Annotated in this window: 48 protein-coding genes and 1 riboswitch (1 of these 49 running past the window's edge); of the genes, 20 read left to right on the top strand and 28 right to left on the bottom strand. The window is 74.5% G+C overall.

Annotation, left to right across the window (positions count from 1 at the left end):
• The first annotated feature begins 172 nt into the window (after positions 1–172).
• Entirely contained in the window at positions 173–934 is a 762-nt protein-coding gene (locus tag ACIRD3_RS21410; RefSeq protein ID WP_402218833.1) for an SDR family oxidoreductase, read from the top strand.
• Between the two features lie 61 nt (positions 935–995).
• Here ACIRD3_RS21410 and ACIRD3_RS21405 read toward each other — a convergent pair whose 3' ends face one another.
• From ACIRD3_RS21405 to ACIRD3_RS21365, 9 genes are all read right to left on the bottom strand, one after another.
• Positions 996–1,634, bottom strand: coding sequence for an alkaline shock response membrane anchor protein AmaP (locus tag ACIRD3_RS21405; protein ID WP_402218830.1), 639 nt, complete (start codon positions 1,632–1,634; stop codon positions 996–998).
• An 11-nt stretch (positions 1,635–1,645) separates the two neighbouring features.
• Positions 1,646–2,335, bottom strand: coding sequence for a DUF6286 domain-containing protein (locus ACIRD3_RS21400; protein ID WP_402218828.1), 690 nt, complete (start codon positions 2,333–2,335; stop codon positions 1,646–1,648).
• A 143-nt stretch (positions 2,336–2,478) separates the two neighbouring features.
• Complete coding sequence (locus ACIRD3_RS21395) at positions 2,479–2,775, bottom strand: hypothetical protein (RefSeq protein ID WP_402218825.1); 297 nt, start codon at positions 2,773–2,775, stop codon at positions 2,479–2,481.
• Positions 2,776–2,867: 92 nt separating this feature from the next.
• Positions 2,868–3,059, bottom strand: a complete 192-nt coding sequence (locus ACIRD3_RS21390) for a hypothetical protein (RefSeq protein ID WP_030242122.1) — start codon at positions 3,057–3,059, stop codon at positions 2,868–2,870.
• 108 nt (positions 3,060–3,167) lie between these two features.
• Positions 3,168–3,680: an Asp23/Gls24 family envelope stress response protein gene (locus ACIRD3_RS21385; RefSeq protein ID WP_402218822.1), complete on the bottom strand. Its 513-nt coding sequence runs from the start codon at positions 3,678–3,680 to the stop codon at positions 3,168–3,170.
• Positions 3,681–3,926: 246 nt separating this feature from the next.
• Positions 3,927–4,733, bottom strand: a complete 807-nt coding sequence (locus tag ACIRD3_RS21380) for an enoyl-CoA hydratase/isomerase family protein (protein WP_402218819.1) — start codon at positions 4,731–4,733, stop codon at positions 3,927–3,929.
• 251 nt (positions 4,734–4,984) lie between these two features.
• A complete protein-coding gene (locus ACIRD3_RS21375) occupies positions 4,985–5,218 on the bottom strand; it encodes a helix-turn-helix domain-containing protein (RefSeq protein ID WP_030059940.1) in 234 nt (77 codons plus the stop codon).
• A 327-nt stretch (positions 5,219–5,545) separates the two neighbouring features.
• Complete coding sequence (locus ACIRD3_RS21370) at positions 5,546–7,144, bottom strand: ABC-F family ATP-binding cassette domain-containing protein (protein WP_402218816.1); 1,599 nt, start codon at positions 7,142–7,144, stop codon at positions 5,546–5,548.
• 216 nt (positions 7,145–7,360) lie between these two features.
• Positions 7,361–8,458, bottom strand: a complete 1,098-nt coding sequence (locus ACIRD3_RS21365) for a hypothetical protein (protein ID WP_402218814.1) — start codon at positions 8,456–8,458, stop codon at positions 7,361–7,363.
• 368 nt (positions 8,459–8,826) lie between these two features.
• Here ACIRD3_RS21365 and ACIRD3_RS21360 point away from each other — a divergent pair, with 368 nt between their 5' ends.
• Positions 8,827–10,059, top strand: coding sequence for a glycoside hydrolase family 26 protein (locus ACIRD3_RS21360; protein WP_402218811.1), 1,233 nt, complete (start codon positions 8,827–8,829; stop codon positions 10,057–10,059).
• Positions 10,060–10,063: 4 nt separating this feature from the next.
• On the opposite strand, the gene ACIRD3_RS21355 is transcribed toward ACIRD3_RS21360, so the two are convergent.
• The 9 genes from ACIRD3_RS21355 to ACIRD3_RS21315 all read right to left on the bottom strand — a co-directional run bounded on the left by ACIRD3_RS21355 (position 10,064) and on the right by ACIRD3_RS21315 (position 20,962).
• Positions 10,064–11,224: a GNAT family N-acetyltransferase gene (locus ACIRD3_RS21355; protein ID WP_402218808.1), complete on the bottom strand. Its 1,161-nt coding sequence runs from the start codon at positions 11,222–11,224 to the stop codon at positions 10,064–10,066.
• On the bottom strand, positions 11,221–12,120 hold the full coding sequence (locus tag ACIRD3_RS21350) for a Wzz/FepE/Etk N-terminal domain-containing protein (protein ID WP_402218805.1): 900 nt from the start codon (positions 12,118–12,120) through the stop codon (positions 11,221–11,223). Before ACIRD3_RS21350 ends, ACIRD3_RS21355 begins: the two co-directional genes overlap by 4 nt.
• 49 nt (positions 12,121–12,169) lie before the next feature.
• Positions 12,170–13,285, bottom strand: coding sequence for a glycosyltransferase (locus tag ACIRD3_RS21345; RefSeq protein ID WP_402218803.1), 1,116 nt, complete (start codon positions 13,283–13,285; stop codon positions 12,170–12,172).
• Positions 13,282–14,160, bottom strand: coding sequence for a polysaccharide deacetylase family protein (locus ACIRD3_RS21340; protein ID WP_402218800.1), 879 nt, complete (start codon positions 14,158–14,160; stop codon positions 13,282–13,284). Before ACIRD3_RS21340 ends, ACIRD3_RS21345 begins: the two co-directional genes overlap by 4 nt.
• On the bottom strand, positions 14,150–15,889 hold the full coding sequence (locus tag ACIRD3_RS21335) for a lipid II flippase MurJ (RefSeq protein WP_402218797.1): 1,740 nt from the start codon (positions 15,887–15,889) through the stop codon (positions 14,150–14,152). Before ACIRD3_RS21335 ends, ACIRD3_RS21340 begins: the two co-directional genes overlap by 11 nt.
• Entirely contained in the window at positions 15,886–17,196 is a 1,311-nt protein-coding gene (locus ACIRD3_RS21330) for an O-antigen ligase family protein (protein WP_402218794.1), read from the bottom strand. The genes ACIRD3_RS21335 and ACIRD3_RS21330 overlap by 4 nt, the downstream gene beginning before the upstream one ends.
• Before the next feature lie 5 nt (positions 17,197–17,201).
• Positions 17,202–18,725, bottom strand: a complete 1,524-nt coding sequence (locus ACIRD3_RS21325) for an exopolysaccharide biosynthesis polyprenyl glycosylphosphotransferase (protein WP_402218792.1) — start codon at positions 18,723–18,725, stop codon at positions 17,202–17,204.
• 392 nt (positions 18,726–19,117) lie between these two features.
• Positions 19,118–20,272, bottom strand: coding sequence for a glycosyltransferase (locus ACIRD3_RS21320; RefSeq protein WP_402218789.1), 1,155 nt, complete (start codon positions 20,270–20,272; stop codon positions 19,118–19,120).
• Positions 20,273–20,521: 249 nt separating this feature from the next.
• Positions 20,522–20,962: an SRPBCC family protein gene (locus ACIRD3_RS21315; protein WP_030285618.1), complete on the bottom strand. Its 441-nt coding sequence runs from the start codon at positions 20,960–20,962 to the stop codon at positions 20,522–20,524.
• Between the two features lie 91 nt (positions 20,963–21,053).
• On the opposite strand from ACIRD3_RS21315, the gene ACIRD3_RS21310 reads away from it, so the two are divergent.
• Positions 21,054–21,953, top strand: a complete 900-nt coding sequence (locus ACIRD3_RS21310) for a HipA family kinase (protein WP_402218786.1) — start codon at positions 21,054–21,056, stop codon at positions 21,951–21,953.
• On the opposite strand, the gene ACIRD3_RS21305 is transcribed toward ACIRD3_RS21310, so the two are convergent.
• The 4 genes from ACIRD3_RS21305 to ACIRD3_RS21290 form a co-directional block, all read right to left on the bottom strand.
• Entirely contained in the window at positions 21,950–22,327 is a 378-nt protein-coding gene (locus ACIRD3_RS21305) for a hypothetical protein (protein ID WP_402218783.1), read from the bottom strand. The genes ACIRD3_RS21310 and ACIRD3_RS21305 overlap by 4 nt on opposite strands.
• 159 nt (positions 22,328–22,486) lie before the next feature.
• The gene (locus ACIRD3_RS21300; protein WP_402218781.1) at positions 22,487–23,977 is read right to left on the bottom strand and encodes a S8 family peptidase; all 1,491 of its coding nucleotides are present in this window, start codon (positions 23,975–23,977) and stop codon (positions 22,487–22,489) included.
• 220 nt (positions 23,978–24,197) lie between these two features.
• A complete protein-coding gene (locus ACIRD3_RS21295; RefSeq protein WP_402218778.1) occupies positions 24,198–25,331 on the bottom strand; it encodes an amidohydrolase family protein in 1,134 nt (377 codons plus the stop codon).
• 24 nt (positions 25,332–25,355) lie between these two features.
• Positions 25,356–26,822 (bottom strand): glutamine synthetase, encoded by a 1,467-nt coding sequence (locus ACIRD3_RS21290; RefSeq protein ID WP_402218775.1) that lies wholly within the window; start codon positions 26,820–26,822, stop codon positions 25,356–25,358.
• A gap of 774 nt (positions 26,823–27,596) precedes the next feature.
• Between ACIRD3_RS21290 and ACIRD3_RS21285 the strand changes: the two genes are divergently transcribed.
• From ACIRD3_RS21285 to ACIRD3_RS21245, 9 genes are all read left to right on the top strand, one after another.
• Positions 27,597–29,372 carry a 3-hydroxyacyl-CoA dehydrogenase family protein gene (locus ACIRD3_RS21285; protein WP_402218774.1) on the top strand — a complete coding sequence of 592 codons (1,776 nt, stop codon included), beginning with the start codon at positions 27,597–27,599 and terminating at the stop codon, positions 29,370–29,372.
• 242 nt (positions 29,373–29,614) lie between these two features.
• Positions 29,615–30,535, top strand: coding sequence for a TetR family transcriptional regulator (locus ACIRD3_RS21280; RefSeq protein ID WP_402218772.1), 921 nt, complete (start codon positions 29,615–29,617; stop codon positions 30,533–30,535).
• A 378-nt stretch (positions 30,536–30,913) separates the two neighbouring features.
• On the top strand, positions 30,914–32,251 hold the full coding sequence (ccrA, locus tag ACIRD3_RS21275) for a crotonyl-CoA carboxylase/reductase (protein ID WP_402218770.1): 1,338 nt from the start codon (positions 30,914–30,916) through the stop codon (positions 32,249–32,251).
• A gap of 10 nt (positions 32,252–32,261) precedes the next feature.
• A complete protein-coding gene (locus ACIRD3_RS21270; protein ID WP_402218768.1) occupies positions 32,262–34,289 on the top strand; it encodes a protein meaA in 2,028 nt (675 codons plus the stop codon).
• A 26-nt stretch (positions 34,290–34,315) separates the two neighbouring features.
• Positions 34,316–35,278, top strand: coding sequence for an HpcH/HpaI aldolase/citrate lyase family protein (locus tag ACIRD3_RS21265; protein WP_402218766.1), 963 nt, complete (start codon positions 34,316–34,318; stop codon positions 35,276–35,278).
• A gap of 11 nt (positions 35,279–35,289) precedes the next feature.
• Positions 35,290–35,793 carry a MaoC family dehydratase gene (locus ACIRD3_RS21260; protein ID WP_402218763.1) on the top strand — a complete coding sequence of 168 codons (504 nt, stop codon included), beginning with the start codon at positions 35,290–35,292 and terminating at the stop codon, positions 35,791–35,793.
• Positions 35,794–35,946: 153 nt separating this feature from the next.
• Positions 35,947–37,149 (top strand): acyl-CoA dehydrogenase family protein, encoded by a 1,203-nt coding sequence (locus ACIRD3_RS21255; RefSeq protein WP_402218761.1) that lies wholly within the window; start codon positions 35,947–35,949, stop codon positions 37,147–37,149.
• 490 nt (positions 37,150–37,639) lie between these two features.
• Positions 37,640–38,332, top strand: a complete 693-nt coding sequence (locus ACIRD3_RS21250; RefSeq protein WP_030242068.1) for a phosphatidylserine decarboxylase — start codon at positions 37,640–37,642, stop codon at positions 38,330–38,332.
• Positions 38,319–39,197 carry a CDP-alcohol phosphatidyltransferase family protein gene (locus ACIRD3_RS21245; protein WP_402218759.1) on the top strand — a complete coding sequence of 293 codons (879 nt, stop codon included), beginning with the start codon at positions 38,319–38,321 and terminating at the stop codon, positions 39,195–39,197. Before ACIRD3_RS21250 ends, ACIRD3_RS21245 begins: the two co-directional genes overlap by 14 nt.
• A 119-nt stretch (positions 39,198–39,316) precedes the next feature.
• On the opposite strand, the gene ACIRD3_RS21240 is transcribed toward ACIRD3_RS21245, so the two are convergent.
• The 3 genes from ACIRD3_RS21240 to ACIRD3_RS21230 form a co-directional block, all read right to left on the bottom strand.
• Positions 39,317–40,642, bottom strand: a complete 1,326-nt coding sequence (locus ACIRD3_RS21240) for a hypothetical protein (RefSeq protein WP_402218756.1) — start codon at positions 40,640–40,642, stop codon at positions 39,317–39,319.
• 620 nt (positions 40,643–41,262) lie between these two features.
• Complete coding sequence (locus ACIRD3_RS21235; protein ID WP_402218754.1) at positions 41,263–42,399, bottom strand: alpha/beta hydrolase family protein; 1,137 nt, start codon at positions 42,397–42,399, stop codon at positions 41,263–41,265.
• Positions 42,400–42,633: 234 nt separating this feature from the next.
• On the bottom strand, positions 42,634–43,329 hold the full coding sequence (locus ACIRD3_RS21230) for a helix-turn-helix domain-containing protein (RefSeq protein WP_402218752.1): 696 nt from the start codon (positions 43,327–43,329) through the stop codon (positions 42,634–42,636).
• Between the two features lie 206 nt (positions 43,330–43,535).
• A riboswitch (cobalamin riboswitch) is annotated at positions 43,536–43,670 on the top strand.
• Between the two features lie 107 nt (positions 43,671–43,777).
• On the opposite strand from ACIRD3_RS21230, the gene ACIRD3_RS21225 reads away from it, so the two are divergent.
• The 7 genes from ACIRD3_RS21225 to ACIRD3_RS21195 all read left to right on the top strand — a co-directional run bounded on the left by ACIRD3_RS21225 (position 43,778) and on the right by ACIRD3_RS21195 (position 51,971).
• On the top strand, positions 43,778–44,800 hold the full coding sequence (locus tag ACIRD3_RS21225) for a cobalamin biosynthesis protein (RefSeq protein ID WP_402218750.1): 1,023 nt from the start codon (positions 43,778–43,780) through the stop codon (positions 44,798–44,800).
• On the top strand, positions 44,797–46,335 hold the full coding sequence (locus ACIRD3_RS21220; RefSeq protein WP_402218747.1) for a cobyric acid synthase: 1,539 nt from the start codon (positions 44,797–44,799) through the stop codon (positions 46,333–46,335). The genes ACIRD3_RS21225 and ACIRD3_RS21220 overlap by 4 nt, the downstream gene beginning before the upstream one ends.
• Positions 46,332–48,467, top strand: coding sequence for a putative cobaltochelatase (locus ACIRD3_RS21215; protein ID WP_402218745.1), 2,136 nt, complete (start codon positions 46,332–46,334; stop codon positions 48,465–48,467). The genes ACIRD3_RS21220 and ACIRD3_RS21215 overlap by 4 nt, the downstream gene beginning before the upstream one ends.
• Positions 48,468–48,470: 3 nt before the next feature.
• On the top strand, positions 48,471–49,076 hold the full coding sequence (gene cobO / locus ACIRD3_RS21210) for a cob(I)yrinic acid a,c-diamide adenosyltransferase (RefSeq protein WP_402218743.1): 606 nt from the start codon (positions 48,471–48,473) through the stop codon (positions 49,074–49,076).
• Between the two features lie 4 nt (positions 49,077–49,080).
• Positions 49,081–50,493: a cobyrinate a,c-diamide synthase gene (locus tag ACIRD3_RS21205; protein ID WP_402218741.1), complete on the top strand. Its 1,413-nt coding sequence runs from the start codon at positions 49,081–49,083 to the stop codon at positions 50,491–50,493.
• Between the two features lie 69 nt (positions 50,494–50,562).
• A complete protein-coding gene (gene cpt, locus ACIRD3_RS21200) occupies positions 50,563–51,129 on the top strand; it encodes a chloramphenicol phosphotransferase CPT (protein WP_402218870.1) in 567 nt (188 codons plus the stop codon).
• Positions 51,130–51,314: 185 nt separating this feature from the next.
• On the top strand, positions 51,315–51,971 hold the full coding sequence (locus ACIRD3_RS21195; protein ID WP_402218738.1) for a class I SAM-dependent methyltransferase: 657 nt from the start codon (positions 51,315–51,317) through the stop codon (positions 51,969–51,971).
• Between the two features lie 34 nt (positions 51,972–52,005).
• Here ACIRD3_RS21195 and ACIRD3_RS21190 read toward each other — a convergent pair whose 3' ends face one another.
• Positions 52,006–52,503 (bottom strand): hypothetical protein, encoded by a 498-nt coding sequence (locus ACIRD3_RS21190; protein ID WP_402218737.1) that lies wholly within the window; start codon positions 52,501–52,503, stop codon positions 52,006–52,008.
• 106 nt (positions 52,504–52,609) lie between these two features.
• Positions 52,610–53,122: a MarR family winged helix-turn-helix transcriptional regulator gene (locus ACIRD3_RS21185; protein ID WP_402218734.1), complete on the bottom strand. Its 513-nt coding sequence runs from the start codon at positions 53,120–53,122 to the stop codon at positions 52,610–52,612.
• 156 nt (positions 53,123–53,278) lie between these two features.
• On the opposite strand from ACIRD3_RS21185, the gene ACIRD3_RS21180 reads away from it, so the two are divergent.
• On the top strand, positions 53,279–54,247 hold the full coding sequence (locus ACIRD3_RS21180) for an EamA family transporter (protein ID WP_402218732.1): 969 nt from the start codon (positions 53,279–53,281) through the stop codon (positions 54,245–54,247).
• A 100-nt stretch (positions 54,248–54,347) separates the two neighbouring features.
• Here the strand turns inward: ACIRD3_RS21180 and ACIRD3_RS21175 are convergent, their stop codons facing one another.
• Positions 54,348–54,443: the end of a hypothetical protein gene (locus ACIRD3_RS21175; RefSeq protein WP_402218730.1), read on the bottom strand. Its footprint extends 855 nt past the window's final position; 96 of the gene's 951 nt are visible here — the last part of the coding sequence; its start codon lies beyond the right edge, outside the window — the gene reads right to left on this strand; the stop codon is at positions 54,348–54,350.

Genomic DNA, 54,443 nt, shown 5'->3' with positions numbered 1-54,443 from the left:
CCCCCCCCCCCCCCCCCCCCCCCCCCCCCCCCCCCCCCCCCCCCCACCCCCCCCCCCCCCCCCCCCCCCCCCCCCCCCCCCCCCCCCCCCCCCCCCCGCCCCCCACCCTCCCGAAAGCAAACCCCCACACCCCAGCCCCGCGCAGCGGCCCCCACCCGGCAAAATGACCCCCATGGACCTAGGACTCAAAGACAAGGCCTACATCGTCACCGGCGCCACCCGAGGCCTCGGCCTCGCCGCCGCCCGCGAACTCGCCGCCGACGGCGCCCGCGTCCTCGTCAGCGGCCGCACCCAGCAGGCCGTCGACAAGGCCGTCGCCGAACTCACCCCTCTCGGCACCGCCCAGGGCCTGGTCGCCGACAACGCCTCCCCCGACACCCCCGAACGACTGATCGCGGCCGCGACCGAGCACTTCGGCCGTCTCGACGGCATCCTGATCAGCGTCGGCGGCCCCCAGGCCGGCCCGGTCGAGACCACCCCCGAGGAGGCCTGGCGCGATGCCTTCGAGTCCGTCTTCCTCGGTGCTCTCCGCCTCGCCCGCGCTGCTGCCGCCGCACTCCCCGAGGGCGGTGTGATCGGCTTCGTGCTCTCCAGCTCGGTCCGCCAGCCGATCCCGGGCCTGGGCATCTCCAACGGCCTGCGCCCCGGTCTCGCCATGGCCGCCAAGGCCCTCGCCGACGAACTCGGCCCCCGTGGCATCCGCGTGGTCGGCCTGCTCCCGTCCCGGATCGACACCGACCGGGTCCGTGAACTCGATTCCCTCGCCGCCGATCCGGAGGCCGCCCGGGCCGCCGCCAACGCCGCCATCCCGCTGGGCCGTTACGGCACCCCCGAGGAGTTCGGCAAGGTCGCCGCCTTCCTGCTCTCCCCCGCCGCCTCCTACCTGACCGGCCTGATGGTCCCGGTCGACGGCGGCGCCCTCCGCACCCTCTGACCCTCAACCGCCCTCAACCACCGCCGCCCCCCATCCGGGCCCTGTTCCCACCCCTCTCCTCCTAAACCACCCTCGGATGCCTCCGCCTCCCCCGCCGCCGAGGCCACCGGCGCCGCGGCTCGGCGGGGGCAGCCTGCAACACCCGGATCCGCAGGTCGGCGGGCAACTCCGGCAACCCCAGGCTGCCGCACGCATCGGCCCGCGGCCCGTCCTCGAAGTGCTCAACCAGCCCGGCCGGATCCCCACCCGGCGTCAACCGCACCGCGCCGCGCAACCGCGGATGGCCCGGGGCCCGCACCAGCCGGACCCCTACCCGCTCGACCTCGGGCAGCACCACCGTCCCGGTCTCCAGCGCCTCCTCCAACGCGCGTGCGCTGACCCGCAGTCGAAGCCCGCTCACCCCCGGCATCGGCACCGCGATGCTCGACAGCCCGGTCCGCCGCAGCTGCGCCACCAGCCACCACACCATCCCCGCCATCAGTACGGCCAAGCCGCCGATCACCGTCGGCCACCACCAGGTCGACGACACCCACCGCCCCCGCGTCCGCGCACTCACCACCGGCTGGTCCGGCGACGTCAGCGGCCACCACCCCGGCGGATCCACACCCAACCGCCGGTACAGGTCGAGCCCACCCGCCAGCACCAACACCCCCGCACCCAGCAGCACCACCCCCACCACCCCCAGCAGCACCCGGTTCACGACCACCCGCCTCACCCGGCCACCTCCGTCCCCGCGCGCTCCTCCGCACCCCCACCAGCCCCACTAGCACCACCTGAACCATCCACCCCACCAGAGCCACCACCCCTGCCATCCCCGCCATCCCTACTGGCCCCGCCATCCCCACCACCCCTGCCATCCCCACCACCCACGCCATCCCCACCGGCCCCGCCATCCCCACGGGACCCGTCAACCCCGTCACCCCGTTCCACCCGCCGCCGCCCCGCCGTCCGCACGTCCAACCGCAACGGCCGCGCCAACCCCACCCGCTCCAACTCCTCCCGCAACTGCCGCTGCACCGACACCGGGTCCGCCGGCCCGACCAGCGAAACCCGGACCCTCCGCCGCCCGACCCGGATCCGCAGGTGGTCGATCCCGGCCAGCCCCGCCGCCCGGTCCACCAGCAGGTGCCCGATGCCACCCCGGTCGATGGCCGCAGCCGTCCCCCCGTACGACCGCAGCACCAGCCACCTCCGCAAGCCGGGCGCGATCGCCAGCCACAGCAGCCATCCGCCCAGCAGCGTCGCCACCCCGGCGCCCACCAGCACCCATGGGTCGTCGAGGTGCCGCGTCGCCAGCTCGTCGGCGATCTGCGCCCGCCACCTCCGCGCGGGCCGCCCGGCCCGTACCGCGACCACGTCGTACAGCAGCGCCCCCGCGACGACCAGCACCACCGTCGCCACCGACGCCGCAGCCACCGTCCGCGGCGCCCGCAACCGCCGCACCTCCCCCTTCCGCTCCCCACCACCGGCCCCCTCCCCACCACCGACCGCCACCCCACCACCGACCGACTCCCCGGACGCCGAGCCCAGGCCACCCACGTCACTCACGAGGAACCCCCGGCCACCAACTTCTCGACCACGACCACCACGTCCGACACCCTGGTCCCGGTCAGCCCGACCACCCGCGCGGCGATGGAGTCCCGCACCGCCCGCGCCAACGCACCGACATCCGCCGGAAAGGGCAGATCCAGCTCGACCCGCACCCTCACCGTGCTGCCCGGCACCGTCACCGAGACCCGTGGCGGCGCCCCCTTCACCCGCCCGGCGGGCCAGGCACCGGCCAACGCCTCCCGCGCAGCCCGGGCGGCGATCCGCGCGTACACCCGGTCCGCGACCCGCAACCGCCCCCGCCGCCCCGAACCGGACACCCCACCAGACCCGGCCCCTGACCCGGACACCGGCCCGGACACCGGGCCCGAGGCAGCGGTCCCCATCAACGACGCCGGTCGCGGCCGCGGAGCAGGTCCCCGAGTTCGCCCAATTCGATGTCGCCCTCCAGCAAGCGCCCGGCCACGAATCCGACCAACCCGAGCGCGGCCACCAGCAGGAACGCCGCGAACCCCCCGAAGTACCCGGCGAAGCCGAGGGCCATGCCCACCACCAGGCCGACGATGGCCAGGTTCATCCGCTACTCCCTCGTTCCACGCCGCTTCGTCCCGCCGCTTCGTCCCGCCGCTTCGTCCCGCCGCTTCGTCCCGCCGCCTCCCGGCACGGGCGCCGCCCGCACCACCCGCTACTTGAGCTTGGTCCGCTGCCCGGGCGCCGACACCGGCTCCTCTTCCTCCTCGAACTCCGGTTCGTCCGGGAGGTGGACGTCATTGACGGCGATGTTGACCTCGACGACCTCCAGGCCGGTCATCCGCTCGACCGCCGTGATGATGTTGTCCCGCACCTGGCGGGCGAGCTCGGGAATGACCACGCCGTACTCGACCACCAGGGCGATGTCGATGGCGGTCTGCTTCTCGCCGACTTCGGCCTTGATCCCCCGTCCGATGCTGGACTTGCCACCGGGCACCCGGTCCCGCATCGCACCGAAGGTACGGGCGAGCCCGGACCCCAGCGCGTGGATCCCGGGGACCTCCCGGGCGGCCATCCCGGCGATCTTCTCGACCACGCCGACGGCCAGCGCCGTGCGGCCGCGCTCCCCGACCGGCTTGGCGCCGACGGAGGCGCCCGGCGGCGGGCCGGGGGTGGGTGTTCCGCCGGCGTTCTTGTGCAGGGTCGCGGGCGTCGGAGTGTCAGGCATGGACGATTCTCCCGTCGTACGGCTCCAGCTATATCGCAAACCTCCCCAACTCTGGCATTTCGCCACGTACCGCGCCCGCCGAGCGACACCCACGCGACACCCACCCGGCACCCACCCGCGCACCTCCCACACACGCGCAGCCCCACAGACCCCCAGAACCCCGGGCAGCCCAGCCCGGCCCCGGGAACGCCGAAGGCCCGGCCCGGGGCATCTCCCCGGTCCGGGCCTTCGGCGAAAGCCGAGCCGTCAGTCGCCGATCCCGGCGAGCTCCCGCAGTCGTCGCGCCTGCGCCACCCGTTCGGCGGAGCGCTGCTCCTCGAACGAGCGCCCCCCGGCCCCCTGCAGCAGGGCCTTGGTCTCGATCACCGCTCCGCGCGGAGCGGCCAGCAGGGCCGCCGCGAGGTCGCGCGCGGCCGCGTCCAGCTCCGCGAGCGGCACGGCCAGGTTGGCCAGCCCGATCGCCGCGGACTCCTCGGCGCCGACCCAGCGACCGGTCGCGCAGATCTCCAGCGCCCGGGCGTAGCCGACGAGTTCGGTGAGCGGCTTGGTGCCGGCCAGGTCGGGGACGAGGCCGAGCGAGGTCTCCTTCATCGCGAACTGGACGTCCTCCGCGACCACCCGCAGGTCACAGCCGAGGGCCAGCTGGAAGCCGGCGCCGACGGCGTGGCCCTGGACGACGGCGATGGAGATCAGGTCCGGGCGGCGCCACCAGGTGAAGGCCTCCTGGTACGTGGCGATGGTGTCGTCCAGCTCCTTGTCGCTCGCGCCGGCGAGCTGCAGGAAGGTGGGCTCGCCGGGGATGCCCTCGGCGGTGAACATGGCCCGGTCCAGCCCGGCCGAGAAGGAGACGCCCTCCGCGCGCAGCAGGACCACCCGGACGCTGCCGGGCAGGTCGCGGCCGGCGTCGGTGAGGGCGCGCCAGAGCGCGGGCGACTGGGCGTTGCGCCGCTTGGGCTGACAGAGGGTGACGACGGCGAGTTCGCCGTCGATCTCCAGGCGGACGCCGTCCCGCTCCCAGCTCGGGGCCTGCGGGTCGGTGGCGGGAGCGGTCATGCGGGGACCTCCGGTGGCGGGGGATGTGGCTACCGGAGAGTAACAAACCTGGACGCGCGTGGGCAGGGGCCCGGCCCGGAAAGATCGACGGAGCCCGCGAGGGAGGGAATCGGGGGATGGGCGACACCCCGGACATGACGATCGGCGGCCGGTCCACACGACCCGAGGGCGGGCGTCCAGCTGACGGTCAGCTGTCGTCTCCTCGGTCGGCGCCCTGCCGCCGCGTCATCCAGCCAATGGCTGACGAACCGTCAGGAACCGGCCCCGGCAGTCGCCTTGTTCTTGCCCCGCGTGGCACCGCCGCGGCCCCGGAGGATCACTCCGGACTCGCTCAGCATCCGGTGCACGAAGCCGTACGAACGACCGGTCTCCTCCGCGAGAGCGCGAATGCTCGCCCCGGAGTCGTACTTCTTCTTGAGATCGGCCGCGAGCTTCTCACGCGCGGCACCGGTCACCCGGCTGCCCTTTTTCAGAGTCTCGGCCACCCGTGCCTCCTCGTAGCGTTGCTCGGTCAGATTCCCATGATCACCCATCCACCGCGTCCTGGCCACCCATTCGACAAGGTCGATGTCGGAAATGCGTGGTCCTCCGGTGGTGATCCGAGCGCACCAGGGCGCTCACGCAGAGTGCACGCCCCCGGGCGGGTGCCGCCGTTCGCCGAGAAAGAGCTGATCAGCAGCGTCGGCCCGACCACGATCGAGTGGCGGGCCGACGGGAAGTCCTTAAACGGAATCCGGGTCTACTTCATTCCCGGACACGCCGTAAGGACTAGTTTTTCTGGTCCGAAAAGCGGATGCCGCGTCTACTGCCGGTCAGGTCAGCGAGACCAGATCGGCGTACGACGGGTTCCACAGGTCCTCCACGCCGTCCGGCAGCAGGATGATCCGCTCCGGGTCGAGCGCCTCGACCGCGCCCTCGTCGTGGGTGACCAGCACGACCGCGCCGGAGAACTCGCGCAGCGCGCCCAGGATCTCCTCGCGGCTGGCCGGGTCGAGGTTGTTGGTGGGCTCGTCGAGCAGCAGCACGTTGGCGGAGGAGACCACCAGGGTGGCCAGCGCCAGACGGGTCTTCTCACCACCGGAGAGCACCCCGGCGGGCTTGTCCACGTCGTCGCCGGAGAACAGGAAGGAGCCGAGGATCTTGCGGATCTGCACCAGGTCCGTGTCCGGCGCGGCCGAGCGCATGTTCTCCAGGACGGTGCGCTCCGGGTCGAGCGTCTCGTGCTCCTGGGCGTAGTAGCCGATCTTGAGGCCGTGGCCCGGGATGACCTCGCCGGTGTCCGGCGCCTCGACCCCGGCCAGCATCCGCAGCAGGGTGGTCTTGCCGGCGCCGTTGAAGCCCAGCACGACGACCCGCGAGCCGCGGTCGATCGCCAGGTCGACGTCGGTGAAGATCTCCAGCGAGCCGTAGGACTTGGACAGGCCGCTGGCGGTCAGCGGGGTCTTGCCGCAGGGGGCCGGCTCCGGGAAGCGCAGCTTGGCGACCTTGTCGTTCACCCGGACCTGCTCCAGGCCGGCGAGCAGCTTGTCGGCGCGGCGGGCCATGTTCTGCGCGGCCACCGTCTTGGTGGCCTTGGCGCGCATCTTGTCGGCCTGCGCGTTCAGGGTCGCGGCCTTCTTCTCGGCGTTGGCCCGCTCGCGCTTGCGGCGCTTCTCGTCGTCCTCGCGCTGCTGCTGGTACTGCTTCCAGCCCATGTTGTAGACGTCGATGCAGGAGCGGTTGGCGTCCAGGTAGAAGACCTTGTTGACGACCGTCTCGACCAGGTCGACGTCGTGCGAGATGACGATGAAGCCGCCCTTGTACGTCTTCAGGAAGTCCCGCAGCCAGACGATCGAGTCCGCGTCCAGGTGGTTGGTGGGCTCGTCGAGGAGCAGCACGTCGGAGTCCGAGAAGAGGATCCGGGCCAGCTCGACGCGACGGCGCTGACCACCGGAGAGGGTGTGCAGCGGCTGGCCGAGGATGCGGTCCGGCAGGCCCAGCGCGGCGGCGATGGTGGCGGCCTCGGCCTCGGCGGCGTACCCGCCCTTGGTGAGGAACTCGGTCTCCAGCCGGGCGTACTTCTTCATCGCGTTGTCGCGGGTGGCGCCCTTGCCGTTCGCCATCCGGTCCTCGTTCTCGCGCATCTTCCTCAGCACGGTGTCGAGGCCGCGGGCGGAGAGGATGCGGTCCTTGGCGAGGACGTCCAGGTCACCGGTGCGCGGGTCCTGCGGGAGGTAGCCGACCTCGCCGGAACGGGTGACGGTCCCGGCGGCGGGCAGGCCCTCGCCGGCCAGCACCTTGGTGAGCGTGGTCTTGCCGGCGCCGTTGCGCCCGACCAGACCGATCCGGTCGCCGGCGGCGACCTTGAAGTTCGCGGACTCGATCAGGATCCGGGCACCGGCGCGCAGCTCTAGGGCGTTCGCGGAAATCATGGCTGGGAACTACTCCTGGGACGTGGGCGGGCGGCCGGGCGGGGCCCGGGGCCGGGCGAGCGGAAAGGGGCTTCGTCGGCGGTCGGCGCGCTGAGGGGGCGCCGCGGCCCGCTAGTGCCCGGAGAAGATAGCCATGGCGGCAAGTCTACCGGGCCGCGCGAATCGCCCCGGGGGCCGACCGCCCCCACGGTGCCCGCCGCCCCGACGGCCCGTCGGTTACGGCTGCTGCGCGCCCGTCCGGTCGTCCGCGGGCACCGTGGCGGCGGTGGTGTCCGGCGCCGCCGGGGCGTCCGTCGCGGCCGGGATCGGCGGAGCGTCGGTCGCCGCGGGGCTCGCCGGTGCCGCGGGCGCGGCGCCGTCGGGCGCCGCAGGCGCGGCCGGCGCGCCCGCGGTCGGGGCACCGGACGGGTCGGCGCAGCCGCCCTGCGGACGGACGGCGGCGAAGGGCGCGTCGAGGGCGCCGCAGGCCGTCTCGGGCGCCGCCGCCTTGGTGTCGAAGACCTTGGGCGGGACGATCGGCCCGTCGGTGATCTCCACCCGGCTGCGGTCCAGCACCTTGACGGTCGCGGCCGGGCCGGCGCTCATCGCCCAGCCGTTGCTGTCCAGCCGGTAGCCGGTGATGCCGCCGGAGACGGCCTGCCCGCTGCCGTTGGTGCAGGTGCGCGGGATGAGTACGGCGTAGTCGGTGTGCACGGCGCGCAGCGGGTCGTAGACGCAGCCGTTGGCCGGCTTGTCGTTGTAGCGCAGGTCGCCGTCGGCGTCGCGCAGGCCCATGGTCAGGTTCGGCGTCACCAGGGCCAGCCAGGGCGAGCCGTCCCGCTGGACGGTGTGCAGGGCGCCGGCGGCCCGCTGCTCGGCGAGCTGCTTGCGCTGGGCGTCGGTCCGCTTGTCGGCGCCGGGCTCGCCGTCGCCGCGCAGCCAGTCCGCCAGGCCCGGCACCGCGCGGTGCCAGCGCACCGAGTGGTCGCCGGGGCGCACCGAGGTGACCATGCCGTCGTCCCAGACCACGATCGCGTTGTCCCCGGCCATCGCCAGGTAGAGCGCCTCGGCGCCCTCGCGGCGGTAGGACCAGGCCTGCTCGCCGGTCTGCTTGTGGAAGGCCTCCAGGCCAGGGCCGACCCGCAGGTCCAGGTCGGCCGCGCTGAGCGACTCCGAGTTCACCGGGGTCGCCTCCGCGCCCGGCCCGGCCACCCGGTCGCCGAAGGGCACCGGCTTGTTCGCGTGGGCCGCCGCTCCGGCCGCAAGGACCAGCATCACCGCCAGGGCAGGCAGGATCGAGCGGGGGGTCAGTACACGCAGCGGCTTCCGGGACACGGCCGGAGCGTACCTTTCGCCGGGCGGGCGAGTCAGCCCGGTTCCGGGCGCCGCCCGCGCCGCGAACCGCGTGCCCGGTCGCGCGCGCCCCGCCCGCGCGCCCGCCCGCCCACCTGCGCCGTCGGCGCGCCGACCGCTCGGCGGGGCCCGCCGGAGCGGACCGTACGGGCCCGGGCGGACCGTTACAGATCTGATACACGGCGGCCGTCCGGGGGTGGTTGCGGCAGACGGCGTTCGAATATCGCCCACTTTAGGGTGACATTCAGCCTTTTCCGTCCTCCGGCGGGCCTACTGTCGGCAACCGGGGCGCCACGGTCCGTCCACGCCGGAGCGGGCGCCCCGACCCCGCGACGTCCGGAGGAGAGACCATGCGAATCGGCCGCCTGGCGCTGGCCGCCGCCGCCCTGCTGCTGATGGCCACGGCCAGCGTCCCGGCCGGGACGCCGCTCAGCCAGACCGAGCGGCACTCCCTCTCCTCGGACGCCTTCGAGCCGCGCGGCGCCGCCCCCCGCCCGCCGGTCCAGCGCCCCAGGCACGAGCCGCCGTTCGGCGCCTTCGTCGGTTCCTGGGACACGTACATCCCGCAGATCGGCCGGTACGCCCAGTGGTTGGGCGGCGCGAACATGCAGGTCGGCCACACGTACCTGGCCGGCAACGGCTGGGCCGACATCGAGGGCGAGCCGGTGGTGCTCGGCATGTGGTCGCAGTGGCGGCTGGCCGACCCGTCCCGGCTGCTGGTGCTCGGCGTGCCGATGCTGGTGCCCAACGAGGCGAACGTGTCGGACGGCGAGGTCGTCAAGCTGCTCGGCCGGGGCGTCCGCGGCGACTTCGACGCCCACTTCCTCAAGCTCGCCCGGCGGCTGGTCGCGGTGGGCGGCGCGGACACCGTGCTCACCCTCGGCTGGGAGATGAACGGCACCACCTACACCCACCGCTGCAAGCCCGACCCCTCCGCGTGGAAGGCGTACTGGCGGCGGATCGTCGGGGTGATGCGCTCGGTGCCCGGGCAGCGGTTCCGCTTCGACTTCGCCCCCAACCGGGGCTTGGACGCGATCCCGTGGACCAAGTGCTACCCCGGCGACGACGTGGTCGACATCATCGGCATGGACAGCTACGACCAGCCCGCCGGCGGCACCTTCGACGACCACGTGCGCGAGCCGTACGGCCTGCAGGACCAGGTGGAGTTCGCCGCCAAGCGCGGCAAGCCGGTCTCGTACCCGGAGTGGGGGCTGTTCCGCAACGGCGACAACCCCGAGTACGTCCAGCGGATGGTCGACTGGATGCGCACCCACGACACCGCCTACCAGACGGTCACCGACTACTGCCCGCACGGCTTCTTCGGGTGCGGCAGCAATCCGCGCTCGGCGGCGCGGTTCAAGCAGCTGATGTCCGGGTCGAAGGGGGCGCCGGCGACGGTCCCGACCGCGCCCCCGACTCCGACCGTTCCCCCGCTCCCCTCCTTGCCGGCGGTGCCGGGCGTGCCCGCCCCGCCGAGCGCGAGCGCCGTCGCGACCGCGGCCGCGACGCCGAGGCCGACACCGGGGCCGTCCGCGAGCCCGGCCGCGAGCCCGTCGGCGGCTTCGACGCCCGCCCGGCGCTGACCGGTCAGGCGCGGCGGCGGGCCAGCAGCGCTTCCTTGAGCCCGGGGAAACGGGTGCCCAGCTGGTGCGCCGCCGCCTGCCGGGCGCGCACCGCCCCGGCCCGGACGGCCGCGGCTGGCGCGGCGCCCGCGGGGCCCAGCAGCAGCCGCTGGTTGGGCAGCCGGTCCGGGCGCCAGCGCTGCTTGTACGGCTCCTGGCCGCGCAGCAGGCCGAGCACCGGGATGCCCGCGCCGACCGTTTCCTCCAGCGCCGCGCCGAACAGCAGTCCGGCGATGTCCAGCCGCTCGCGCAGCACCGGGTGCGCCCCGTACAGGTACAGCCCGCCGAAGGAGGGGCAGAGCAGCAGCAGGTTCACCGCGACCAGCTGGCCGTCCAGGTGGAACTGGTGGACGGCGGCCCTGCCGGTGGCGACCAGGCCGGTGGTGGACTCGGTGAGGTGCCGGGCGAACCGCTCGCTGCGGTGCTCCGGCGTGACACCGCGGTCCTGCCACTGCAGGAAGTGCAGCCGCAGCAGCCCCGCCAGCGCATCCGGCACGTCTTCCGGCGGGGTCGAGCGGACCTGCACCCCGGCCTCGGCGATCTTGCGCAGCTTCACCCTGCTGCGCTGGGCGGTCTTGCCGGGCACCCGCTTGAGCAGCCGCTCCATCGGGACGGCCGGCAGGTACTGGCAGAGCGAGTCCTCGAAGCGGCGGCGGCTGCCGCGCCACTGCGCGTACACCCGCTGCACCGCCGCCTCGGGGTGCACCTCGCGCAGCTCCAGCCAGTGCCAGGGGCGGGTGAGCGGGAGGGCGGCGGCGAACTCGGTGGCGGCCCGGTCGGCGCACTCGTCGTCGAGCAGGACGTCGGTGTAGTCGGCCAGCCCGTCGCCGAGGCCGGTCAGGCCGCCGAGCGGGCCGCCGCGGCGGCGGAAGGCGCCCGCGCCGACCAGCCGCCCGTCCCGGCGGACCAGCACCACGACCAGGCCACCCGGGCGGCCGTAGTGGCGCCACCAGGAGCGCTGCCAGGCGGCGGCCTGGAAGAAGGTGGCGGTCCGGCAGCGGGCGGCCAGGTCGTCCCACTCCTCGGCGACGGCGTCCAGGGCGTCGTCCTCGCAGCGCAGCTCGGTGGTCCAGGACGGCGCCGCCGACTGGGCCGGCAGGCCTGCGCCGCGGGTCTCGGTGCTCATCGGTCGCTCCCGGCCGCGGACTTCTCCGCCGCCCCGGACCGGGCCCCGGCCTTCGCGGCGGCCTTGGCCTCCGCCTTCGGCTCCGCCGTCCCGGTCTTCGCGGCGGCCCGCTCGGCGGCCTGCTCGGCGGTCTTCTGGAGGGGCTTCGTCGCGCCCTTCGCGCCGGCCCCCCGCTCGCCCTTCGGCCCGGTCTCCGGCTCGGTCCCCGTCGCGCTGCCCGCGGCCCCGGCCGACTGCTCCTCGCTGCGCGGCCGCGGCGGCGCCGGGGCCGCGGCCGGCTCGGCCGGCACCGGGGCGTCCGGGCTCCCGGAGGCCGCCGCGGCCTCCGGGGCCTGCGTCCCGCCCCGGCGACGGGTCATCATCACCAGCGCGCCCAGCAGCAGCCCGGCCGCGCCGCCGACCGCGACGTCCAGCTTGCCGGAGGGCGTGGTCGGCTTGTCCGGTGCGGCGGCCGGCGACAGCGTCACCAGCCGGACGTTGGTGTCCTTGCTGCTGGTGTTGGCGAAGGCGACCAGCGAGTGGGCCACCGCGTCGGCGGTCCGGGCGGCCTCCTCGCCACTCGTCCCGGTGCCGGTGATCTCGATCATCGGGGCGTCCGGCGAGGTCGTCCCGTGCACCAGCGACTCCAGCTCGGCCCGGGTGTGACCGGTCTCCGCGGCCGCCACCGCGAGCACCTGCGGCTGGCCCGCCAGCCGTCCGTACGCCTGGGCGAAGTTGGTCGCGGTCGCGGCCTCCCCCGGGTTCTGCGGGACCACCAGGACGTAGGCGTTGGCGGCGTACGAGGGGTGCGAGACGACGGCGTACCCGGCGCCGGCCGCGGCGCCCAGCGGAACCGCGAGCGCCACCGGCCACCAGCGGCGGACCAGGCGGCGGGCGCTTCGGCGCGGTGTGGTCATGGGTGTGGCTCCTTGGGTATGGGACGGCGGATCCGGCGGTGGCGGGCGGTCAAGCGCGGGCCAGCCGGTCGTAGAGGGCGCCCAGGTCGGCGGCGACCCGGGCGATGTCGTAGTGGCCGACGGCCGGCGGGTGCGGCAGCGGATCGGCGGTGTGCTCGCTCAGGTGCCGCAGGTCGCGCAGCTCGGCCGCGTAGGCGGCGGGCTCGGAGGGGATGCGGCGGGCCTGCGGGGCGGCGCGGGGCGGCAGTTCGTCGAGCGCCGGGCAGGCGCTGTGCCGCACCGGCAGCCCGGCCGCGAGGCCCTCCAGGACGCCGAGGCCGAAGGTCTCCGCGGTGGAGGGCGCGGCCAGTACGTCCAGGGCGGCCAGCAGCTCGGGCACGTCGTCGCGCTCGCCGGTGAGCACCAGCCGGTCCCGGACGCCGAGTTCGGCGGCCCGGCGTTCCAGCCCGGTGCGCTCCGGGCCCTCGCCGACCAGCACCAGCCGGGTGGCCGGGTCCAGCTCGGCGAGTGCCTCGACCAGCACCTCGAAGCGCTTGCCGGGGACCAGCCGGCCCACCCCGCCGACCACCCAGCTCTCCTCGGGCAGGCCGAGTTCGGCCCGCAGCCGGCGGCGCGCGGCGGCCCGCTCGACGGGCGGGAGGCGGTAGCGGCCGCTGTCGATGCCGTTGGGGATCAGCTCGATCCGGGCCGACGGCACGCCCCAGGAGCGCAGCGTCTGGGCGACCTGGCGGGACACCGCCACGGTGGTGCTGCCGAGCCGCTCGGCCGCCAGGTAGAGGCCCTTGACGCCGCGGGTGACCGGCCGGCCCTCGATCACCCCGGCGTGCAGCGAGTGCTCGGTGGAGACCACCGCGCGCACCCCGGCCAGCCGCGCGGCCAGCCGGCCGTACAGCTGCGCCCGGTAGAGGTGGGTGTGCACCAGGTCGTAGCGGCCCGCCCGGACCAGCCGGACCAGCCGGGGCAGCGCCCGCAGGTCCCGGTTGCCGCGCATGCCGAGGTGGTGGACGGTCACGCCGTCGGCCCGCAGGGCGGCGGCGACCGTGCCGGGGTTGGTCAGGGCGAGCACCTCGCACTGCTGGTGCGGCGGCAGGTGCCGCAGCAGCAGGTGGAGTTGGCGCTCCGCGCCGCCGGAGGCGAGCCCGGTGACGATGTGCAGCACCCTCATGGCAGGCGCTCCCGGCGCTCCCGGCGCTCCCGGCGCTCCCGCCGCGCGCGGCGCAGCTCGGTGACGGCGTCGCGCAGCCGGTGCCGGCCCTTCTTGGCACGCAGCCGCCAGGCGCCGTCCCGGTCGCCGACGTAGCAGCGGGGCAGCGCGAAGCGGCCGGTGAGCGAGGAGTGCGCGATGGCGCAGGCGTAGTCGTACCCGGCGTCCCGGACGGCCAGGGTGGCGGGCAGGTCGACGGCGCCGTACGGGTAGCAGAAGCCGGTGACCGGGCCCCCGACGACCTCCTCCAGCAGGCGCCGGCTCTCCCGGGCCTGCACCGCGAGCGCCTCGGCCGGCAGTCCCGGCAGCGCCTGGTGGCCGAGGCCGTGCGAGCCGATCTCCCAGCCTGCGGCCGCGAGTTCGGTGACCTCCTGGACGGTGAGCAGCTTCTTGCGGGGGCCCTCGACGTCCCAGTCGTTGGCGCGGCCGAGCAGGTCGGCGACCACGTACGCGGTCGCGGTGAAGCCGTAGGCCTGCAGGATCGGTACGGCGTACCGGGCGAAGTCCGCGTAGCCGTCGTCGAAGGTGAGGCCGACCAGCTTCTCGTCCCGGCCGAGGGCGCGGGCCCGCATCAGCTCGCGGACCGAGACGCCGCGCCGGCCGCGCCGGTGCAGCCAGGCGATCTGCTCGGCGAACCGCTCGGGGCTGACGGTGAGCCGGTACGGGTCCTCCTTCTCGACCGCCACCGAGTGGTACATCAGGATCCACGGCGAGGCGGGGCCGGGGATCGACGGTTCGCCGACCGGGTGACGACTCCTCGGCAGTCGCGCCCGGTGCGGCGGGGCGTTGCTGACGCCCGCCCGGGCCGAACGGACGGTGCCCCGTTCATTGTCCATGGGGACGCTTCCCTTCTTCGTCGACGGTGGCGACGGTTGGCGGGTTCAGGGCCCGGGCGGCGGCGAGGACCGGGCCGCGCACCTCGCGGGCACCGAACCCGGTGCCGAGGGCCGCGAAGGCCAGTGCCACGGTCAGGCCCCCGAGGAGGGTCGAGAGCAGGGGGTCGGCGACCAGTCCGGCGGCGGCGGTGCCGAGCAGGGTGGCCCCGGCGGCGGCCGCCACCAGCCGGCCGTGGCCGCCGAGGACCCGGCGCAGCCGCAGCGGGATGCCGCGCAGCACCAGGCCGCGCAGCAGCAGCGCGGCGGTGGTGGTGATGCCGGCCGCGTTGCCGGCGGCGAGCCCCAGGGCGCCGAAGCGGGGTGTGGCGAGCACGCCGGTGGCGACGGTGACGCCGAGGCCGAGGACCATCACGGCGGCCGGGTACCAGTCCAGCAGCCGGCGGCGGCCGTCCTCGGGTCCGGGGTCGTCGGCCCGGCGGACCACCGGGCGCAGCGAGAAGTACGGGCGGATCATCACGCCGATCAGCGCCTGGGCGGGCAGGCCGAAGCTGTAGACCCGGATGACGTCGGCGGTGGCCGCGGTGTCGCGCGGGCCGAAGGCGCCGCGCTCGAACAGCAGCGAGACGACGGAGGGGGCGCAGGCCATCAGGAAGGCGGTGCCGAGCAGGACGACGGCCGCCGCCTGCCCGAGGTCCTTCTCCACCCGGTCGCGGGCGGCGGCGAGGTCCCCGGCGGCGAGCGCACGGGCGACCAGCGGGAAGGTGACGGTGCAGATCAGGATGCCCGCCGTCATGGCGAGCTGGGAGACCTTGGCGGCGTAGTTGAGGTGCGAGATGGTGCCGGGCGGCAGTGCCGAGCCGAGGTAGCGCTCGACGAAGACCTGCGACTGGCGGGTCAGGGTGAAGGCGGCGACGGGCAGCAGGGCGAGCGGCATCAGCACCAGGGCCTTGCGCGAGCGGCGGCCGCGGGCGGCGGCTCCGCTCTGGCCGCGGCGCAGCCGGCGCAGGAACGGGCCGACCAGCAGGCCGGCCATCAGCAGGCTGCCGGCCGCGACGCCGAGGGCGGCGGAGCGCACGCCGAGCGCGGCGTGGAGGGCGAGCAGGACGGCGAGGATGCCGAGGTTGTAGACCACGTAGATGCCGGCCGGGGCGGTGAAGCCGTGGTGGGCGCGCAGCGCGGCGGCCAGGTAGCCGGCCACGCCGAAGGGCAGCACGGTGATCGCGGTGATCCGGGTGCAGGTGACGGCGAGGCCCGGGTCGGGCAGGCCGGGGGCGAGCAGCTCGACCAGCTGCGGGGCGCCGAGGGCGGCGGCCAGGGCGAGGCCGCTGAGCGCGAGCAGCAGCCACGGCAGGGTGGCGCGGACCACCTGGCGGACCGGGTCGGGGGCGTCCGGCTCCTCCTCGCGCAGGACCAGGGCGAGCGCGAAGGCGGGCACCATGAGGAAGGACATGGCGTCCTCGATCAGCAGCGGTGCGGCCGTCTCGGGGACGGTCCAGGCGACCAGGAAGGCGTCGGTGCCCTGGTTGGCGCCGAAGTAGCGGGCCAACAGGAGGTCGCGCAGCAGTCCGAGGCCGGAGCCGGCGGCGCTGAGCACGGCGGTGATGCCGAAGGCCCTGGCGAGGAAGCCGCTGCGGGGCGGCGGGTCGGACGCGGGGGCCGGGTGCTCGCCGGGGGCACCGCGCGGGGCGGGGAGGGGGGCGGCCAGCGCGGCCGGCCGGTCGGTGCTCACCGGTCCGCCTCCCCGGCGGCGGCGCGGGCGGCGAGGCCGAGGACGACGGAGGTCAGCACGGTGGTGGTGCCGCCGATGTCGGCGTAGAGGTAGTCGACCAGGACCCAGACGAGCAGGGCGAGCGCCGCGAGGCCCATGCCCCGGGAGCGGCGCAGGCAGCCGATCAGGAGGGTCAGGAAGAGCGCGGCGTAGGCGGTGATGCCGATCAGGCCCTGCTCGCTGAGGACCAGGAAGTACATGTTGTGCGGGGAGAGCAGCGGTTCGCGCTGGAAGCCGATGGTGGCGTCGGCGGCGTCGCTGCCGGAGGACAGCCGCAGCGGGGCGTGGCTGTCGCGCAGCAGCTGGAAGGCCTTCGGCCCGGCGCCGTGGACGGGGTGGTCCTGCCAGATCCGCCCGGCGGTGGCCCACAGGTCGTAGCGGTCGGAGACGGACTGGTCGGGGGCGGCGGAGACGGAGCCGATCGAGCTGAGCCGCTTGGTGACCCCGGAGCCTCCGAGGCCGAGGCCGCCGACCAGGACGACCGCGGCCGCCAGCCCGAGGACGGCGCTGCGCACGGCGAGCCGCGCGTCCGCGCGCAGCAGCAGCGCGGTGGCGGCGACGCCGGTGGCGATCCAGCTGCCGCGGCTGAAGGAGACGGCGAGCGGGAAGACGAGGAAGGCCGCGGCGGCGAACATCGACCGCCGCACCCGGGCGTCGCCACCGGCCCCTCGTTCACCGAGGGCCAGGGCCAGGGCGGCGAGCAGCCCGAAGCTGACCACCGTGGACATCGCCATGATGTCCAGCGCGCCGAAGGTGCCGACGGCCCGGATCGGCTGGCCGGTGTAGGAGGCGCCGGTGTGGGTGAGGTACTGCTTGGCGCCGACCGCGCCCTGGATCAGGGCGGCGAGCACGAAGGAGCCGAGGACCAGGCGCTGGTCGGTGCGGTCGCGCAGCGAGCAGAGCACCGCGGCGGGCACCAGGACGAACACCTGGACCAGTCGGACGAAGCCGGTGACGCTGGTGGCCGGGTCGATCGAGCCGACGGTGGCGACGGCGGCGGCGGTGACGATCCCGCCGAACAGGGCGCAGGTGGTCCGGTCCACCGTGGGCAGCCGGCCGCGCAGCAGGTTGAGCGCGGTGAGGGCGACCAGGGCCAGCGAGGCCAGGTCGGCGGCGGTGACGTGGACGGCGGCGGTGACGTCCTTCTCGCCGGTCGGGACGCAGACGAGCAGGACGGTGGCCGCGGCGAGCAGGCTGGGCCGGTCCGCGAGCGCGGGCAACGCCCGCCGTAAGGCCGGTCGGGGAAGGGCCGGGAGGGTCAGGGCCACGCGGGTCAGCTCCCGTCCGGGTGGAGCATCAGGGCCGCGGTGCGGCACAGGATCTTGATGTCCTGCCAGAGGCTCCAGCTCTCGATGTAGCGGTTGTCGAACCGGGCCCGGTCCTCGATGGAGGTGTCCCCGCGCAGGCCGTTGACCTGGGCGAGGCCGGTGAGGCCGACCGGGACGCGGTGCCGGTCGGCGTACTCGGGGTAGGCCTGGCCGAACCGCATGACGAAGTACGGGCGCTCGGGGCGCGGGCCGACCAGGCTCATGTCGCCGCGCAGGACGTTCCACAGCTGCGGCAGTTCGTCCAGCGAGCTCTTGCGCAGCAGCCGGCCGACGGCGCCCATCCGGTGGTCCTGGGAGATGTTCCAGCGGGTCGCCGACTCGTGCTCGTTGCTGGGGCGCAGGGTGCGGAACTTGAGGACGGTGAAGACCTTGCCGTCCAGCCCGGTGCGCTGCTGGCGGAAGAGCACCCCGGGGCCGGTGTCGAAGCGGACGGCGAGGGCGCAGAGCCCGAGGACGGGGGCGAGCAGCAGCAGGCCGAACGCGGCGGCGGTGATGTCCAGGGCGCGCTTGGCGACCCAGCCGGGGCGGCGCATCGCCTGGCGGCCGACCGGCAGGCAGGGGAAGCCCCACAGGTGGTCGCCGCCGGCGATCGGGGCGACGGGCAGCGAGCCGAACTCGCGCAGCGCGGGCACCAGCCAGACCTGGCAGCCGAGCCGGGCGGCCTCGCGCAGGGCGGCGGCGGTCTCGGCCTCGTCGGCGGCGCCGGCGGTGGCGACCACGTGCTGGATCCGGTGCCGGCGCACCTCGCGCTCCAGCACCTCGCGGCCGCCGAGGACGGGCAGTCCGGTGTCGCCGGCCAGCAGCGGCGGGTCGGCGTCGAGGAAGCCGATCGGGCGCATCCCGTACTCGCCGTGGTCGCGGAGGGCGGCGGCGACCCGGCGGCCGAGCCCGCCGGCGCCGAGCACCAGGGCGGGGCTGGGGCGGCTGCGGCGGATCCGTCGGACCAGGTGGTAGAGGACGGCGCGGCCGACGGCGGCGATCAGCAGCTGGGCGCCGAGCAGGACGGTGAGGCGGGCCGGGGTGGCCGGGCCGCAGTCGGGCCAGCGGCCGCCCAGGCAGCCGGACAGGGTGACGGCGAAGGCGGCGGCGACCACCGCCCGGGCGGCCAGCGCGGGCAGTTCGTCCAGGACGGACAGGGTGAGCCGGGCCCGGTAGAGGCCGCCGGCCAGGTTGAGCAGGAGCAGCAGGGGCAGGACGGCGGGGACGCCGAGCAGCGGGTCGAGCGGGGCGGACGGGTCGAGGGCCCGGTTGGCGATGCCGGTGGCGGAGCAGAGCGCGATGGTGTCGGCCTGGACCAGGGCGAGCGGCAGGGCCAGTCGGTTGCGGACCGCCCCGCGGTGCCTGCGCGCTGCCGGGGCCGCCCGGCTGTGTGCCGTTCCCGCCGGGCGGTCGAGCAGCCCGGTGCCCTGCCGACGGGGCCCGGACAGGGGCACGCCCGATCGCGGCACACTGTCGTGGTCAATGGTCATCAGCGCACGATCTCCCCTGCTGTGTGCCCGGGTGACGGTGCCCCGGCACCGGTTGGCGCGGGGCGTCCGTCCCGGCCCGGTGGGCGCGGTCCTGACAGCACCTGCTGCCGCTGGCGGCTTTCGGATGTCCCGCGGCGGGGCCGATCGCTATGAGGCCGGTCGTGGTGAACCCGGTCGCGAGCGGCTCAGCCGTGAATTCCCGGTATGAAAACTGAACGAAGCAGGCAAAATCCGACAATACCGAACTTGTCCCCAGGGGCTGGAAGTTGACTTGCCGTTTCATTCCAGCCGCCCATTAATAGGTATTTCGGATTTGACGCCTCGTCCCCATCCGGTTGAGGGTGCGAATACGACAGCGCCGGAGCGGCGGGCATTCACGGCATGTGAAACGATCAGATCCGCTCTGGGACACGGGCCCCGCGCCGCCGCGCCGACGGTCCGGCACCCAGCAGATGGCGGTAGAGGACGTCCACCTGTTCGACCACGGTGCGTACGTCGTGCCGGGTCACCACGTGGTCGCGCAGCCGGGCGCCGCGTCGCTCGCATTCGATCGGATCGGACAACGCTTCCGCCATTCGGGTGGCGAGGGCCGTCACGTCCTCGGGCGGGACCACCGCGTGCTCGCGCACGGTCGGCGGCAGGCACTCCCGCGCCCCCGGCACGTCGGTCAGCAGCACCGGACGGGCGGCCGCCATCGCCTCCAGCGGGGCCAGCGCCATCCCCTCCCAACGCGAGGGCAGCACCACCAGGTCGGCCGCCGCCAGCCACGGGCGCGGATCGGCGACGTCCCCCACCAGCCGGACCCGGGCGGGCTCGGCGGTCTCGCGGACCAGCTCCGCCACCCGCTGCTCGTCCGGCCCGCCGCCGACCAGCGCCAGCCGGGCCCGCGGCACCCCGCGCAGCACCTCGGGCCAGGCGGCCAGCAGCACGTCCTGGCCCTTCTGCCGGCACAGCCGCCCGACGCAGACCGCGAGCGGGGCGTCCAGGTCCAGGCCGAGGGCGATCCGGGCGGAGCGGCGGTCGGCGGGGGCGTAGTGCCGGACGTCCACGCCGTTGGGCACCACCGCCCAGTCCGCGTGCACCCCGGCGGCCACGCCGTCGGCCCGCTCCCGGACGCTGACGCAGAGCAGCCGGTGCGCCCAGCGGGTGGCGAAGCGCTCCCAGCGCAGGGTGGCGGCCGCCAGCGGGCCCTCGACGGCGGCGAAGGACCAGGCGTGCGGCTGGAAGACCGTCGGCACGGCGCCGCGCACCGCCAGCCGGCCGGCCAGCCCGGCCTTGGCGCTGTGCAGGTGGACCACGTCGGGCGCGGCCGCCCGGACGATCCGGCGCAGCCGCCAGGCCTCGGCGGCGGTGTGCGGGCCCGGCGAGCGGCCGGCCGGCCAGTCCAGGACCAGCGCGCCCACGGCGGCGGCCTCCTCGGCCAGCCGCCCGCCGCGCGGACAGGCGACCAGAACCCGGTGACCGGCCTCCCGCTGCCCCCGGACCAGGTCGGTCACGACGCGGGCGACCCCGCCGTCCACCGGTTGCGAAATGTGAAGGATCGTCATATGCACGGCGGCGAGCCTAGGGTGGCTCCCCCGTGCCGGGCGGCCCTCGTCACCCGGAGGTGGCGGTTCGGCCACCCGTACGGCTTTTGTATCGTACGGGCGGCCGAACCACTCGAATTCCCTGGCGATTCAAGCGCGTTGACGGGTTCGTGCGCTCGGGTCCCCGGTTTCTCCCGCCCGCCGCCGGCCGTTTCCGGCGCGCGGCGGGCCTCGACGGGCCTCGGAGCGTACAGCGGGTGTCAGCCGGTGTCAGCGGACCTCGGCGGCCAGGTTGGCCAGCACCTGGTCGTGGATCCGGTTCAGGCCCTTCGGGGCGAAGGTGCGCTCGAAGAAGCCGCCGATGCCGGTCGCGCCCTGCCAGGTGGCGGTCACGGTGACCTTGGAGCGGCCCTCGCCGGCGGCCGCGACGGTCCAGGTGATCACCATGCTGGAGTTGGCGTCCTTCTCCACCAGCTGGTCGGGCTTCGGCGCCGAGACGGTGAACAGGCAGTCGCGCACCCGCTTCTCGGTCGCCTGCAGCTTCCAGTGCACCTGGGTGCCGGCGCCGGTGCCGCCGACCCGGACCTCGTACTCGCTGTACTGCGCGGGCAGCAGCTTCGGGCGGGTCACCTGGTAGTCGGCCAGCGCCTCGTACACCCGCTCGGGCGCGGCGTCGTAGACCCGCTCGGTGGTGGCCTGCACCTGTCCCATGACCTTGCTCTCCTCGTGTGGTGGGTAGCGCTCTCACCGGCAAGCCAATCACAGGGTCACGCCCGCGACACGGCGGGATAGGGTGACCGGTGTGCTCGATCTGGTGACTGCAGTGCGTTACGTCGACCCCCTGCGGGCCGGCGGCTCGGTACCCGGCGTGGTGGAGACCGACGACCTGGGAACGTACGTGGTCAAGTTCACCGGGGCCGCGCAGGGCCGCAAGGCGCTGATCGCCGAGGTGATCGTCGGCGAACTGGCCCGGCGGCTGGGACTGCGGGTGCCGGAGCTGCGGCTGGTGGACTTCGACCCGGCCGTCGCCGCGGACGAGCCGGACACCGAGATCCAGGACATGCTCAAGGCCAGCGCGGGCCTCAACCTCGGGATGGACCTGTTGCCCGGAGCGCGGGACTTCCGGCCCGGGATGATCGCGGTGGACCCCGCCGAGGCCGGCCGGGTGGTCTGGCTGGACGCGCTCACCGGCAACGTCGACCGCACCGTGCACAACCCCAACCTGGTGGTCTGGCACCAGCGGCTCTGGCTGATCGACAACGGCGCCGCGCTGATCTTCCACCACCGCTGGGCGGGCGCCGAGGCGTCGGTCGGCAAGCGGTACGACCTCAGCGCGCACGCGCTCGGCGGCTCGGCCCCGGACGTCCGGCTGGCCGACGAGGAGCTCGGCCCGCTGGTCACCGTGCCGCTGCTGGAGGAGGTGGTGGCGCTGGTCCCGGACGAGTGGCTGGCGGACGAGCCCGGCTTCGACTCGGTGGCCGCCGTCCGGCACGCGTACGTCACCCACCTGGCGGCCCGGGTGGTGCTCTCCGAGGAGTGGCTGCCGGAGGGGTTCGCCACGCCGGAGCAGCTGCGGGCGGCCGAACAGCGGCGGGCGGCCCGGACCAGGGCCGGGCGCCCGGCCTGGCTGCGGGAGGTGCCGGACCTGCACGGCAAGCCCTCGGTGGAGACGGTCTGGGAGCACCACGTCGACGAGGGCTAGCCGATCACGGGGCGGAGCCACCCGAAGTACTCGATCGAGGTGCCGAGCAGCAGTCCGGCCATGAGCAGCGCGACCACCACGGACTTGTCGATCCGGCCGAGCGCCGGGGCGAACAGCGCGACCAGCACGGCCGCGGCGGCCATCCCCAGGACCGGGCCGGCGGCCAGCATCAGGACCAGCAGCAGCGCGGAGCCCGGCGTCGCACCGGCGGCGAGCCCCATCACCCCGGTCACCAGGCCGGCCAGCGCGAACCTGCCCAGCATCGGCGCGGCGGCCAGGAACTCGACCAGGGCGAGCACCAGCCAGGGCCAGTGCCGCGCGCCCGCGGCGGTCCGACGGGCCGGGGCCTGCCGGCCGGGGAAGGTCTGTGCCATGCCGCTCAACTCCTGGGGGTGACTCCGTCGGTGACGGAACCATCCTGGGCGGCGGTGGGGGTCGCGGGCCTGAGTACGGCTACTCAAACGCGACCGGGGAGCGGGACCCAGTGGGCCCGCTCCCCGGCTCAGTGATCAGATGGTGCCGTGGTCAGCGCGTCAGCGCCACCACTGGACCGCCTTCTCGGCGTTGATGATGCCCGCGCCGTAGAAGCCGTTGTCGTCCGCGCCGCCCTCACAGGTGGCCTTCCACTGGCCGGTGCCGCCCGGGTTGAACTCGCCGGTCGGGCACGGGTGGGACTCGGCCTGGCTGGTCAGCATCTCGGTCAGCTCGTCCGGGCTGGCCCACGGGAAGGTGCTGGCGAGCAGGGCGACCACACCGGTGGTGTGCGGGGAGGCCATCGAGGTGCCCTGCATGTAGCCGTACTTGCCACCGGGGATGGTGGACAGGATGCGGCCGTCCTTGTCCGGGGTGTCCGGCAGCTGGAAGCGGCGGTCGCCACCCGGCGCGGCGACGGTCACGACGCCCTTGCCGTAGCTGGAGTAGTACGACTTCTGACCGTTGACGCCCACGGAGGAGACGGCGATGACGCCGGGCAGCTCGGTCGGCAGCGACAGGCAGTCGTTGGTGACCGGGCGGGTGCCGGGGGTGGTGTCGTCCGGGCTGGAGACGTCAGTGGTCTTGTGCGCCAGGTCGATGTTCTCGTTGCCCGCCGCGGCGACGTTCAGGACGCCCTTGCGCTGCGAGAACGCGACGGCCTTGCGGACGGCGGCGGTGATGGCCGCCTGGTCCTTGTCGTTCGGGCAGTTGAACATCCACGGGTCGATGTAGTAGCTGTTGTTGGTCACCTTGAACTGGTGCTCACCGGCCCACACGAAGCCGCAGATCGCGTACTCCGGGTAGATGAACCCGCCGTCGTCCACGACCTTGACCGCGGCCAGCTTGACGTTCGGGGCGATGCCGACGATGCCCTTGCCGTTCTTGGCGGCGGCGATGGTGCCGGCCACGTGGGTGCCGTGGTCGCCGTCCGGGCCCGGCTGCCAGGCCTTCCAGTCGGTGTTCGGCTTGCCGCCGTCGATGCAGGAGACCGACTGCGAGGCGTCCACGTTGGCGGCCAGGTCCTCGTGCGTGGCGTCGATGCCGGAGTCCAGCACGCCGACGGTGACGTTGCGGCTGCCGAGCGAGAGCTTGTGCGCCTTGTCGACACCGATCTGGCGCATGTCCCACTGGTTGGCCTCGTACGGCTCCTGGCCGGGCGCGGCGGTGCCGGTGGGCTCGGCGGCGACGTCGGCCTTGCCCTGGTCGGCGGCGGTGATGCCCTTGGTGCGGCTGGTGCCGACGGAGTCGACGCCCTTGGCCAGGCGCAGCTTCTCGGCGAACTTGGTGTCGGTCGAGCGCGCGATGACGACGCCGATCTGCTCGTACGAGTAGACCACCGTGCCGCCGAGGCTCTTGACGGCCTGCTCGACCTTCTGCACCTGGCCGTGGTTGGCCTTGGTGTTGACGACGTAGCTGAGCAGCGGACCCGTCGTCGAGTCGGCCGTGGGAGCCGCGACGGCGGTGCCGGCCGGGAGCGCGAGGGCGCCGGCGGTGGCGAGCACGAGGCCCACCGCCGCGTACCGGGTCCGGCTGATCCGAGGAACTCTCATTGGGGTTGGCCCTCCCGAGTCGTCATGCGGGCAGCTGCGGTTGGCAGGTGCACTGGGAATGACCGGGACGCTAATGAATATTCGATGAGATGCGCAAGAGGTAGTCATCTAATCGTCACATCTTGACCAGCAGTGGATGTTAAGACTCCGCAGGTCAACAAGAAAAACAGGTTCAAGATTGTTAAAAAGTGATGGTTCGCCGACGTGCGACGGTCGCTCGCTACAACGCGTACAGCCGGCGCGCGTTGTCCGCTCCGACCAGCCGCGCCAGCCGTCGGGCGTCGGCCGCGGAACACGCACCGTCGGCCCGCCAACCGTCCAGCAGCAAGCCCAGTCCGTACCGGAACTGACAGGTGCCCACCAAGAATAGTTCGGGTAGCCCGTAAGCGTCCGTGGAGAACAGCAATTTGCCGAACGGCGCCAGTTCCAGCATCTCGCCCAGTACCGCCGCCACTCTAGGGCCGGTGTAGGAGGCTGTCAGCCCGAGGTCGGTGAAGACCGTCGGAAAAGCCTGGGCCAGCCAGGCGGCCTGCCGGTGGTACGGGTAGCAGTGCAGCAGCACCAAGGGGACGCCGCTGGGCTCGGCGGCGCGCACGAAATCCGTCAGCAGCGACGGGTCGGCCCGGTGCAGGGTGAGGTCCGGATCGCCGAAGCCGGTGTGGAGCTGGATCGGCAGCCCGAGCTCGGCGCAGACGTCCACGGCCGTCCAGAGCAGGTGGTGCAGCAGGACCGGGTCGCTCAGCCGGCTCCGCCCCTCGCGCAGCCGGGCGCCGGCCGCGGCCACCACGGCCGCCCGGGACGGCCGTTCGGCGGGTGCGGCCAGACCGTCCCGGTAGGCGAGCACCGACTTGACCGCGACGGCCCGGCCGGCGGCGGCCGCCAGGGCTTCGGCGACGGCCCGCGGCCAGGCCCCGGCTCCGCTCTCGACCGTCTCGGCGACCGACTCCAGCCGGACCACCTCGCGCACCGTCGCCCCGGTGGCCCCGGCCAGTTCGCCCAGCGGCAGCAGCGGCAGGCCCGCCGCCGCGGTCAGCCCGGTGTCCACCAGGCAGGTGTCCAGGCCGGCCGCGGCGAGCAGCCGGCCGGTCGCCTCGGCGGCGCCCAGCTCCCGCCGCCGGGCCAGGTAGTCGGTGGCCGGGGCGTGCGCCGGCAGGCCGAGCGCGGGCGGGCACCAGCGCCGGACGGCGAGGCCGAGCGCGCTGTCGAAGGGCGAGCAGCCGGGCGCGGGCGGACGGTCGGACTCGGTGAGCAGCCCGGCCAGGGCCTCGTCGGCGAGCTCGCCCGCCACCACGCTGTGGCAGTGGTGGTCGACCAGCCGGACCGCGTCGAGCGGTTCGCCCCGTTCGGTCGCCACGGCCGGCTCCGGCCGGGGCACCGGTCAGTACCGCCAGCGGGTGGCCGTTACCAACTCCTCGGGCGTGGCGGTGGCGTACTGCTCGCTCTCCGCCCGGCGCACCGCCAGCACCGCCTGGTACAGCGGCTCGCCGAGCGCCTCGCGCAGCATCGCCGAGCGCTCGTACGCGGCCAATGCCTCCGCCGGGCTCTGCGGCAGCCGGGGCACCGTACCGGGCTCGGCGGCGGCCGGATCGCCGGTGAACTCCGGTGGCAGCGCGCGGCGTTGGTCCAGCCCGGCGAGGCCGGCCGCGATCACCGCGCCGACCGCCAGGTACGGGTTGGCGCTGGCGTCGAAGCACTTGACCTCGGCGTTGGCGGCGGCGGCCCGCTCCCCGGTGGAGCCGGTGACCAGGCGCAGCGCGGCCTCGCGGTTCTCCAGGCCCCAGCACTGGTAGGCGCCGGCCCAGTGCGAGGGCACCAGCCGCAGGTACCCGGCCGGGCTGGAGCAGCCCAGCACCAGCAGTTCGGGCAGCGCGTCGAGCACCCCGGCGAGGAAGCCCTCGGCCTCGGCCGTCAGGCCGTGCGGCCCGGGGCCGCCGTGCCCGAGGTTGAGCCCGTCCCGCCAGAGGCTGAGGTGCAGGTGCCCGCCGTTGCCGACCGCGCCCGCCTCGACCACCGGCGCGAAGGAGGCCCGCAGACCGTGCTTGGCGGAGACGGCCCGGACGGTGTGCCGGACCAGGACGGAGGTGTCCGCGGCGCCGACCGGGCCCTCGGGGGCGACCGAGACCTCGAACTGGCCCGGGGAGTACTCGGGGTGGATCTGCAGGACCTCCAGGCCCTGCTCGCCGAGGGCGCGCAGGACGTCCCGCAGGTAGTCGGAGAGGTCGGTGAGCCGGTGCATCCCGTAGGCGGGGCCGTGCGTCGGGTACTGCGGCGCCTCCTGCGGGCCGCCGGCGAGGGCGACCACCCACTCGACCTCGATGCCGGCCTTGAGGCTCAGCCCGCGCTCGGCCGCCGCGGCCTGCGCCCGGCGGGCGAACAGCCGCTGGCAGCCGGGGTGCGGGGCCCCGCTCTGGGTGTACCTGTCCCCCGGGGCCCAGGCCCAGCCGGGCTGGGCGGCCAGCGGGACGATCCGGTCGAGGGCGGGGTAGAGCCGCAGGTCCCCGGTGGGGCCGCCGATGACCGGGCTGCTGGTGATCGCGTCGTCGGCGAGGAACACGTCGAAGCAGGGAGCGGTGCCGACGCCCCACTGCGCGGCGTGCGTCAGCCCGCCGAGCGGCACGGCCTTGACCCGGGTGACGCCCGCGTTGTCCACCCAGGTGACGGCCACCGCCTCGACCGCGGCGGTGCGCAGCCGGTCGGCGGCCTCCTGCGCCCGCTCGGCCCGCTCGGCGCGCGGGGGCAGCGCGACGGCGGCCGCGGGCCCGGCGAGGTCGAGGGGCCCGCCGGAGCCGGACGGCTGGGCGGGCCCGGACGCGGCGGCGCCGGCGGTGGCGGTTCCGATGGTCATGTCACCATGCTGCCCCGGCGGCCGGGCTCACGTAACTCCCCTATCGGGTGGTCCAAACGGAAGCCCGTCCACCCGTTCACCCGTTCGGGGCGAACCGGGGCGTCGACTTCCCGGCGGTGATCCGCTCCAGGGCCGACCGTCCCGTGCCGGTGCAGCGGATAGGTCTCCAGGCCGGTCTCGGGCGTCACGGCGCTCGGCTTCTTCACGGCTCTTCCCCCGGTAGGTACGACAAGGCGGGGGCGGAGAGTGGGCGCACTCGGGTCATCGTGGAAACGAGGGAGAAGGGAGCACGCCGCGGCGCCGCCCCCGCGTCGCTCACCCTGGCGCGGACCGGCCCCCGCGCCGGAACGGTTCTCCGCCCACGCCCCTTTCTTTCCGCCGACGCCCCCCTTCCTACCGGCGAGTAGCTTCGCTACAGTGGCCGGACGCACCACCGCCGGGCTTCGGGAGCCGCACCGGCGGGAGCCTGCGGTCGCCGTGTCTGCGGCGCTCGCGCGGTGCGCTTCCACCGGCCGGTGCCGCGAACCGCGGCAGGCCGGGTTCCTCCTCGTATCAGAGCCGCTTCCTTCACCTTCGAGCGCCTGAGCACCACGGCACACCCGCAGTTCGGCCGGAGCGGACCGGCCGCTGCCCGGGTGGGCCGCACCCCGTCATCTCCCCAAGCCCCCGCGCGTGGACCCTCCCCCGGCGGCGGCCGTCCCCGGCGTGCGTCCGGGCGCGGCGGCGTGCCCGCCGGGGCACGCGCGGGCCCTTCATGACTAGGAGTCAGGACAGATGGAGCGTCCCTTCCCCGCCGTCGCCGTGGTCGGCCTCGGCACGATGGGTGCCGGCGTCGCGGTGGCGGTCGCCAAGAGCGGCCGCCGGGTGATCGGCATCGAGGCCACCGAGGACTCGGCCGCCCGGGCCCTGGCCCGGATCGAGGAGGCGACCGCGCACGCGGTCGACCGGGAGCGGCTCACCGCCGAGGAGCGCAGCGGGCTGCTCGCCCGGATCTCGGTCGGGCACGAGCTGGCGGCCGCCGCCGAGGCGGACCTGGTGATCGAGGAGGTGCCCGAGCAGCTGGAGCTGAAGCGGGAGATCTTCGCCGAGCTGGACCGGATCTGCCCGGAGACCACCGTGCTGGCCACCGGCACCACCGCGCTCTCGGTGACCCGGATCGCCGCCGCGACCGCCCGTCCGGAGCGCGTGCTGGGCCTGCACTTCTTCAACCCGGTGCACACCATGAAGCTGGTCGAGGTGGTCCGCACCGTGCTGACCTCGCCGCAGACCGCCGAGGACGCCGCCGCCTTCGCCCGGGACCTCGGCAAGGAGCCGGTGGCCGCCGGCGACCGGGCCGGGTTCGTGGTGAACGGCCTGCTGTTCGCGTACCTGAACCAGGCCGCCGCGATGTACGAGTCCAAGTACGCCTCGCGCGAGGACATCGACGCCGCCATGCGGCTCGGCTGCGGCCTGCCGATGGGCCCGCTGGCGCTGCTCGACCTGATCGGCGTCGACACCGCGCGCACCGTCCTGGAGGCGATGTACGAGCAGTCCCGGGACCGCCTGCACGCCCCCGCCCCGATCCTCGGCCAGCTGGTCGCGGCCGGGCTGCTGGGCCGCAAGACCGGCCGCGGCTTCTACGCCTACGAGGCGCCGGGCTCGTCCAGGGCCGTGGACGCGGCCACCGGGCCCGCCCTGCCGAAGGTGCCGGGCCGCGAGGTGCGCACCGTCGGCGTCTGCGGCTCGGGCACCATGGCCACCGGCATCGCCGAGGTCTTCGCCAAGGCCGGGCACCCGGTGCTGCTGGCCGCCCGCAGCCAGGAGAAGGCCGACCGGGCCAAGGCGCAGCTGGCCAAGTCGCTGGAGCGCTCGGTCGCCAGGGGCCGGATGTCGGCCGAGCAGCGGGACGCCGCGCTGGCGCTGGTCACCCCGGTCGGCCAGTACGCCGAGCTGGCCGAGGTCGACCTGGTGGTCGAGGCGGTGGCCGAGGACCTGGCGGTCAAGCGGGAGCTGTTCGCCACCCTGGACAAGATCGTCAAGCCGGGCGCGGTGCTCGCCACCACCACCTCCTCGTTGCCGGTGATCAGCTGCGCGACCGCCACCTCGCGGCCGCAGGACATGATCGGCATGCACTTCTTCAACCCGGCGCCGGCCATGAAGCTGGTCGAGGTGGTCTCCACCGTGCTGACCGCGCCCGACGTCACCGCCACCGTGCTGGAGCTGACCGCCAAGGTCCGCAAGCACCCGGTGGAGTGCGGCGACCGGGCCGGCTTCATCGTCAACGCGCTGCTCTTCCCGTACCTGAACGACGCGGTGCGGATGCTGCAGGAGCACTACGCGACGGTGGACGACATCGACACCGCGATGAAGCTCGGCTGCGGCTACCCGATGGGCCCGTTCGAGCTGCTGGACGTGGTCGGCCTGGACGTCTCGCTGACCATCGAGCAGGTGCTGCACCAGGAGTTCCGCGAGCCCGGTCTGGCCGCCGCGCCGCTGCTGGAGCACCTGGTCGCGGCGGGCTGCCTGGGCCGCAAGACCGGCCGCGGCTTCCGCGACCACGCGCGCCGGTGACCACGCCGCAGGCCGGGGGCGGCCGGTACGGGCCCGGCACGCCCTCCGGGCCCCCGCCGTACGGCGGCGCGGCCTTCGGCAACGGCACGGCTCCGGCCGGGGCCGCGCCCGGCGCGCGGCCGGGCTGGAGCCCCGGGACGGTCTCCGCCCGCTGGCCCCGGCCGGCCGTGACCGGACCGGTCGCCCCGGTGCGCCGGGGAAGGCCCGCGGCCGTGCCGCCGGGGCCGTGTAGCGTTCCGGACATGGATCGGGTTCAGTCAGCCTCCCCGCAGCACCCCGCCGGTTCGCACGGCGCCGACCGGCCGGCCCCCTCGACCGGGAGCACCGGGCCGGAGGCCGCGCCGGGCAGCCGCCGGGCCGCGGCGCAGCGCCAGCAGATGCGCCAGGACCTGGCCACGGCCGCGATGGAGCTGTTCGCCTCGCAGGGCTACGAGGAGACCACGGTCGACCAGATCGCGGCCGCCGCCGGGGTGGCCCGCCGCACCTTCTTCCGGTACTTCCGGTCGAAGGAGGAGGCGATCTTCCCGGACCACGACGACACCCTCGTCCGGGTGGCCGACCTGCTGGCCAGCGCCGAGCCGGAGGAGCACCCGCTGGACGTGGTCTGCCGCGGCATCAAGGAGGTGCTGCGGATGTACGCCTCCACCCCGGGGGTGTCGGTCGCGCGGTACCAGCTGATCCGTCAGGTGCCGGCGCTGCGCGAGCGGGAGATCGCCGTCGTGGCCCGCTACGAGCGGCTGTTCACCCGCTACCTGCTGGGCCGGTTCGACACCGGCGAGTCCATCCCGTCCGGCTGGCAGCGCGGCGGCGAGGACGACTCGATGCTGGCCGAGGTGTCGGCGGCGGCGGTCGTCGCGGCGCACAACCACGTGCTGCGGCGCTGGCTGCGGGCCGGCGGCCGGGGGGACGTGGAGGCGCAGCTGGACCACTCCTTCGAGGTGATCCGGCGGACCTTCTGGGCCTCCAGTGCCCCGGGTGCCAGACGCCGGGGATCCTTGGTGGCACCCGGTGCCAGTGGGATGCCCGGTGAGCTCGTGGCGGAAAGCGCACTGAGTGCCAGCCCCGGAGGTGAGGTGCTCATCACAGTCGCCCGGACGGACGCCCCGCTGGACGTCGTGGTGGACAGCATCCGGGCCGCGCTGAGCGGCGCCCGGGAGTCATAGGACCAGCGTTTCCGCAGGTCAGAGCGGTATGGAAGGCCCGCGCCGATTCTCCGGCGCGGGCCTTCCGCATGCCCGGGCAGCGCGCGTAGAGCGGCGTTTCGGCCCGTTTCGGCCCGCCGGAATTCCTGACACCCGGTGTCTTTACGAGTGGCACAGGGTGCCACTACCTTGTTACCCACCAGTCGCGGCGCCGCGGCTCCCCACCTCGGCGCGCCTCGTCCGGCGTTCCCACACCCCGGGAGCAGAGCCAGCACGGCCCGGTCCACACCGGGCGCCCAGCCTGACCCACCCACCACCCACCTCAGCGAAGCCGGTGTCCGCTCCCGGCTCCCCCAGACGCCCTGTGACCCTCACACAGGTACGCCTTCGGAGGCAGCCATGCAGGAAATCCTCGACGCGATCCTCAGCACCGACAGCACGTCGGCGGACTTCGCGGCGATCAAGCTCCCCGAGTCCTACCGAGCGGTGACGCTCCACAAGGACGAGGAGCAGATGTTCGCGGGCCTCGACAGCCGCGACAAGGACCCCCGCAAGTCCCTTCACCTCGACGAGGTCGCCCTGCCCGAGCTGGGCCCCGGCGAGGCCCTGGTCGCCGTCATGGCCAGCTCGGTGAACTACAACACCGTGTGGAGCTCGATCTTCGAGCCGGTGTCCACCTTCGGCTTCCTGGAGCGCTACGGCCGGCTGTCGCCGCTCACCAAGCGCCACGACCTGCCGTACCACGTGCTCGGTTCCGACCTCGCGGGCGTGGTGCTGCGCACCGGCGCCGGCGTCAACTCCTGGAAGCCGGGCGACGAGGTCGTCGCCCACTGCCTCTCGGTCGAGCTGGAGTCCCCGGACGGCCACAACGACACGATGATGGACCCGGAGCAGCGCATCTGGGGCTTCGAGACCAACTTCGGCGGCCTGGCCCAGATCGCGCTGGTGAAGACCAACCAGCTGCTGCCCAAGCCGAAGCACCTCACCTGGGAGGAGGCCGCCTCCCCCGGCCTGGTCAACTCCACCGCCTACCGCCAGCTGGTCTCGCGCAACGGCGCCGGCATGAAGCAGGGCGACAACGTGCTGATCTGGGGCGCCAGCGGCGGCCTCGGCTCGTACGCCACCCAGTACGCGCTGGCCGGCGGCGCCACCCCGATCTGCGTGGTCTCCAGCGAGGCCAAGGCCGAGATCTGCCGCGCCATGGGCGCCGAGGCGATCATCGACCGCTCCGCCGAGGGCTACCGGTTCTGGAAGGACGAGAACAACCAGGACCCGCGCGAGTGGAAGCGCCTGGGCTCCAAGATCCGCGAGTTCACCGGCGGCGAGGACGTGGACATCGTCTTCGAGCACCCGGGCCGCGAGACCTTCGGCGCCTCGGTGTACGTCACCCGCAAGGGCGGCACCATCGTCACCTGCGCCTCCACCTCCGGCTACATGCACCAGTACGACAACCGGTACCTGTGGATGTCGCTCAAGCGGATCGTCGGCTCGCACTTCGCGAACTACCGCGAGGCCTTCGAGGCCAACCGCCTGATCGCCAAGGGCAAGATCCACCCGACCCTGTCCAAGGTCTACTCCCTGGAGGAGACCGGCCAGGCCGCCCTGGACGTGCACCACAACAAGCACCAGGGCAAGGTCGGCGTGCTCTGCCTGGCCCCCGAGGAGGGCCTCGGCGTCCGCGACGAGGAGCTGCGCGCCAAGCACCTCGGCTCCATCAACCGCTTCCGGAACGTGTGAGACGGATCCGATGACTGACCCCCAGAAGCGCGACCGCCCCTGGCTGATGCGCACCTACGCCGGCCACTCCACCGCGAGCGACTCCAACGCGCTCTACCGGCGGAACCTGGCGAAGGGCCAGACCGGCCTGTCCGTCGCCTTCGACCTGCCGACCCAGACCGGCTACGACTCCGACCACATCCTCGCCCGCGGCGAGGTGGGCCGGGTCGGCGTCCCGGTCGGCCACGTCGGCGACATGCGCACCCTGTTCGACGGCATCCCGCTCGAACAGACCAACACCTCCATGACGATCAACGCCACCGCGATGTGGCTGCTGGCGCTCTACCAGGTGGTCGCCGAGGAGCAGGGCGCGGACATCGCCAAGCTCACCGGCACCACCCAGAACGACATCGTCAAGGAGTACCTGTCGCGCGGGACGCACGTCTTCCCGCCCGGCCCGTCGGTGCGGCTGATCACGGACATGATCGCCTACACCGTCGGCAACATCCCCAAGTGGAACCCGATCAACATCTGCAGCTACCACCTGCAGGAGGCCGGCGCCACGCCCGTCCAGGAGATCGCGTACGCGATGTGCACCGCCATCTCGGTGCTCGACGCCGTCCGCGACTCCGGCCAGGTGCCGGCCGAGCGGATGGGCGACGTGGTCGCCCGGATCTCCTTCTTCGTGAACGCCGGCGTGCGCTTCGTCGAGGAGATGTGCAAGATGCGCGCCTTCGCCCGGCTCTGGGAGAAGGTCACCCTGGAGCGCTACGGCGTGACGGACCCGAAGCAGCGCCGCTTCCGCTACGGCGTCCAGGTCAACTCCCTCGGCCTGACCGAGGCCCAGCCGGAGAACAACGTCCAGCGGATCGTCCTGGAGATGCTGGCCGTCACCCTCTCCAAGGACGCCCGCGCCCGGGCCGTCCAGCTGCCCGCCTGGAACGAGGCGCTCGGCCTGCCCCGGCCCTGGGACCAGCAGTGGTCGCTGCGCATCCAGCAGGTGCTGGCGTACGAGTCGGACCTGCTGGAGTACGGCGACATCTTCAACGGCTCCGAGGTGATCGAGGCCAAGACCGCCGCGCTGCTGGCCGGCGCGGAGGCGGAGATCGCCAAGGTGCTGGAGATGGGCGGGGTCATCCCGGCCGTCGAGTCCGGCTACCTGAAGTCCAACCTGGTCGCCTCGCACGCCGCCCGCCGGGCCCGGATCGAGTCCGGTGAGGACAAGATCGTCGGGGTCAACTGCTTCGACACCACCGAGCCCAGCCCGCTCACCGCCGACCTCGACACCGCGATCATGGTGGTCGACCCGGCCTCCGAGCGGTCCGTGCTCGCCGCCCTGGAGGCCTGGCGCGGACAGCGCGACGAGGCCGCCGTCCAGGAGTCGCTGGCCGAGCTCAAGGCCGTCGCCGCCACCGAGGCCAACCTGATGCCGGCCACGCTCGCCTGCGCCCGGGCCGGCGTCACCACCGGCGAGTGGTCCTTCGCCCTGCGCGAGGTCTTCGGCGAGTACCGCGCCCCCACCGGCGTCGGCGGCGCACCCGTCGCCGTGGCCGCCGAGCCCGGCGGGGAGCTGGAGCAGGTCCGCGCCGCGGTCGCCGCGACCGCCGCGGAGCTGGGCGCCGGCAAGCTGCGCCTGCTGGTCGGCAAGCCCGGCCTGGACGGGCACTCCAACGGCGCCGAGCAGATCGCCGTCCGGGCCCGCGACGCCGGGTTCGAGGTGGTCTACCAGGGGATCCGGCTGACCCCGGAGCAGATCGTCTCGGCCGCCGTCGCGGAGGACGTCCACTGCGTGGGCCTGTCCATCCTCTCCGGCGCGCACTGCGAGCTGGTGCCCGACGTCCTCAAGCGCCTGGAGCGCGCCGGGGTGCAGGATGTCCCGGTGATCGTGGGTGGCATCATCCCGGCAGCGGACGGCGAGGCCCTCAAGGCCGCCGGCGTCGCCGCCGTGTTCACCCCGAAGGACTTCGGCATCACCACCATCATCGGCCGGATCGTGGACGAGATCCGGCTGGCCAACAAGCTCCAGCCCTGGACGCCCGCACCCGCGACCACCAGCTGACCACTGGGAAGGACAGAACCACCCCCATGACAACCGTGAACCGCCTGCGCCCGCGCCGCTCCTGCCTCGCCGTACCGGGCAGCAACCCGCGCTTCCTGGAGAAGGCCCAGGGCCTCCCGGCCGACCAGGTCTTCCTCGACCTGGAGGACGCCTGCGCCCCGCTGGTCAAGGAGAGCGCCCGCCACAACATCGTCGACGCCCTCAACAACGGCGACTGGGGCGGCAAGACCAAGGTCGTCCGGGTCAACGACTGGACCACCCACTGGACCTACCGCGACGTGATCACCGTGGTCGAGGGCGCCGGCCCCAACCTGGACTGCATCATGCTCCCCAAGGTCCAGGACGCCGAGCAGGTCAAGGCGCTCGACCTGCTGCTCACCCAGATCGAGAAGACCATGGGCTTCGAGGTCGGCAAGATCGGCATCGAGGCGCAGATCGAGAACGCCAAGGGCCTGATCAACGTCGACGCGATCGCCGAGGCCTCGCCCCGGCTGGAGACCATCATCTTCGGCCCCGCCGACTTCATGGCCTCGATCAACATGAAGTCCCTGGTGGTCGGTGAGCAGCCGCCCGGCTACGGCGCCGACGCCTACCACTACATCCTGATGCGCATCCTGATGGCCGCCCGCGCCAACGACCTGCAGGCCATCGACGGCCCCTACCTGCAGATCCGCAACGCCGACGGCTACCGCGAGGTCGCCGGCCGCTCGGCCGCCCTCGGCTTCGACGGCAAGTGGGTGCTGCACCCGGACCAGGTCGCCGCCGCGAACGAGATCTTCTCGCCCTCGCAGGAGGACTACGACCACGCCGAGCTGATCCTCGACGCCTACGACTACTGCACCTCCGAGGCGGGCGGCGCCAAGGGCTCCGCGATGCTCGGCGACGAGATGATCGACGAGGCCAGCCGCAAGATGGCCCTGGTCATCGCCGGCAAGGGCCGGGCCGCCGGCATGGAGCGCACCACCAAGTTCGAGATCCCGGAAAGCTGAGGGCCTGAGCCATGCAGTTCGGACGCACCTACGAGGAGTTCGAGGTCGGCGCGGTCTACAAGCACTGGCCCGGGAAGACGGTCACCGAGTACGACGACCACCTCTTCTGTCTCCTCACCATGAACCACCACCCGCTCCACATGGACACCAACTATGCGGAGAAGACGACGGACTTCGGCAAGAACGTCGTGGTGGGCAACTACATCTACTCGCTGCTGCTCGGCATGTCCGTCCCGGACGTCTCCGGCAAGGCGATCGCCAACCTGGAGATCGAGTCGCTGCGCCACGTCGCGCCGACCTTCCACGGCGACACCATCTACGGCGAGACCACCGTCCTCGACAAGTGGCCGTCCAAGTCCAAGGACGACCGCGGCATCGTCTACGTCGAGACCAAGGGCTACAAGCAGGACGGCACGGTCGTCTGCGTCTTCCGCCGCAAGGTGATGGTGCCGACCGAGACGTACATCAAGGAGCGCGGCGGCGAGCAGCCCGGCCGCCCGACCCCCCTCTCCTGAACCTCTCCCCTTCACAGGAGACCCCGGAGGGGCAGGCCGCCGTCATCGGCCGACCCCCACCCGGTAACGGGGGCCCTGCTGCCGCAGCCACGCCGGCAGGGCCCCCGCAATCCCCCCCCCCCCGCCTTCTTCAGACATTTTCGGAGCCGCACGATGGGACGCCTCGCACAGACCGACGGCCTCACCGAGATCCAGCGGGACATCCTCGCCACCGTGCGGGATTTCGTCGACAAGGAGATCATTCCGGTCGCGACCGAGCTGGAGCACAAGGACGAGTACCCCTCCGCCATCGTCGAGGGCATGAAGCAGCTGGGCCTCTTCGGCCTCACCATCCCCGAGGAGTACGGCGGCCTCGGCGAGTCGCTGCTCACCTACGCCCTGGTGGTCGAGGAGATCGCCCGCGGCTGGATGTCGGTCTCCGGCATCGTCAACACCCACTTCATCGTGGCGCACATGATCAACGCCCACGGCACCCAGGAGCAGAAGGACTACTTCCTGCCGAAGATGGCGGCCGGCGAAATCCGCGGCGCCTTCTCGATGTCCGAGCCCGGCCTCGGCTCCGACGTTTCGGCCATCTCCACCAAGGGCGTCAAGGACGGCGACTTCTACGTCCTCAACGGCCAGAAGATGTGGCTCACCAACGGCGGCACCTCCACCCTGGTCGCGGTCCTCTGCAAGACCGACGAGGGCGGCAACACCCCGTACAAGAACATGACCACCTTCCTGATCGAGAAGGAGGCCGGTTTCGGCCCGAACCCCGGGGTTCCCGGCCTGACCGTGCCCGGCAAGATCGAGAAGATGGGCTACAAGGGCGTCGACACCACCGAGCTGGTGCTGCAGGACGTCCGGATCCCGGCCGACCGGATCCTCGGCGGTGTCCCGGGCAAGGGCTTCTACCAGATGATGGACGGCGTCGAGGTCGGCCGCGTCAACGTCGCCGCCCGCGGCTGCGGCGTCGCCCGCCGCGCCTTCGAGCTGGGCATCTCCTACGCCCAGCAGCGCTCGACCTTCGGCAAGAAGATCGCCGAGCACCAGGCCATCCAGTTCAAGCTCGCCGAGATGGCCACCAAGGTCGAGGCCGCCCACCAGATGATGGTCATGGCCGCCCGCAAGAAGGACGGCGGGGAGCGCAACGACCTCGAGGCCGGCATGGCGAAGTACCTCGCCTCCGAGTACTGCAAGGAGGTCGTCGAGGACGCCTTCCGCATCCACGGCGGCTACGGCTTCTCCAAGGAGTACGAGATCGAGCGCCTCTACCGCGAGGCCCCGATGCTGCTCATCGGTGAAGGTACTGCGGAGATCCAGAAGATGATCGTCGGACGCCGGCTCCTGGAGGAGTACCGGATCGCCGAGTGATCCCCGGGCCGCCCGCCGAGCGATCGCCTCGCCGGGCGGCCCCCTCGAACCGCCGGTCGACGGGCGTGCGGGCCCGTCCCGGCGGAGCGCCGTGCCCCGTCACGGGCCCGGCCTGGTCCGCCAGGGTCCGGCACGGCCCTCCGGAAGCGGCCGTAGGGCGTACAGCTGCGACAACGCGCCCTGCGGCCGCTTCCGCACACCTTCTTCCGGCCACCCCGGCCGTTTCCTCCGGCGGGTTCCGCCGGTGCGGCCGTTGAGACAAGTCTCACCAGCCCTGTCCGGTCCCTTGGGAACCGGACCGGGTCGAGCTACGGTCGTAGAGGCGGGACGCGCGGACGCGCTCCCACCGGACACATGAACGAGCAGGCGGGTTGCCCACCCACCGTGTGCTCCCGATAGCATCCACCGGGACAGCAAGCCGTCCCTTCTATTACCGATCCCGCGGTGGCCCCCGTCCAGCGGCCATGATCCCCCGCGACAAAGGTCTTCGATGCCCATCAGCCCGTCCCCTCACACCTCCGTCACGGACCGCGATGCCCTCGCACCCACGACGGCCGGTCGGCGACCCCGCGTGACCATCGCGCGCGGAGCCACCCCCTGGTTCGTCCCCACCCTCGCCACGGCCGCCGTGACCACCGCCCTCACCCGGCGCAGCGGCAAGTGGGCCCTGGCGGCGGTACCGGCCTGTGCGCTCAGCGCGGGCATGCTGTGGTTCTTCCGCGACCCCGAGCGTGAGATCGGCACGGGCAGAGTGATCTCCCCCGCCGACGGCGTGGTGCAGAGCATCGACGCCTGGCCGGACGGCCGCACCCGGGTCGCGATCTTCATGAGCCCGCTCAACGTCCACGTCAACCGCGCGCCCCTGCCGGGCACGGTGACGTCGGTCGAGCACGTCGCGGGCGGCTTCGTCCCCGCGTTCAACAAGGACAGCGACCAGAACGAGCGGGTCGTCTGGCATTTCGACACCGAGCTCGGCGACATCGAGATGGTCCAGATCGCGGGGGCCGTGGCCCGCCGCATCGTGCCGTACGTGGCCGCCGGAACCAAGGTCGAGCAGGGCGACCGGATCGGTCTGATCCGGTTCGGGTCCCGGGTCGACACCTACCTGCCGGCCGGCGTCGAGGTCGGCGTCGAGGTCGGCCAGAAGACCACAGCCGGGGTGACGCGCCTTGACCGTGACTGATCCTGAGACAATCGTCGGCCTGGACGACGAGGAGACGGCCCTGCGCCGCCGCCGCTGGGCGCGCGACCGCGAGCTGCGCGCCCCGCGCTCTCCTCAGCACCTGTCCACCGCCGACTTCCTGACCCTGGGGAACGCCGTCTGCGGCTTCCTGGCGATCTACTCGATCACCACCGGGGTCCTCGTCCCGCACATCACCAACCCGGACGCCGCTCCGGACCGGCACAGCGCCGCCACCGCGGTCACGCTGCTGCTGATCGGCTCGATGTGCGACCTCTTCGACGGCCTGGTGGCGCGCAAGCTGCGCTCCTCCGCCCTCGGAGCGGAACTGGACAACCTCGCGGACCTGATCAGCTTCGGCATCGCGCCGGCCTACTTCGTCGCGGTCTGGGGCATGGTCTCCCAGGGCTCCAACAGCAAGCTCTCGGCGCTCATCGCGCTGACCGTGCTGCTCGCGGTCGTCCTGCGGCTGGCCCGCTTCTCGGCCGTCAAGATGCGGCCCGGGGTGTTCCAGGGCATGCCCTGCCCGATGGGCGCGATGACGGTGATCGCCATCGTGCTGCTCGACCCGCCGTTCCTGCCCGGTCTGCTCGCCATCTTCGGCGCCGCGTACCTGATGGTCAGCCGGATCGAGTACCCGAAGCCGCAGGGGCTGCTGGCCACCGCCACGCTCTGCTGGATCGTGGTCTCCATCGGCTGCCTGGCCGCCTGGGCCACCGGCCTGCCGGGCGGTGACAAGCTGATGCACGTCGGCGCGTTCGCCCAGATCACGCTGGCCGCGATGGCACCGCTGCTGGTCATCCGCCGCAAGGTGGGGCAGAAGGTCGGCGACGTCCGCGCCCGGCGGGCGGAGTCGCGGCTCGGCTGAGCCCGCTCGACATGCGGAAGGGCCCGGAACCGATCGGTTCCGGGCCCTTCCGCATTGTCGCGAGGGAGCGTCGAGGTGGCGCGTCGCGGTGGCGCGTCGCGACGGGCGCTCCGCCGGGGCTACGCGCCGCCGGTGTGGACGCTGAAGGCCGAGCGGCGGGCCGCCCGGGCCACGCCCGGGTCCGGGTGCACGCCCGAGACCGCCGTCAGCACCGAGGCCGCCCGCGGGTGGCCGGACTGCCGGGCCCGGGCGAACAGCCGCACCGGGTCGCCCGCCGAGGCTCCCTCGACGTGGCCCACCAGCAGCTCGGTCTCACCGTGGTCGAGCACCGCGGCCGCCGTGTCCACCCAGAGCCAGGCCGCGTCCTCCGCGCCCAGCACGTCCGCCGGCGAGACCCCCTCGTCCGCGCGCTCCGCCAGCCACAGCAGCGCGTACGGGCGCAGCACCGGCTGGTCCACCGACGCCCGCACCGCCTGCTCGGCCGGCCCGCCGGCCACCCGCAGCGCCTCGAAGGCCAGCCCGCGCACCAGCGCGTCGTCGCCCTGCGCCGCCTCCAGCAGCTCGGCCACCGCCCGGTCCGCCGGACGGGCCGCGACCCAGGCGCGGTACTCGGCCCGGGCCGGGCCCGGCGAGTAGTCGGCACAGGCGTTCAGCAGCTCGAAGGCGCTCTGCTCGATGTGCCCGGCGGCGGTCTGCGCGACGGTGCAGATCTCCTCCAGCTTCGCCCGCACCGCCCAGTGGCCGAGCGGCGAGAGCTCGGCGGCGTCGTTCCTGCGCGTCAGGGCGCCGACGGCCGCCAGGCCGTCCAGCATCCAGTCCAGGACGGCGGCGACGTCCGAGGGCGCGGGCGGGGTGTCGATCTGCGGCTCCCGGCAGGTGCCGCGGACCGCGGACACCGCGGAGGCGGCGTGCGGCACCGGCGACAGGCCGGGGCCCCCGGCCCCGCCGCCGACCCGGCGCTCGTCCAGGCCGCGGCGCAGCAGCTCCAGCAGCTCGCTCTCGGCCACCGGTCCGTCCACCAGGTGCAGGAAGGAGAGCAGCTGCGGGGCCTGGTCCACGGCCTGTCCGGCCAGCAGCGCGAACACGCCGCGCAGCGCGGCGGGCGGCACCGGGGCGAGCAGGGTCCAGGCGTCGAACAGCGCCGACCAGCCGCGCACCACGGCCTCGTCGTCGTGCTCCCAGGCGTGCAGCCGCCAACCGGGGCCGGCCCCGGTGTCCCGGGCCTCCACCAGACCGACCAGGAGCGCCTGCCCCCAGGCCTTGGCGGCGGCGCCGACGGTCATGGCCAGCGCCCGGCCCGCCGCACGGGCGTCCTCCGGGAGCAGCTCGCCGCGCTTGTCGACCTCCTCCAGCTCCCCGGCCCAGCGGGCGATCCGGACGGCGTCCACCAGCATCCGGCGGGCCAGCGGAGCCAGCTCGGCCGGTGCCGGGAAGCCCTCGGGCACGGGAACCCGGCCCCGTCCGGGAGCCGGCGCGGGCCCCCGCCGCCGGGGTACGCCGTTACGGGGTACACCCGCCACGCCCGGCCTGCCACCGGCGGGCCGGTTGGCCGTACCTGGGAGACGGGTCACCGTCGCACCGGTACCGATCGTCGGCGGGAGCGGGGCATCACGGTCGCGCGGGTTCCGAGACGTCACGTCGAGCAGTCTTCCCCTTGTACCGGCCTTCTGTCACATCCGGTTGCCCGTACGACCGGGCGACCGGCTGCGGCACCTCCGCAAGATCGGGCAACAGTGGCAAACCGCCTGGCCGGAAACGTGTGGCCTGCCCATGCCAGGTGAGCCGGGACGGTTGCGGGGCCCGTTCGCGTGGTGACGGAGTGTAGCCAACGGCGTCGACGGCAGGGGTCACAATGTGCCCTTGACCGGACCGCCAGCCCCACGGACGCCATCGGCACCCTCGAGGAACGGTGGGGCTGTCCAGCCGGAATCCGGACGGATGGCGGGGCGGACCGGCCGATCTCGCGGCGCGGGAAGTCGGCGGGTCCGACTTCCGGTGCGGCTGGGACGCCTGCGGCGGGACCCCACCGGGGCGGCGCGCCGACGGTCCCGGGGCCCGGGCTCGCTCAGAGCAGGGGGGTGAGCCAGCGACGCAGGAGTTCGGTGTAGTGGTCCGGCGCGCTGTTCCAGAGGGTGGCGTGGTCGCCACCGGGGAAGGGCTGGAGGTTGACCACGTCGGGGCGGGCGGCGGCGAGGCGTCGGGCGCTGCGGAACGGGGAGATCCGGTCGTCCGGGCTGTGCAGCAGGAGGGTCGGCACCCGCAGGTCGGCGCCCTCGGCGATGCGGGAGAAGTCGGCCAGGTCGACGCCGGTGCGGCCCTGGGCGGCCAGGACGCCGAGTTCGGCGACGGCCCCGCGGAAGCCGTGCCGTTCGGCGTCGCGGCGGGCGGAGCCCGGCAGGTCGAGGACCGGCGAGTCGAGGATCAGGCCGCTGACGGCGTGCGACCAGGCGGAGCGGGCCGCCGTCTGCAGGACCATGGTGGCGCCCACCGACCAGCCGTACAGGATCACCCGGCTCGCCCCGTTGTCGAGCGCCAGCCGTACCGCCGCCTCGACGTCGCGCCACTCGGTCTCGCCGAAGTGGCTGTACCCGTCCGGGGAGGCGGGGGCGCCCTCGTCGCCGCGGTAGGTGACGGCGAGGACGGGCAGGGCCAGCCGGTCGAGCACCGGCAGGACCGGGAGGGTCTGCCCGCGGTCGGCCTCCGGGCCGTGGACCAGGATCACCCAGGTGCCGCGCTTGCCCTCCAGGTGCCAGGCGGGGAGGTCGCCGAGTTCGCCGTCGACGACGGTGTCCGTGTAGGCGAGGCCGAGCGCCCGGGTGGGGTCGCCGAGGTGGACGCGCGGGGTGAAGCGGACCTCGGTGCCGGGCGCGAGGGTGCCCTGGTCGGCGCGGACCAGCCGGCGCGTGACGCCCTGCTCGTCGCTGTGCAGGACCTCCTCGACCACCGCGTGGCCGTCGTCGCCCCACTCGACCGCCCAGCGCCCGGGGCGCAGGCTCCCGGGGCCGCGGGTGAAGGTGACCCGGCCCGCGCCGAGGCTCTTGACCAGGACCGGCCCGGACTCCTGGACGGCGGTGGGCGGACGCACCATCCGCTCGGAGGCCCGGCGGCCGATCACCAGGACGACGGCCCCGGTCCCGACGGCGGCGGCCGCCACGGCGGCGGCGGTTCCCCAGCGCATATCGATCCCCGCTCTGTTGGTCACGGACCGGACGGTGTTCGTGCACCAGTCCACCGGCGCCCCGCCCGCCCGGCCACCGGGCTGGGCCGTCCGGGGCACTCGTGGCGGGGCGGGGCGGGGTCGGGTCGAGAGCGGGCCGGATCGAGGGCGGGGTCGGGCCGGGGGCGGGGGGCTTCGCGGGGCGGGGGGCTTCGCGGGGCGGGGGGCTTCGCGGGGCGGGGGGCTTCGCGGGGCGGGGGGCTTCGCGGGGCGGGGCGGTCAGGGGGTCTCGGCGGCCGTCTCGATGCCGAGGAGGTGCCAGAAGCGGGGGACGAGGTCGTCGGTGGTGGGGGCCTGGGTGGCGCGGGTGCTGCTGCCCCAGTGGGTGGGGACGTGGTGTTCCTGGTGGAGGGTGGCGAGGACGGCGGAGAGCGCCTCGGTGGGGGCGGGGACGATCCGGGCGAGGGCGCGGAGCTGGGGCTGCCAGCGGCCGCCGACGCACTGGCGGAGCAGGCTTTCCAGGGCCTCCTCGTGACCGGTGGCCACGACGAGCTCGGGCAGGCTCAGACCGAGGACCTGGACGAGGGCGGCGGTCTGGTCCTCGTCGCCCTCCCACTGCCCGGTCAGTTCGGCCCGCTGGTAGGCGGCGAGGGTGGTGCCGGTGCGTTCGGCGACGGTGCTCTGCGGGAGTTCGCGGGCGACCCGGTGGTCGCGCAGCAGCACGGGGCGGGTGTCCATCAGCTGGACGGCGGGGCACCAGAGGGCGCGGGCGAGGGCGATGAACTCCGTTTCACCGGGGCGCAGCTGGCCGTTCTCCCAGGCGAGGACGTGGCCGGGCAGCAGCCGGACGCCGTGCGCGGCCATGCCCTCCGCGACCTGTTCGGGGGTCAGGCCGAGGCCTGACCGGTGGGAGCGGGCGGCTGCGGGCGAGAACGGCACCGGGGGCGGGGCGGCGGGGGACTTTCTGCGGCGCATGCCCCCGAACGTAGGCGCGGAGCGGGGCGCGCCCCCACCGACCGAACGCACGAAGCGGCCGGTACCGGGGCGGCGCTCCGCTGGGCGATCCCACAGGCTGTCAGGCGGTCCCGGGCCGCGGCCCCCGTGTGACCAACCCCTCCGTGACCTCGGTTGACTCCCGGTTCGGGCGCGTGATGGGATCCTGAGGCCAATCGGAGGCATGGAGAGGAAGCCGGTGCGAGTCCGGCGCGGTCCCGCCACTGTCACCGGGGAGCACGCTCGGAACTATCGCCACGGCGGGCCGTCGGAAGCCGCTGGAAGGCCCCGGGGGTGCGTCCGACCCGGAAGCCAGGAGACTCTCGCCCCCGTTACGTCGACCCAGGGCGCGGACCCTGAGTGAGGACACGCACGCGATGCAGGCTGCCCCGCCCGGCCGGACCCCGAGCTGCCTTCCGCCGTGCGGCCGATGACCGCCCGTGCGCTGACCCCGCGCCCCTCGATCCTTCCCCCGGCCCGCGCCTCGGCCCGTCCGCCGGCCCGCGCCGCCGCGTTCGCGCTGGGCGCCGTCGCGGGCTACGCCGCCGACGCCCGCTTCGCCGACCCGCGCCGGGGCCACCCGGTGGCGGTCTTCGGCGGCGCCGCGGCCCGGCTGGAGCGCCGGCTGTGGCGTGACCACCGGGCGGCCGGGGCCGGGTACACGGCGCTGTGCGTGGGCGCCGTCGCGGCGGGCGCGCTCGCCCTGGACCGTACGGTGGGCCGGCGCCCGCTGGGCCGGGCGGCGCTGGCCGCGGCCGCGACCTGGACGGTGCTCGGCGGCACCTCGCTGACCCGGGAGGCCCGCACCATCGGCCGCTCGCTGAAGGACGGCGACCTGGCCGCCGCCCGGGAGCGGCTGCCGCACCTGTGCGGACGGGACCCGAGCGCGCTGGACGAACAGCAGATCGCCCGCGCGGTGGTCGAGTCGGTCGCCGAGAACACCGCCGACGCCGTGGTGAACGCGCTGGTCTGGGGCACCCTGGCGGGCACGCCCGGTCTGCTGGCCTTCCGCGCCGTGAACACCCTGGACGCGATGGTGGGTCACCGCTCGCCGCGCCACGCCCGGTTCGGCTGGGCCTCGGCCCGGCTGGACGACGTGGCGGGCTGGCCGGGCGCCCGGCTGACCGCGCTGCTGACCGTCGCCGCCGCCCCGCACCCCCGTACGGCCTGGCGGGTCTGGCGGCGCGACGGCTCCGCGCACCCGAGCCCGAACGCGGGTCAGGCGGAGTCGGCGTTCGCCGGCGCGGTGGGCGTACGGCTGGGCGGCACGCTGCAGTACGGCACGAGGGTGGAGCACCGGCCGGTGCTGGGCGCGGAGCTGCGGCCGGTGACGGTCGACGACATCGAGCGGGCCTGCGCGCTCTCCCGGCGGGTGGGCGCGCTGGCACTGGGTACGACGGTCGCGGGGCATCTGGCGCTCAGGGCGTTCCGCACGAGGAGGGGTGGGGCATGAGCAACGCGCTGCTGGTCGCCGGGACGACCTCGGACGCGGGCAAGAGCGTGGTGACGGCGGGCATCTGCCGCTGGCTGGCCCGCCAGGGCGTGCGGGTCGCGCCGTTCAAGGCGCAGAACATGTCGCTGAACTCCTTCGTCACCGCCGACGGGGCCGAGATCGGCCGCGCCCAGGCGATGCAGGCGCAGGCCGCCCGGGTGGAGCCGGAGGCGGCGATGAACCCGGTGCTGCTGAAGCCCGGCGCGGACGGCCGCAGCCAGGTGGTGCTGCTGGGCAAGCCGGTCGCCGAGGTGGGCGCGCTGGACTACCGCGAGCGCAAGCCCGTCCTGCTGGAGCGCGCGCTGGAGTGCCTGGCCGATCTGCGCCGGCGCTACGAGGTGGTGGTCTGCGAGGGCGCCGGATCGCCCGCCGAGATCAACCTGCGGGACCGGGACATCGCCAACATGGGCCTGGCCACGGCCGCCGGGCTGCCGGTGGTGGTGGTCGGGGACATCGACCGGGGCGGCGTGTTCGCGGCGATGTACGGGACGCTGGCGCTGCTGTCGGCGGAGGACCAGCGGCACGTGGCGGGCTGGTTCGTCAACAAGTTCCGCGGCGACGCCCGGCTGCTCGCGCCCGGGCTGGAGATGCTGCACGGGCTGACCGGCCGTCCGGTGCTGGGCACCCTGCCGATGCTGCCCGGGCTGTGGCTGGACGCCGAGGACTCGCTGGACCTGTCCACGGTGGTGGACCGGGTGGACGGGCGCGGGCCGCTCGGCGCGGACGTGCTGCGGGTGGCCGTGGTGCGCTTCCCCCGGCTGTCCAACTTCACCGACCTGGACGCGCTGGCGCAGGAGCCGGGCGTCCTGGTGCGCTGGGCCACCAGGCCGGAGGAGCTCGCCGACGCGGACCTGGTGGTGCTGCCCGGCACCCGGGCCACCGTGGCGGACCTCGCCTGGCTGCGCGAGCGCGGCCTGGAGCCGGTGCTGAAGGCGCGGGCGGCGGCCGGGCGGCCGGTCCTCGGGGTGTGCGGCGGCTACCAGATGCTGGCGCGCGGGATCGTCGACGAGGTGGAGTCCAAGGCGGGCGCCGTCGACGGACTGGGGCTGCTGCCGACGCACGTGCGGTTCGGCGCCGAGAAGGTGCTCGCCCGGCCGGTCGGCGAGGCCTACGGGCAGCGGGTCGAGGGCTACGAGATCCACCACGGGGTGGTGGCCGTGGAGGGCGGGGAGACGTTCTTCTCCGACGGCCGGGGGCGGGGCCTGGACGGCTGCCGGGTGGGGGCGGTCTGGGGCACGACCTGGCACGGCGCGCTGGAGAACGACGGTTTCCGCCGCGAACTCCTGCGCGAGGTCGCCGAGTTGTCCGGACGGGCGTTCGTCCCGGCGCCGGACACCTCCTTCGCCGCGGCGCGCGAGGCCCGGCTGGACCGGCTGGGCGACCTGATCGAGGAGCACGCGGACACCGACGCGCTGTGGAAGCTGATCGAGGGCGGGGTACCGGCGGCCGGATCGCTGCCGTTCCTGGCGCCCGGGGCACCTGGGAGTGACGCATGACTGACGTCCGCTATCCGTTCACCGCGATCGTCGGCATGGCCGACCTGCGGCTCGGGCTGCTGCTGAACGCGGTCTCCCCGGCCGTGGGCGGCGTGCTGGTGCGCGGCGAGAAGGGCACCGCGAAGTCCACCATGGTGCGCGCGCTGGCCGGCCTGCTGCCGTCCATCGCCGCCGTGGACGGCTGCCGCTTCGCCTGCGACCCGGCCGCGCCCGACCCGCAGTGCCCGGACGGGCCGCACTCCGCCGCCGGGAGCCACGAACGGCCCTCCCAACTGGTCGAGTTGCCGGTCGGCGTGGCCGAGGACCGGATCGTCGGCTCGCTCGACCTGGAGCGCGCGCTGGCCGAGGGCGTCAAGGCCTACGAGCCCGGGCTGCTCGCCAAGGCGCACCGCGGCGTGCTCTACATCGACGAGGTCAACCTGCTCCAGGACCACGTGGTGGACCTGCTGCTGGACGCCGCCGCGATGGGCCGCTCCTACGTCGAGCGCGAGGGCGTCTCCGTCCGGCACGCGGCCCGGTTCCTGCTGGTCGGCACGATGAACCCGGAGGAGGGCGAGCTGCGGCCGCAGCTGCTCGACCGGTTCGGCCTGACCGTCGAGATCGCCGCGACCCGGGACCCGGCCGAGCGCGCCGAGGTGGTCCGTCGGCGGCTCGCGTACGACGCGGACCCGGCCGGCTTCGCCGCGCGGTTCGCCGAGGAGGAGCGGGCGCTCGCCGCGCACATCACCGCCGCGCGGGAACTGCTGCCGCAGGTGCGGCTGACCGACGTGGCGCTGCGTCAGATCACCGCCGTGTGTGCCGCGTTCGAGGTGGACGGCCTGCGCGCGGACATCGTGATGGCCCGCACCGCCGTCGCGCTCGCCGCCTGGGACGGGCGCGACGAGGTGCTGGAGGAGGACGTCCGCCGGGCCGCCCGGCTGGCGCTGCCGCACCGCCGCCGCCGCAACCCCTTCGACGCGCCCGGGCTGGACGAGGAGCAGCTGGAGCGGACGCTGGAGGAGCACGCGCAGGAGCCGGAGCCCGACCCGGAGCCCGAGGGCGACGGTCCCGACGGCGGCGACCCGGACGGGGACGGCCCGGACGGCGGCGACGGCGGTCCGGGCGGCGGCGGTGCGCCCGAGCCGTCCGACGGCGGCGGCGTCCCGGAGACGTCCGCCCCCGAACCCGGTGCCGGGGACACCGAGGCGCCCCCGGCGGGCGGGGACGACCGGCCGCAGCAGCCCGTACCCGCCCAGCACCCCTCCCCCGCGCGGGAGTCGGCGCCGGTCGCGGCCGGCGACCCGTACCGCACCAAGCTGTTCACCGTCCGCGGCACCGGCCACGGCGCCCAGGGCCGCCGCTCCCCCGCCGAGACCACCGGCGGGCACACCATCCGCTCCCGCCGCCCGCAGGGCGCGCTCGGCCGGCTGCACCTCACCGCGACCCTGCAGGCCGCCGCGCCGCACCAGGTGGCGCGCGGGCGGGGCGGCCGGGCGCTGGTGCTGCGGAAGGACGACTTCCGCGAACAGGTGCGCCAGGGGCGGGAGTCCAACCTGGTGCTGTTCGTGGTCGACGCCTCCGGCTCGATGGCCGCCCGGCAGCGGATGACCGCCGTCAAGGGCGCCGTGCTGTCCCTGCTGACGGACGCCTACCAGCGGCGCGACAAGATCGGCATGATCACCTTCCGCGGCGCCCACGCCGAACTGGCGCTGCCGCCCACCTCCTCGGTGGAGGTCGGCGCGGCCCGGCTGGAGTCGCTGCCCACCGGCGGACGGACCCCGCTGGCCGAAGGACTGCTGCGCGCCCACGAGGTGCTGCGGGTCGAGCGGCTGCGCGACCCGAGCCGGCGCCCGCTGCTGGTCGTGGTGACCGACGGCCGGGCCACCGGCGGACGGGACGCGCTCGCGCGCTCCCACCGCGCGGCCGCGCTGTTCGCGGCGCAGGGCACCGCGAGCGTGGTGCTGGACTGCGAGTCCGGCCCGGTCCGGCTGGGGCTGGCCCGCACGCTGGCCGGACAGCTCGGCGGCAGCGCCGTCAGCCTGGACGAACTGCGCGCCGAGGGCGTGGCATCGCTCGTCCGTGAGAACCGGTCCGCGCACCGCTCCGAGAACCGTCGTGCCACGTCCCCTGCTTCGATGCGAAAGGCGGCCTGACCCATGCCCAAGGGCGTCCCCGAGAGTGTTCCCGACGACGGCCTGACCACCCGCCAGCGCCGTACGCTGCCGATCACCGCCGTGCACACCGGCCCCGGCAAGGGCAAGTCCACGGCCGCGTTCGGCATGGCGCTGCGGGCCTGGAACCAGGGCTGGTCGGTCGGGGTGTTCCAGTTCGTGAAGTCCGCCAAGTGGAAGGTCGGCGAGGAGAACGCGCTGCGCGTGCTCGGCGCCTCCGGCGAGGGCGGCACCGTCGACTGGCACAAGATGGGCTCCGGCTGGTCCTGGATCCAGCGCTCCGCCGAGCAGGAGATGTCCAGCGAGGAGGCGGCCAAGGAGGGCTGGGAGCAGGTCAAGCGCGACCTCGCGGCCGAGACCTACCGCTTCTACGTGCTCGACGAGTTCACCTACCCGATGCACTGGGGGTGGATCGACGCGGACGAGGTGGTGGCCGTGCTCAAGGACCGTCCGGGCAGCCAGCACGTCGTGATCACCGGCCGGTACGCGCCCGAGGCGCTGACCGGCTTCGCCGACCTGGTCACCGAGATGACCAAGGTCAAGCACCCCATGGACGCCGGCCGCAAGGGCCAGCGCGGTATCGAGTGGTAGGCCGTTGAGCACCGTCCCCCGCCCCTCGGGCAGCGTTCCCCGCCCGTCGGTCACCGTCCCCCGCCTCGTCGTCGCGGCGCCCTCCTCGGGCGCCGGCAAGACCACCGTCGCCACCGGCCTGATCGCGGCGCTCGCCGCGCGCGGGCTGGCGGTCTCGCCGCACAAGGTCGGCCCGGACTACATCGACCCGGGCTACCACGCGCTCGCCGCCGGGCGTCCGGGCCGCAACCTGGACGCCTTCCTGTGCGGCCCGGAGCGGATCGCCCCGCTGTTCCTGCACGGCGCGGCGGGGGCGGACGTCGCGGTGGTCGAGGGCGTCATGGGCCTGTTCGACGGGGCCTCCGGGCGCGGGGAGCTGGCCTCCACGGCGCACGTCGCCAAACTGCTGCGGGCCCCGGTGGTGCTGGTGGTGGACGGCTCCTCGCAGTCCCGCTCGGTGGCCGCGCTGGTGCACGGCTTCGCCTCCTGGGACCCGGAGGTCCGCCTCGCCGGGGTGATCCTCAACCGGGTCGCCTCCGACCGGCACGAGCAGCTGCTGCGCGAGGCCCTGGAGGAGGGCTCCGGCGTGCCGGTGCTCGGCGCGTTGCGGCGCTCCGCGGCGGTCGCCACGCCCTCCCGCCACCTCGGGCTGATCCCGGCGGTGGAGCGCTCGGCGGAGGCGCTGAAGGCGGTCGCCGACATGGGCGACCTGGTCGCCTCCTCCGTCGACCTGGACGCCCTGCTGGAACTCGCCCGGACCGCCCCCGGCCTGGACGCCGAGCCGTGGGACCCGACGGCCGAGGTCACCCCGGTCACCGGGCGGCCCCGGATCGCGGTGGCGGGCGGCGCGGCGTTCTCCTTCTCCTACGCCGAGAACGCCGAACTGCTCGGCGCGGCCGGGGCGGAGGTGGTCCCCTTCGACCCGCTGCACGCCGGCGCGCTGCCCGCCGGGACCACCGGGCTCGTCATCGGCGGCGGCTTCCCCGAGCTGTACGTCCGGGAGTTGAGCGGCAACGCCGAACTGCGCTCGGCCATCGCCGCGTTCGCCGCCTCCGGCGGGCCGATCGCCGCCGAGTGCGCAGGACTGCTCTATCTGGGGCGCGAGTTGGACGGCCTGCCGATGTGCGGCGTGCTGGCCGCCGAGGCCCGGATGACCGAACGCCTCACCCTCGGCTACCGGGAGGCCGTCGCCCTGCACGACTCCCCGCTCGCGGCGGCCGGCACCCGACTGCGCGGCCACGAGTTCCACCGGACGGTCTGCGAGCCGGGTGCCGGCGAACACCCGGCCTGGGGCTGGCACCTGCCGACCGGGCCGCGCACGGAGGGCTTCGCCCACGGCAACGTGCACGCCTCCTACCTGCACCTGCACTGGGCCGGGGCACCGGCGCTCGCCTCCGCCTTCGCGGCGGCCGCGGCGGCGTACGGGAGCGGCCGGTAGGCGAGCCCGCGCACGGCGGGGCGCGGCGGGGCGCGGTCGGGCGGCGCACCCTAGGATGCGCCCATGCACGTGATCGTCCTCAACGGCGGCTCCAGCTCCGGGAAGTCGAGCATCGCCCGCGCCCTGCAGGAGCTGCTGCCCGAGCCGTGGCTGCACCTCGGCGCGGACACCCTGGTCGGCGCGCTGCCGCCCGCGCTGCTGGACGGCGGCGAGGGGATCGGCGGCCTGGCGGGCGGGGACGGCACGGTCGAGGTCGGGCCGGCCTTCGCCGAACTGGACGCCGCCTGGACGGCCGGGGTGGCGGCGATGGCCCGGGCCGGCGCCCGGATCGTGGTGGACGAGGTCTTCCTCGGCACCACCGCCTCGCAGGCCCGCTGGCGGGCCGCGCTGGCCGGCCTGGAGGTGCTCTGGGTCGGCGTGCGCTGCGAGCCGGCGGTGGCCGCCGCCCGGGAGGCCGCGCGCGGCGACCGGGTCGCCGGGATGGCCGCCGCGCAGGCGGAGGCGGTGCACCGGGGCGTCGAGTACGACCTGGTCGTGGACAGTTCGCGGACCTCCGCCGCCGAGTGCGCCCGGGCCGTCGCCGCCCGGGTCGCCGCGGTGCGGGCCGCCTACGCGCGGGCGGCGTCCGGCGGGTGAGCGCGCGGGCGGGCGGCCGACTGCCGACAGGGCCCGGACGGACGGGCGCGCGGACGGACAGGCGCGCGGACGGACAGGCGCGCGGACGGACGGGCCGGTGCGCGGACCGCGACGCGCGCCCGGCACGTCGAACGCGCGCCGCGCGGGCGGCCGGCTTGTCGGTGGCGGGGGTGACAATGCGCGGCATGAGGGATTCCGAGTTCGGCATCGCCGAGTACTGGGACGCGGCGGCCGAGGGCTTCGACGAGGAGGCCGACCACGGGTTGCGGGAGGCGTCCGTACGGGCGGCGTGGGTGCGGCGGGTGCGGGGGTGGGTGCCGGGCGCGGCGTCGGACGTGCTCGACGTCGGCTGCGGCACCGGATCGCTGTCGGCGTTGCTCGCCGCGGACGGGCACCGGGTGACCGGGGTGGACCTGGCGCCGCGGATGGTCGCGCGGGCGCGGGCGAAGCTGGCGGCGGCGGGGCTGCCGGGGCGGTTCCTGGTGGGGGACGCGGCGGCGCCTCCGGTGCCGGGCGAGCGCTTCGACGTGCTGCTGTCCCGTCACCTGGTCTGGACGCTGCCCGATCCGGAGCGGGCGCTGCGCACCTGGGCGGGGCTGCTGCGCCCGGGCGGGCGGCTCGTCCTGGTCGAGGGCCGGTGGCGCGAGGCCGGGCGGGCCGTGGTGCCGTACGCGGCCGGGGCGGAGCGGCTGCCGTGGGGCGGCGGCGTCGGGGCGGAGGAACTCGCCGAAGCGGTGCGGCCGCTGGTGTCCGAGCTGCGCGTCGAGCCGCTCGACGGGGAGGCCGGGCTGTGGGGCGGCCCGGTGGAGGACGAGCGGTACGCGCTGATCGCGTACCGCTGATCCACGCGTACGGCCGAGCGCCCGGCCCGGTGCGTCAGGTGTCGTTGCCGAAGGGGCCGTCGCCGAAGGGGCCGTCGCCGACGGGGCCGTTGCCGAAGGTGCCGCGCAGGGGGTCGGCGCGGTGGCAGGCGGCACAGCGCAGCCGGGTGTAGATCGCGACCGGGCCCATGAAGACGTCCTCGCGGCCGTCGGCCGGGGATGCGGAGGCGGCCGGCTCCCCGCAGTCCAGGCAGGTGCGGTGCGGGCGGGCGGCGACGGAGCAGGAGCGGCAGACCAGGTGGGTGGGGTGCTCGGCGTGGACGACGACGGGCTGGGGGCTGCCGTAGAGGAGGTGGTCGCACCAGGTGCAGGACTCGTCCTCCTGGGCGGCCAGCATCCGGGCCCTGGTCTCCCGCTGCCACGCGGCCGCGTTCTGCAGCGGCACCTTCACCGGCGTCCCCCACCCGGCGGCGGCGAGCCACTGGGCGCCCTCCGCGCCGGCGGCGCGCAGCTGGTCGTCGACGGCGATCTCCCGCGGCGTCCTGTCCTTCATCGGGCGTCTCCTCCGGTGCGGCTGCGCGCCGTCCGCGCGGTTCCGCCGGGGTTAACGCGGGCGGGAGGGCGCTGGACACGCCCGCCCGTCCGCGCGGCCGCCGGGCTCAGTCGAGGAGCGCCTCGGTGTCCCCGTGGGCGATGAGGAGTTTGCGCAGCAGCCCGTCGAGCTGGGCACGCTCGCCGCCGTCGAGTGCGGCGAGCAGTCGCTCCTCGTTGCGGACGTGGCCGGCCAGGGCGCCGTCGATCAGCTCCTTGCCCGCGGGGGTGAGGCGGATCAGGACGGCGCGGCGGTCGTCGGGGCAGGGGTTGCGCTCGACCAGGCCCTTGGCGGAGAGCTTGTCGACCCGGTTGGTGATGGCGCCGGAGGTGACCATGGCGGCCTTGAGCAGGGCGCGGGCGTTGAGCTCGTAGGGCTCGCCGGAGCGGCGCAGGGTAGCCAGGACGTCGAACTCGGAGGAGTCCAGGCCGCAGGTGGTGAAGTACTCGCGCAGGGCGGCGTCGACCCGGGCGTTGAGCCTCCGCAGCCGGCCGATCAGGCCCATGGCCTCGGGGTTCAGGTCGGGGCGGGTCCTCGCCCACTGTTCGACGATGTCGTCGACGGTGTCGCGCTGCTCCATGGTCTGCCGCCTTTCCGGGGGGTCGTCCGGCTCCGGGCCGGTCATCCGGCCGGCTCTCGTAAATATCTTAGCCTTCACATACTTGACGTTCACCTACTTAGACGCGTAGAACTTATCTCAACGTTCAGATAGTCAACGTTGAGGGGATCGCTCGTCATGGACCGCAAGCGCGCAGGAATCGCCGTCACCGCCGCCCTCGCCCCGGCGATGTGGGGCACCACCTACCTGGTCACCACCCAGCTGCTGCCCGAGGGCCGCCCGCTGCTGCTCGCCGCGCTGCGCGCCCTGCCCGCCGGCCTGCTGCTGCTCGCGATCGGCCGCAAGCTGCCCAAGGGCCGCTGGTGGGGGCGCGCCGCCGTCCTCGGGATGCTCAACATCGGGCTGTTCTTCCCGCTCATGTTCGTCGGCGCGTACCGCCTGCCCGGCGGGGTCGCGGCCACCATCGGCGCGATCCAGCCCCTGCTCGTCGCCGGGTTCTCCATCGGCGTGCTCGGCGTACGGCCCGGACGGCGCGCGGTGGTCGCCGGACTGGTCGGGGTCGCCGGGGTGGCCCTGCTGGTCCTCAAGGCCGGCGCGAAGCTGGACGGCGTCGGACTCGCCGCGATGGTCGCCGGCGTCGCGCTGATGGCGATGGGCACCGTCCTCACCCGGCGCTGGGGCCGCCCCGAGGGTGCCACCCTGGCCGATCTCACCGCGTGGCAGCTGCTCGCCGGCTCGGTCTTCCTGGTCCCGCTCGCCGCGATCGTCGAGGGCGCGCCGCCCGCGCTGAGCGCCGCCAACCTGACCGGCTTCGCCTACCTCGGCATCCTCAGCACCGCCCTCGGCTACGTCCTCTGGTTCCGCGGCATCGAGCACCTCGGCGCCGGCCCGGCCTCCTTCCTCGGCCTGGTCAACCCGGTCGTCGCCACCATCGGCGGCCTGCTCGTCCTCGGCCAGACCCTCACCCCCTGGCAGGTCCTCGGCCTCCTGCTGGCCCTCGGCGCCCTGGTCGCCGGCCAGGCCCCCGCCCGCCGCACCCCGGCCGGGGCCCCGGCCACCGCCCGGATCCCGGCCCCGGCGGCCACCCCGAACGCGGTCGCCGCCCCGGCCCCGACCCCGGTCCCGGTCCCGGCGGCCACCCGCTGACCGCGGCCCCGATCCCCTCGCCGCTGCCCCGCCGAGCACCGCTCGGCGGGGCAGCGGCGTCCGCGCGGCTCACGGCCGAACGGGTGAGCCTTGCCCGAGGTCAGCCGGTGGCGCGGATGTAGATGTCGGCGGCGCCGGGCAGGCCGCCCGGGATGGTCGCGACGTAGAAGCGGCGGGCGGAGGGAGCCGGGGTGGG

This window comes from Kitasatospora sp. NPDC093550 (genome assembly GCF_044764985.1).
GTDB lineage: Bacteria > Actinomycetota > Actinomycetes > Streptomycetales > Streptomycetaceae > Kitasatospora.
Note: the sequence above shows the minus strand (reverse complement) of the source record. Positions and strands in the feature narration are given on the sequence as shown.

Coding starts and splice junctions, on each gene's coding strand:
- ACIRD3_RS21305 (WP_402218783.1), bottom strand. CDS start 22,327: ATGGCACAGACCTTCCCCGGCCGGCAGGCCCCGGCCCGTCGGACCGCC.
- ACIRD3_RS21325 (WP_402218792.1), bottom strand. CDS start 18,725: ATGACCATTGACCACGACAGTGTGCCGCGATCGGGCGTGCCCCTGTCC.
- ACIRD3_RS21385 (WP_402218822.1), bottom strand. CDS start 3,680: ATGCCTGACACTCCGACGCCCGCGACCCTGCACAAGAACGCCGGCGGA.
- ACIRD3_RS21370 (WP_402218816.1), bottom strand. CDS start 7,144: ATGATTTCCGCGAACGCCCTAGAGCTGCGCGCCGGTGCCCGGATCCTG.
- ACIRD3_RS21380 (WP_402218819.1), bottom strand. CDS start 4,733: ATGACCGCTCCCGCCACCGACCCGCAGGCCCCGAGCTGGGAGCGGGAC.
- ACIRD3_RS21315 (WP_030285618.1), bottom strand. CDS start 20,962: ATGGGACAGGTGCAGGCCACCACCGAGCGGGTCTACGACGCCGCGCCC.
- ACIRD3_RS21215 (WP_402218745.1), top strand. CDS start 46,332: ATGACTGACGTCCGCTATCCGTTCACCGCGATCGTCGGCATGGCCGAC.
- ACIRD3_RS21220 (WP_402218747.1), top strand. CDS start 44,797: ATGAGCAACGCGCTGCTGGTCGCCGGGACGACCTCGGACGCGGGCAAG.
- ACIRD3_RS21280 (WP_402218772.1), top strand. CDS start 29,615: ATGGATCGGGTTCAGTCAGCCTCCCCGCAGCACCCCGCCGGTTCGCAC.
- ACIRD3_RS21195 (WP_402218738.1), top strand. CDS start 51,315: ATGAGGGATTCCGAGTTCGGCATCGCCGAGTACTGGGACGCGGCGGCC.
- ACIRD3_RS21345 (WP_402218803.1), bottom strand. CDS start 13,285: ATGAGGGTGCTGCACATCGTCACCGGGCTCGCCTCCGGCGGCGCGGAG.
- ACIRD3_RS21185 (WP_402218734.1), bottom strand. CDS start 53,122: ATGGAGCAGCGCGACACCGTCGACGACATCGTCGAACAGTGGGCGAGG.
- ACIRD3_RS21340 (WP_402218800.1), bottom strand. CDS start 14,160: ATGGACAATGAACGGGGCACCGTCCGTTCGGCCCGGGCGGGCGTCAGC.
- ACIRD3_RS21290 (WP_402218775.1), bottom strand. CDS start 26,822: ATGACCATCGGAACCGCCACCGCCGGCGCCGCCGCGTCCGGGCCCGCC.
- cobO (WP_402218743.1), top strand. CDS start 48,471: ATGCCCAAGGGCGTCCCCGAGAGTGTTCCCGACGACGGCCTGACCACC.
- ACIRD3_RS21270 (WP_402218768.1), top strand. CDS start 32,262: ATGACTGACCCCCAGAAGCGCGACCGCCCCTGGCTGATGCGCACCTAC.
- ACIRD3_RS21260 (WP_402218763.1), top strand. CDS start 35,290: ATGCAGTTCGGACGCACCTACGAGGAGTTCGAGGTCGGCGCGGTCTAC.
- ACIRD3_RS21285 (WP_402218774.1), top strand. CDS start 27,597: ATGGAGCGTCCCTTCCCCGCCGTCGCCGTGGTCGGCCTCGGCACGATG.
- ccrA (WP_402218770.1), top strand. CDS start 30,914: ATGCAGGAAATCCTCGACGCGATCCTCAGCACCGACAGCACGTCGGCG.
- ACIRD3_RS21355 (WP_402218808.1), bottom strand. CDS start 11,224: ATGAGCACCGAGACCCGCGGCGCAGGCCTGCCGGCCCAGTCGGCGGCG.
- ACIRD3_RS21390 (WP_030242122.1), bottom strand. CDS start 3,059: ATGAACCTGGCCATCGTCGGCCTGGTGGTGGGCATGGCCCTCGGCTTC.
- ACIRD3_RS21300 (WP_402218781.1), bottom strand. CDS start 23,977: ATGAGAGTTCCTCGGATCAGCCGGACCCGGTACGCGGCGGTGGGCCTC.
- ACIRD3_RS21225 (WP_402218750.1), top strand. CDS start 43,778: ATGACCGCCCGTGCGCTGACCCCGCGCCCCTCGATCCTTCCCCCGGCC.
- ACIRD3_RS21360 (WP_402218811.1), top strand. CDS start 8,827: ATGCGAATCGGCCGCCTGGCGCTGGCCGCCGCCGCCCTGCTGCTGATG.
- ACIRD3_RS21230 (WP_402218752.1), bottom strand. CDS start 43,329: ATGCGCCGCAGAAAGTCCCCCGCCGCCCCGCCCCCGGTGCCGTTCTCG.
- ACIRD3_RS21255 (WP_402218761.1), top strand. CDS start 35,947: ATGGGACGCCTCGCACAGACCGACGGCCTCACCGAGATCCAGCGGGAC.
- ACIRD3_RS21180 (WP_402218732.1), top strand. CDS start 53,279: ATGGACCGCAAGCGCGCAGGAATCGCCGTCACCGCCGCCCTCGCCCCG.
- ACIRD3_RS21350 (WP_402218805.1), bottom strand. CDS start 12,120: ATGACCACACCGCGCCGAAGCGCCCGCCGCCTGGTCCGCCGCTGGTGG.
- ACIRD3_RS21190 (WP_402218737.1), bottom strand. CDS start 52,503: ATGAAGGACAGGACGCCGCGGGAGATCGCCGTCGACGACCAGCTGCGC.
- ACIRD3_RS21265 (WP_402218766.1), top strand. CDS start 34,316: ATGACAACCGTGAACCGCCTGCGCCCGCGCCGCTCCTGCCTCGCCGTA.
- ACIRD3_RS21250 (WP_030242068.1), top strand. CDS start 37,640: ATGCCCATCAGCCCGTCCCCTCACACCTCCGTCACGGACCGCGATGCC.
- ACIRD3_RS21320 (WP_402218789.1), bottom strand. CDS start 20,272: ATGACGATCCTTCACATTTCGCAACCGGTGGACGGCGGGGTCGCCCGC.
- ACIRD3_RS21410 (WP_402218833.1), top strand. CDS start 173: ATGGACCTAGGACTCAAAGACAAGGCCTACATCGTCACCGGCGCCACC.